This is a genomic window from Caenispirillum bisanense (assembly GCF_039523075.1).
Taxonomy (GTDB): domain Bacteria; phylum Pseudomonadota; class Alphaproteobacteria; order Rhodospirillales; family Rhodospirillaceae; genus Caenispirillum; species Caenispirillum bisanense.
The window spans coordinates 165,656-220,916 of sequence record NZ_BAAAEP010000002.1; the positions used below are offsets into that span (position 1 = coordinate 165,656).

Consider the following 55,261-nt stretch of genomic DNA (forward strand, 5'->3'; position numbering starts at 1 on the left):
GTCGGCGACGTTGAGGATCTGCTTGCCGGCGCGGGTCTGGGCCACCACGTCGTCCTCGGCCACCAGGAACCCGCGGCCGCTGTCGGCGGCCACCAGCAGCTTGCGGCCGGGCACGTAGACCAGCATGGCGACGATGTCGCTGTCGTTGGGCAGGTCGACCATCAGGCGCACCGGCTCGCCGAAGCCGCGGCCGCGCGGCACGCGGTCGCCGGTGAGGGTGTAGAACCGCCCGTTGCTGCCGAGGATGAGGATCTTGTCCGTCGTCTGGGCATGCAGGGTCATCTTGAGGGCATCGCCCTCCTTGAACTTGGTGTCGTCGCCGGTGACGGCGCTGTGGCCCTTCACGGCGCGCAGCCAGCCCTTCTCCGACAGGATGAGGGTGATCGGCTCGCGCTCCACCAGCGCCTCCAGCGGCACCACCACGGCAGAGGGGGCGTCGCCGATCTCGGTGCGGCGGCGGCCGAGGGCGGTGTGCTGGCCGAACTTCTTCCTGGTTTCCTTCACCTGGTCGGCGATGGCCTTCCAGCGCAGGACCTCGTCGTTCAGCAGGGCGATGAGGCCCGCCTTCTCCGCCGACAGGCTGTCATGCTCGCGGCGGATTTCCATTTCCTCCAGCTTGCGCAGGGAGCGCAGGCGCATGTTGAGGATGGCTTCCGCCTGCACGTCGGTGAGGCCGAAGACGCGCATCAGCTCCTGCTTGGGCTCGTCCTCCTCGCGGATGATGCGGATCACCTCGTCAAGGTTGAGGTAGGCGACAAGGTAGCCTTCCAGCACCTCCAGACGGTGGTTGATCTTGTCCAGCCGGTGGCGGCTGCGGCGGACCAATACCTCGTGCCGGTGGTCGAGGAAGGCGCGCAGCACCTCCTTCAGCGACATGACGCGCGGCACGCCGTCGGCATCCAGCACGTTCATGTTGAGGCCGAAACGAATCTCCAGTTCGGTCTGCTTGAACAGGTGCTCCATCAGCACGTCGGGATCGACGGTGCGGGAGCGCGGCTCCAGCACGACGCGCACGTCCTCCGCCGACTCGTCGCGGACATCCCCCAGGATCGGCAGCTTCTTCTGCGTCACCAGCTCGGCGATGCGCTCGATCAGCTTGGACTTCTGCACCTGGTAGGGGATTTCGGTGATGACGATGTGCCACAGGCCATGGGAGAGCTTCTCCACCTCCCACTTCGCCCGCAGGCGGAAGCCGCCCCGGCCGGTGGCATAGGCCTCGCGGATGGCATCGGCCGTCTCCACCAGCACGCCGCCGGTGGGGAAGTCGGGCCCCTTCACATGGGCGAGCAGGTCGAGCGGTTCCGCGTCCGGCTTCTTGATGAGGTGCAGCAGGGCGTCGCACAGTTCGCCGGCGTTGTGCGGCGGGATGTTCGTCGCCATGCCGACGGCGATGCCGGCCGAGCCGTTGGCCAGCAGGTTGGGGAAGGCGGCCGGCAGCACCACCGGTTCCTCTTCCTCGCCGTCGTAGGTGGCGCGGAAGTCGACGGCATCCTCGTCCAGGCCGTCCAGCAGGGCGATGGCGACCTCGGTCAGGCGCGCCTCGGTGTATCGCATGGCGGCGGCATTATCGCCGTCGATGTTGCCGAAGTTGCCCTGCCCTTCCACCAGCGGATAGCGGACGGCAAACTCCTGCGCCAGTCGCACCATGGCCTCGTAGACGGCGCTGTCGCCGTGCGGGTGGTACTTACCGATGACGTCGCCGACTACGCGGGCGCACTTCTTGAAGCCGGCGTTGGGGTCGAGCTTCAGCTGCCGCATGGCGAACAGCAGGCGGCGGTGAACCGGCTTCAGGCCGTCGCGCACATCGGGCAGCGAACGCGACACGATGGTGGACAGGGCATAGGCGAGGTAGCGCTCGCTGAGCGCCTTCTCCAGCGGTTCGACGCGGATGTCCTCGGGTTTGGCAGGCTTGGTGCTCATCGGCGGCAGGATCTTCCCGATCACTCAAGGAATTGCGGCGCAAACTATAGGCTACGGGCGGGCCATGCGGTCAAGAAATCGTGCCCGCGCCGGCGGCAGCGGCCGGCCGAGGGCAGGAAACAGCCGGCGTTCCAGGAAGAAGCCGGCCAGCCGCAGGCCGTCGCGGATGGCGGCGGCGTCCGGCTCCGCCGTCTCGTCCAGCAGGAAGGCCGGCAGCGGCAGCAGGCGGTCGGCATAGGCGGCGCCGGCGGCCCGGCTGACCGCCCGCCCCGACCGCGGGCTGACCCAGGCCAGATCCTCCGTCGCCCCGGTGGCGGCGCAGGCCGACAGGTCGAGGCCGTAGCCCAGTTCGGCGATCAGCACCAGTTCCCACCGCACGTAAAGCGGCGCCCAGCCGCCGTCGCGGGCGAGCGCGTCGGTCAGCAGCCGCAGCCCCTCGAACAGCAGCGGATGCGGCTCGCGCTCCGGCAGGGCGGTTTCGCACAGGGCGCAGGCCGAGGACAGGCAGGCGAGCCGGGTGCGGTCGGCGAGCAGCGAGGCGGCGCCGGCGTCCAGCAGTTCGCCGGTGAAGGCGCCCAGCTGGTCCTCCAGCCGGCCGCGCCAGGTGACGTCCAGCCGGTTGCCGGGCTGCCACAGGCCGCGCCCGCCCTTGCCGGCGGCGCCGCGCACCAGCCCGCCGTGGCGGCCGCGGTCGCGGGTCAGCAGGTGGACGACGGCGCTGGTCTCGCCGTGGCGGCGGGCGGCCAGCACGATGCCCTCGTCCCGCCACTCCATGGCCTAGAACACGCCGAGGCCGATGGCGCCGAGCCCCAGCAGCATGGCGGCGAGGCCGCCGGTCATCAGCAGGGTGTCGGCGCCCTTCTGGGCCGGCGTCATCGGCTGGCGGCGGCGGGCCAACCGCTCGCGCAGGACGATGAGGGCGCCGAGCAGCAGCACCCCGAGGCCGAGGAACATGATGCCGGCAGCTAGGTGGTAGGGATCAAGGGTTCTGCCCATGGCGCGGCCCCTTCCCGGCGGCGGTCAGACGTCGAAATCCAGGCCCCACTCGGCGTAGCTGTCGCGCCGCTCGGCCCAGTCTTCCTTGACCTTGACGTGCAGGAACAGGTGAACCCGCCGCTCCAGCAGCGCCTCCAGTTCTTCACGTGCGGCGGCACCGATGGCCTTGATCTGGCGGCCCTGCTTGCCAAGCACGATGGACCGCTGGCTGTCGCGCATGACGAAGACGGTCTGGTCGATGCGCACCGACCCGTCCTTGCGCTCCTCCCACGCCTCGGTGTGGATGGTGACGGCGTAGGGCAGTTCCTGGTGCAGGTTGAGGAACAGCTTCTCGCGGGTGATCTCCGCCGCCAGCAGGCGCTGCGGCAGGTCGGAGATTTCGTCCTCGGGGAAGAGCCACGGGCTTTCCGGCACCCGCTTGGCCAGCGTCCGCACCAGATCCTTCACGCCGTCGCCGGTGAGGGCGGAGATCATGAAGACGTCGGTGAACACGCCGGTTTCGTAGAGAGACTGGGCCAGGGCCAGCAGGGTCGGACGCTCCACCGCATCGACCTTGTTGAGCACCAGGATGGCCTTCTTGTGCGCCTTTTCCAGCCCGTCGATGATGCGCCGCACGTCGTCGCTGAGGCCGCGCCGGCTGTCGACCATCAGCATCACCAGGTCGGCGTCATGGGCGCCGCTCCAGGCGGCGGAGACCATGGCGCGTTCCATGCGCTTCTTCGGCTCGAAGATGCCCGGCGTGTCGACGAAGATGAGCTGCGCCCGCCCCTTCATGGCAATGCCGCGCACGATGGAGCGGGTGGTCTGCACCTTCGGCGACACGATGGTCACCTTGGCGCCGACGATGGTGTTCACCAGGGTGGACTTGCCGGCGTTGGGCGCCCCGAGGACGGCGATGAAGCCGGCCCGCGTCGGCGCGTCGGGGTCTTCCTCGTCCTCTTCCTCGCCGTCGAGAGCGTCTTCGTCGTCGAAGTCGTCCTCGTCGTCGTCCCAGCCGCCGGCGATGTCGTTCTCGTCGAAGTCTTCGTCCTCGGGACGGCCGTCGGCGGCGGTGTCGATGTTCGTCATCCTTGCTTACTGACCCTGTCGATAAGCGCCTCGGCGGCCATCTGTTCCGCCTTGCGCTTGGATGTTCCGGTACCGGTGGCCGGCGCCACCCCGTCGACGGCCACCTCCACCACGAAATGCGGCTCGTGCGCCGGGCCGACGGTTTCCACCGTGCGATAGACCGGCAACGGCTTGCCCTGCCCCTGCGCCCATTCCTGCAGCGCCGTCTTGGCGTCCTTGGGCGGGCGCACCTCCGCTTCCATCAGCGGCGTGAAGCGGGTTTCCACGAAACGCCGCGCCGCGGCCAGGCCGCCGTCCAGATATAGGGCGCCGATCACCGCTTCGCAGATGTCGGCCTTCAGGCTGGCGGAGTTGCGGGCGCCCGCCTCCTCCTCCCCGCGCGACAGCGACACGTGGGCGCCGAGGCCGAGGCCGTCGGCCACCACCACCAGCGTTTCCTTGCGCACCAGCGCGGCGTGGCGGCGGGCGAGCTGGCCCTCCGCCTCCGCCGGGTAGCGCGACAGCAGCATGTCGGCGACGATCAGGCCGAGCACGCGGTCGCCCAGGAACTCCAGCCGCTCGTAGCCGACCGGGAACGGCCCGCCGGAGCTGCGGTGGGCCAGCGCCTCCGCCAGCAGCTGCGGATTGCTGAAGTGGTGACCGAGTCCCGCTTCCAAGCGGGCTCTGTCGGGTGTGGCGGCGGTCGCCATGGCATCAGCCCACCGACTCGAAGAAACGGGACCAGCGGATGGAGCCCGGCCACTTCCACACTTCCCACAGGCGGGCGGTGCCGTCGGTGGAGAAGAACAGGATTTCCGCCCGCCCGACCATGTTCTCGAACGGCACGAAGCCGACGTTGCCGCGGCTGTCGTCGGAATTGTCGCGGTTGTCGCCCATCATGAAGTAATGGCCGGCCGGCACCACGAATTCCCGCGTGTCGTCGGTGATGCGGTCGTCGCTCATCTCGATGATGCGGTGCTGGGCGCCGCCGGGCAGCGTCTCCACATACTGGGCGAAACGGCGGGTGTTGCCCATGGGATCGCGGTCGACGAAATCCTCGATGCGCTCGCGCGGCACCACCTCGCCGTTGATGTAGAGGCGGCCTTCACGCATCTGGATGCGCTCGCCGGGCAGGCCGATGACGCGCTTGATGTAGTCGGTCTTGTTGTCGCGCGGGAACTTGAACACGGCCACGTCTCCCCGTTCCGGCGGGCTCGCCAGCACCCGCCCGTCGATCGGCGCCAGGCCGAAGGGGAAGCTGTGCCGCGAGTAGCCGTAGGAATACTTGGAGACGAACAGATAGTCGCCGATCAGCAGGGACGGAATCATCGACCCTGAGGGAATGTTGAACGGCTCGAAGGCCACCGTCCGCACGACGACGGCGATCAGGACGGCGTAGATGACCGTGCGGATCGTCTCGCCGAAGCCGCCAGACTTCTTCTTATCGCTGAACAAGTGCCTTCACCTTGTTGATTAACAAAGCAATTTCAAGAATCACCCCACTCCACCCCCGGTCAGGATCAAACCCCTCCGGGCGGCCGAAGTCAAGGCATCGCGCCGTCAGCCCCGGTCGGCCGGCACGGCGGTGATGATGACCATGGCTTCGGCGATAGGATATTCGTCGGTGAGCGTCAAGTTGATCTGCGCCGTCATGCCGGGAGGAGTGATCTCCTTCAGCCGTTCGGCGGCCCCGCCGGTGAGCACCAGGGTGGGCTGGCCGGTGGGCAGGTTCACCACCCCCATGTCGCGCCAGTAGACCCCCTTGCGGAAGCCGGTGCCGAGCGCCTTCGACGCCGCTTCCTTGGCCGCATAGCGCTTGGCATAGGTGCCGGGGTACTGGCGGCCGGCGCCCTTGCGGCGTTCGGCCTTGGCGATTTCGGCATCGGTGAAGATGCGCCGGATGAACCGCTCGCCGAAGCGGTCGAGCGTCTGCTCGATGCGGCGGATGTCGATGAGGTCGGTGCCGAGGCCGAGGATCATCACGCTGTCGTCTCCTGCTGTCGCTGCCGCGCGCCGCCGCCGGGCCGGCTCAGTCGCCGCGCCCGCCGCCGCCGGCCGGCTGGCCGGTCAGGGCGGCGAGCCGCTCCAGCCGCCGCATGGCGCGCATGCGTTCATACGATGCCAGAACGCGCTTGATCGGCAGATAGAACACGAACCACACGATCACCGCCCACGGCAGCGAGCCGACGAACATCGGCCACCACACCGGCCACACGCTCTGCATCAGCAGGGTGCCGTCCAGGCTGACCACCCCCTGCCACAGGGCGTTGAACAGGTCGGCGAAATCCAGGTGGTGGACCGACTGGGCGCGGCCGCCGAGCAGGAAGTTGCCGGTGTGCCAGCTCGCCACCCAGATGAAGGGGAAGGTCCACGGGTTGCCCACCGCCGTGCCGATGGCGGAGGCGATGAGGTTGCCGCGCATCATCCAGGCGGCCATGGCGGCCAGCAGGAAGTGGAACCCGACCATGGGCAGGATCGACACCGCGGCGCCGCAGGCAAAGCCGGCCGCCACGGCGGCGGCGGAACCCTGCAGGCGCGACAGTTTCAGGGCATAGAGACGGCCCGACCGCCGCCACCCCAGGCGCGGCCAGAAGAAGTCCCGCAGCTTTCGGAAGAATGTCTTGGGGACGCGGCGCTTGAACATGGGGGGACGGTGGTCCTGACGGCGGCGAAGGTGAAGGGGACACGGCGGCTGCAGGATGCCTCAGCCGTCAGCGGTTGTCCCCCATCCCCGCCAACGCCTGTCATTGCCGCGCCCGTTCCACGGTATTCACCGCCGCATTGGCGCGAAGCGCGGCGATGATATTGGTCAGATGCTTAACATCCCGCACCTCGATGTCCATCAGCATGTCGAAGAAATCGGTGGTGCGGTTGAGAATTTTCAGATTCGTAATGTTCCCGAGGTTCTTCGCGATCACGGTGGACAGGGTGCCGAGGGTGCCCGGCTCGTTCGCCACCACCATCTTCACCCGCCCGATATGCGTGCGGGCGCCGCTTTCCCCTTCCCACGCCAGGTCCAGCCAGCGTTCCGGCTCGTCCGAGAACTGCTCCAGCTGGTCGCAGTCGATGGTGTGGATGGTGACGCCGCGCCCGGTGGTCACGATGCCGACGATCCGGTCGCCGGGCAAGGGGTGACAGCAGCGGGCGTAATGGACCGCCATGCCGGGGATCAGGCCCTTGATGTGCAGGGCGCCGGTGCCCTCGGGCTTGCGCTCGCGGTCCATGGGCCGGTGCTCGGCGGCCGAGGGCTGGGAGCGGCGGCGGCGGAAGAACGACACCACGTTCTCGATGCGCGACTGCTTGACGCCGGGATAGACCGCCGCCAGCACCTCCTGCGCCGTGTGGGTGCCCTCGCCCACCACGGCATAGAGGTCTTCCACCGAGTCGACCTTGAAGCGGCGCAGCACGCCCTCCAGGCCCTTTTCCGTCAGGTCGTAGCCTTCGTGCCGGAAGGCGCGGGTCAGCAGCTGGCGCCCCAGTTCCAGGTACTGGGCGCGGGCCTGGCTGCGGATGAAGCGGCGGATGCGGGCGCGGGCCTTGCCGGTGGCGACGAAGCGTTCCCACTCCGGCGACGGCGTCTGCGCCTTCGAGGTGATGATGTCGACCTGATCGCCGTTCTTCAGCACCGTGCGCAGCGGCACCATGCGGCCGTTGACCTTGGCGCCGACGCAGGTGTCGCCCACCTGGGTGTGGACGGCATAGGCGAAGTCCACCGGGCAGGCGCCTGACGGCAGGGCGATGAAGTCGCCCTTCGGGGTGAAGCAGAACACCTGGTCCTGGAACATCTCAAGCTTGGTGTGCTCAAGAAATTCCTCGGGGCCGGAGGCGTGCTCCAGGATTTCCAGCAGTTCGCGCAGCCAGCGGTACTGCCGCCCCTCCATGTTGGGCGAGCCGCCCTGCTTGTAGGACCAGTGCGCGGCGACGCCCAGCTCGGCGATCTCGTGCATCTCGCGGGTGCGGATCTGCACCTCGATGCGGTGCTTCTCCGGCCCGATGATGCCGGTGTGCAGCGACTTGTAGCCGTTGGGCTTGGGGGTCGAGATGTAGTCCTTGAACCGCCCCGGCACCATGGGATAGGAGCCATGGATGATGCCGAGCGCCCGGTAGCAGTCCTCGACATTGTTGACGATGACGCGGAAGGCCATGATGTCCGACAGCTGCTCGAACGCCACGTCCTTCATCTGCATCTTGCGCCAGATGCTGTAGGGGGTCTTTTCGCGCCCCGACAGTTCCACCTCGGTCAGGCCGTTCTCGGCCAGCACGCCGGTGAGTTCCGACAAGATGCGCTTGACCAGATCACCGCCCTGCTCGCGCAGGTACTTGAGGCGGGTCATGATGGACTCGCGGGCGTCGGGGTGCAGTTCCGCGAACGCCCGGTCCTCCAGCTCCATCTTCCAGGCGTCCATGCCGATGCGTTCGGCCAGGGGCGCGTAGATCTCCATGGTCTCGGCGGCGATGCGCTGCCGCTTTTCCGGCTTCTTGATGTAGTGGAGCGTGCGCATGTTGTGCAGGCGGTCGGCCAGCTTCACCAGCAGCACGCGGATGTCCTCCGACATGGCCAGCAGCAGCTTGCGGAAGTTCTCCGCCTGCTTGGCCGAGTCGGACGTCAGTTCGATGCGGGTGAGCTTGGTGACGCCGTCCACCAGCCGCGCCACCTGGATGCCGAAGAGCTTCTCGATCTCTTCCAGCGTCGCCGGGGTGTCTTCGATGGTGTCGTGCAGCAGCGCCGTGACGATGGAGGCGCTGTCCAGACGGTAGTCCGTCAGGATGCCGGCGACCTCCACCGGATGGGAGAAATAGGGGTCGCCGGAGGCCCGCAGCTGCGAGCCGTGCATCTTCATGGCATAGACGTAGGCCCGGTTGAGCAGGTCTTCGTCGGCCTGGGGATCATAGGAGCTGACACGCTCCACCAGTTCGAACTGGCGCATCATGGCGAATGAGCCTCCGCCGGGGCGGCGGCACCGGCATCACCGGCACCGCCGTCGAGGGGCTGGGCAGAAACCCGAAACGGGGGGCACCCCTCATGCGCCATCATCACCTCTCCGACCGGACTGTCAGAGTTCCTCGTCGGCTTCGTCCTCGCCCACACCTTCCGTGTCGTCGATGGCTTCCTCCACCCCCATGTCCTCGGCGGACAGGGCATCGGCTTCCTCGTCGAGGGTGGAGCTTTCCTCTTCGATCGACAGCGCGTCGGCGTCGATCTCTTCCAGGTCGGAGGCGGCGCCCAGTTCGCTCGCCAGCTGGCGGGCTTCCAGGTGCTCGAACTCGTCTTCCTCCAGCTCGTCCACTTCCACGTGGCGCTGCAGGCTCTGGATCACGCCGTTGCGCAGCGCGTCGGTCTGCACGGTGTCCTCGGCGATTTCACGCAGGGCGACGACCGGGTTCTTGTCGTTGTCGCGGTCGACGGTCAGCGGCGAACCGGCGGTGACGTCCCGCGACCGCTGGGCGGCCAGGAGCACCAGCTCGAAACGGTTGGGGACCTTGAGAACGCAATCTTCGACGGTAACGCGGGCCATCGAGCACTCCAGAACACAGAGACGGAAAGGAAGGACTATATATTGGGGGTGCGGGGTGAAAGCAAGGGATTATGCCGTCTTCACCCGCCCGGCGAGCGCTCCGGCAGCGGTTCGCAGGCGGCGATGTCGGCCGCCGGCAGGCCGGCGATGAGGCGGTCGAGCGGGTGGCCGTCGCGGGGGTCCGCCCAGTCCGGCGCCACGTCGCGCAGGGGCAGCAGGACGAAGGCGCGGTCCTGCAGGCGCGGGTGCGGCACCACCACGTTGCCGTCGCAGACCAAGGTGCCGTGGGCGATGAGGTCGAGGTCGAGCGGCCGCGGCGCGTTGGGCACGCTGCGCACCCGGCCGAACGCCTCCTCCACCGCATGCAGCAGGGCGAGCAGGGCCGGTGCCGACAGGTCCGTCTCCACCCGCGCCACGGCATTGACGTACCACGGCTGGTCAGACGGCGGCCAAGGCGGCGTACGGTAGAAGCGCGACAGCGCCGCCACCCGCACCCCGCGCGCCGCCACCTCCGCCAGCGCCGCTTCCAGGGTTTCGGCCGGTCCGCCGAAGCGGCTCGGCAGGTTGGCGCCCAGGGCGATGAGGATGGGGGCAGCGGACGTCAACGCAGCGGCTCCTTGAAACGTAGGGTGAATGGGGAGGTCCCGCCTTGCGGAGCGACCGGCGCGACCTTACCCTCTAGGCACGGTTGCGGTTGAACGACCGCCGCCGTGGTTCGCGGAATAATGGCGCGAGCCATGGACGATTGCATATTCCCGCCGCCCTGCGGGGCGGGCTCGTCGATTTGGCGACGAAATCATTTCAGAAGGACGCCGACAATGATCTTTTACCCGTCGGAACGCATAGCCTTGTTCATAGACGGCTCCAACCTTTACGCCGCCGCGCGGGCGTTGGGCTTCGACATCGATTACAAACGCCTGCTGGAGCTGTTCGCCGCCAAGGGGCGCATGATTCGCGCCTTCTACTATACGGCACTGGTGGAGGACCAGGAGTATTCCCCCATCCGGCCGCTGGTCGACTGGCTGGACTACAACGGCTACACCATGGTCACCAAGCCGACCAAGGAATTCACCGACGCCGCCGGCCGCCGCAAGATCAAGGGCAACATGGACATCGAGCTGGCCATCGACGTGATGGAGATGGCCGAGCATGTGGACCACATTGTGCTGTTCTCCGGCGACGGCGATTTCCGCCGGCTGGTGGAGGCGGTGCAGCGCAAGGGCGTGCGGGTGACGGTGGTGTCCACCGTGCGTTCCCAGCCGCCCATGGTGGCCGACGAACTGCGCCGGCAGGCCGACAATTTCGTCGAACTGCTGGACCTGGAACCGTCCATCAGCCGCGTGGTGCCGCACCGCCAGCCGCCCTCGCCCGCCGCCCCGCCGCCGCCGCCGCCGCCGACGGCATCCGGCAGCAGCACCGGCGGCCCGACGCAGGGCGACGGCTGACGGCCGCTTACGCCGCCCGCCGCATGTGCTCCAGCACCACCGCCGCAGCCCGTTCCGACGGGCTGCCGGCGCCGCCGCGGAAGGCGGCCAGGGCTTCGGCGAAGCCGGCGCGCTCCGCCTCGCGGGCCGCCGGGTCGTCGAGCAGGCGGGCGGTTTCCGCCGCCACCCGGTCGGCGGTGCAGTCCTCCTGCAGCAGTTCCGGCACCACGGCGCGGTCCAGGATCAGGTTCACCAGGTTGACGAAGCGCACCGTCACGAAGCGGCGGAACAGCCACGCCGACAGCGGCGACACCCGATAGGCCACCAGATGTGGCAGCCCCGCCATGGCCAGCTCCAGCGCCACGGTGCCGGAGGCCGCCATGGCGGCATCGGCGGCGGCGAAGGCATCGTAGCGGGCGCCCTGGCCGCGCACGAGGGTGACCGGCACCGGCCAGTCGGCCACGGCCTGCCCGACCACCTCCGCCACCGTCGCCACGGTGGGGATCACCACCCGCAGGCCGGGGCGCACGGGCGCCAGCCGCTCGACCGCCGCGCGGAACACCGGCAGCAGGCGCGACACCTCCACCCGCCGGCTGCCGGGCAGCACGCACAGCAGCGGGGCCTCTGGCGGGATGCCGTGGGAGGCGCGGAACCCGGCGCCATCGCCCTGCCCGGCCCCGCTTTCGATGATCGAGTGGCCGACATGGCTGCAGGCGAGGCCGTGCTTCTCGAAATAGGGCGGCTCGTTCGGCAGCAGGCACATGAGATGGTCGACCCGCTCCGCCACCGATTTCGCCCGCTTCTCCTTCCACGCCCACACCATGGGGGCGACGTAGTGGATCTGCGGCAGCCGCAGGCCGCGCTTGCGCACGGCGGCGTGCAGGCGGCCGGTGAAGCCCCAGCTGTCGACCGTCACCAGCACGTCGGGCTTCAGGCGCTCGATGGCGTCCACCGTTTCGCGCACGATCTGCAGGATGCGGCGGGCCTTGGGCAGCACCTCCAGGAACCCCATGACCGCCAGTTCCGACAGATCGTGCAGGCTGTCGAGCCCCTGCTCCTGCATGCTCTCGCCGCCGATGCCGGCAAAGCGCACCTGACCGCCGGTGGCCTGCCGCAGCGCGTGCATCAGCCGGGCGCCGAGCAGGTCGCCGGAGGGCTCGCCGGTGACGATGTAGACCAGCGGCGCGTCGTCGCTCATGGTGCGGCCTCCTCGGCGCCGATGCCGACCAGGAACAGGCCAAGGGCATCGGCGCGGGCAATGGTGGCGGGACGGTCGACGATGATGCTGCGGCCGGCGTGGACGGCGATGCCGCGCAATCCGGCGGCAGCGGCGTTCTCCACCGTCTGCGGGCCGATGGTGGGCAGGTCGACGCGGCGGTCCTGCTGCGGCTTGCACAGCTTCACCAGCACCCCCCCGGGACCGGCCCGGCGCAGGCCGGCGCAACGGGACAGAAGGGCGTCGGTGCCCTCGATGGCCTCGACGCCGAGCACGATGCCCTGCTGCACCACCACCGCCTGACCCACGTCCAGCGCGCCCACGGCACGGCAGACGGCGACGGCGCGGGCGATGTCGGCGCGGCCCTGCTCGTCCGGCGTCAGGCGGCCGAGCGGGCCGGGTTCGGGCAGCAGGTCATGCAGGATGGTCTCGACGCCGACGACGCGGAAGCCCTCCGCCTCCAGTTCCGCCGTCAGCGCCTTCAGCAGGCTGTCGTCGCCGAGCGCCCGGAAGCCCAGGCGGGCAAAGAAGCGGGCGGTGCGCCAGTCCGGCCGCAGGTCGCTCAAGGACGGGCGCCGCACCGGCCCGGCCATGACGATGTCGTGCTTGCCGTCGTCGCGCAGGGCGCGGATGCCGGTGCCGGCCTCGCCGATGCGGATCCAGCGCTGCGGGCTGTCGGGACCGATGTCGGCGGCGATGGCATGCCCTTCGATCGCCAGCACGAAAAAGGGCCGGCCGCTCTCACGGCAGGCCCTGACCAGGCGACCGGGCAGCTCGCCGCCGCCGGCGATGATGCCGAGCTTACTCAGCATCACCGGCGGCCACGCTCTCCGCCGTCGGCTGGCAGATGCTGCGGCTGGCATCGGCGCGGATGAAGGCGACGATGTCCTGCACCGCCTGCGAGGTGCCGTACTGCGCCGCCACGGCCTCCAGCCGCTCCGCCATCACCGTGCCGGCGGCGGCGCTGAACAGCAGCTTGTAGGCGTTACGGACGGCGTGGATGTCCTCCCGCTTGAAGCCGCGGCGCTTCATGCCGACCAGGTTCAGCCCCTGCAGGCGGGCGCGGTTGCCGAAGGCGGTGGCGAAGGGGATGACGTCGTTCTCGATGCCGGAGGCGCCGCCGATCATGGCGTGCTGGCCCAGGCGCACGAACTGGTGAACGGCGGTGCCGCCGCCGACCACGACATAATCCTCGATGACCACATGGCCGCCCAGCAGCACGTGGTTCATGATGATGCAGTGGTTGCCGATGTGGACGTCGTGCGCGACATGGGCGCCGATGGCCAGCAGCACGTTGTCGCCCACCTTGGTGAGCATGCCGCCGCCTTCGGTGCCGGGGTTGACCGTGACGTGCTCGCGGATCTGCACGTTGCGGCCGATTTCCAGCCGCGACGGCTCGCCCTTGTACTTCAGGTCCTGCGGCGGCATGCCGACGGAGGCGAAGGGGAAGATCACGCTGCCGTCGCCGACGCTGGTGCGGCCGTCGACCACCACATGGCTCTTCAGCTCGACGCCTTCCCCCAGCTGCACATCGGGGCCGACGACGCAATAGGGGCCGACACGGGCGCTGTCCGCAAGGCGGGCGGCGGGGTCGACGATGGCGGTGGGATGGATGGCGGGCATCAGTCGTCCAGGATCATGGCGGCGTAGGTGGCTTCGGCGACGACCTTGCCGTCGACCCGGCCCTCGGCACGGAACTTCCAAACGTTGCGGCGGCTGTGTTCCTTGAACACGTGCAGCTCCAGCCGGTCGCCGGGCATGACCGGCTTGCGGAACCGGGCGCCTTCCACCGACATGAAGTAGACCAGCTTGCCCTCGCTCTCGGGGCCGAGCGTCTCCACCACCAGCACGGCCGCGGTCTGCGCCATGGCCTCGATGATGAGAACGCCGGGCATCACCGGGCGCTGCGGGAAATGGCCCTGGAAGAAGGGCTCGTTCATGCTGACGTTCTTGATGCCGACGCAACGTTCGTTCTTGTGAACGTCCACCACCCGGTCGACCAGCAGGAACGGATAACGGTGCGGGATCATCTGCATGATCCGCTCGATCCCGATGGTGGTCCCCTCGGTGGTGCCTTCGGTCTTTTCCGACGTCGCGTCCATGTCTTACGTACCCTTCCTGGAAGCGAGTTGCTTCAGCGCGGCGACCTCGCGCCAGAACTCCTTGATAGGTTTCGCGGGGTAGCCCATCACGACGCCGCCCGGCTCGATGTCGCGCATGACGCCGGCCTGAGCCGCCACCTGCGCACCGCTGCCGAGGGTGAGGTGGCCGGCAACGCCCCCCTGCCCGCCGATGACCACGCCATCGCCAAGCCTGGTGCTGCCGGAAATGCCCACCTGCGCCACGATGACGCACCCTTTTCCGAGCTGCACGTTGTGCCCGATCTGCACCAGATTATCAATCCTGCAACCCGACCCAATCACGGTGTCAGGGCCGGCGCCACGGTCGATGGTGGTGTTGGCGCCGATCTCCACGTCATCGCCGATGACGACGCGGCCGAGCTGCGGCACCTTCAGGTGACCCTCGCGCCCCATGGCGAAGCCGAAGCCGTCCTGACCGATGCGGCAGCCGGGGTAGATGTGCACCGCCGCGCCGGCGATGGTGTGGCTGACCGAGGCATTGGCCCCGACCGAGCCATGCGGCCCGATCACCACCCCGGCACCGATGACGGCATTGGGGCCGATGACCGTATGGTCGCCGATTTCCGCCCGCGGGCCGATCACCGCCCCCGCCTCCACCCGCACGCCGGTGCCGAGCACGGCAGTGGGGTCGACCACGGCGGCCGGATGCACGCCGGCTTCCGCCGCCGGGGCCGGATAGAACAGCGCCGCGACGCGGGCATAGGCGCGGTAGGGCTCGCGGCTCAGCAGAAGCATCATGCCGGCCGGCGCCTCGGCGGCAAAGTCGGGGTGCAGCACGCAGGCGCCGGCGCCGCTGTCGCGGAACACCGGCAGATACTTGCGGTTGTCGAGGAAGCTCACCTGCTCCGGCCCGGCCTGGTGCAGGGGCGCCACGTCGGAAAAGCGGCGTTCGGCATCGGCGCCGGCACCCAGTTCCGCGCCGCAGGCGGCGGCGATGGCGCCCAGGGTGAAGGGGCCGGCGTTGGTGAAGAAGCGGGGGTCCGCCATGGTTCAGTCTCCCGGCATGGTGAGCGACGGCGCCCCGTCCGCAGCCTCGGGCAGGCTTTCGGGGTCGGGGAAGGCCACCTGCGGCAGCCGCCGGTTCAGCTCGTCCAGAATCTCGTCGGTCAGGTCCATGCCGTTGTCGAACAGGAACACCTGCGACCGGTAGAGGATCACGTTGACCCCCACCTCGGCGGCAATGTGGTCGGCGACCTGGATGGTGGCCTGCTGCACCTCGCTCATGGCGGCCCCGAAGGCCCGCTCCAGGTTGCGGCGGCGGGTCTGCACCTCGCGCTGGCTGGTGGCCACCCGCTCCTGGAACTCACGCCGCTTGTGGGCGAATTCCTCGGTGGTGGCACCGGCCCGCAGGCGCGCCAGTTCCTGGTCGGCGGCGCGCAGTTCCTGTTCCACCTGGGCGGCATCGGCCTGGTAGGCGGTGACATATTTTTCGCGCTCCGCCCGCACGCCCCGGGCGGCGGTGGCGTCGCGCAGGATGCGCTGCAGGTCGATGACGCCGATGACCGGCCGCGGCACCGACTCGGGTGCCGCCGCCGTTCCCTGTCCGCCCGCGGGAGCCGTCTGTGCGCCGGCCGGGGCCGCCACCGGCGCCGTGAGCGCCAGCAGCGCGACGGCAATCCGGGTGGCGCCGCGCAGGGGCATCAGAACCGGGTCCCGAAGTTGAGGCGGAACAGTTCGGTTTCGTCGAAGTCTTCCTTGAGCACCGGCTGCGCCAGATCGATGTTGATCGGGCCGACCGGCGACTTCCAGATCAGGCCGACACCGACCGAGGCGCGGATGGAGCTGGCGTATTCATAGGAACCGCCGCTCAGGTCCGGCTCGCCGATGACGCCGAAGTCGGTGAAGATCTTGCCGGTGACGCCCAGTTCCTCCGGCAGGCCGAGCGGCAGGCGCAGTTCGACCGAGCCGTTGGCGATCCAGTTGCCGCCCAGCGCGTCGTCGCCGTCGCGGGCGCCGGCGCCGCCGTAGGCAAAGCCGCGCAGGTTCTCGCCGCCCAGGTTGTAGCGGTAGGCGATGCCGAGCGGATCGTCATCGTAGTTGTAGATGTAACCGACGTTGCCGCCGATGCGGACGGTCCAGCGGTCGGCCAGCGGCACGTAGTAGGCGCCGGACAGGTCGTTGCGGATGAAGGCTTCCGACCCGCCGAGACCGGCGACCGAGTTGGCCAGGCTGACGACGTAGCCGTCGGTCGGCTCCACCACGCTGTCGCGCTTGTCGTAGGTCAGCGTGTGGCCGATCTGCGACAGGGTCGAGCGGCCTTCCTGCTCGCGGATGTAGCGCGAGGCATCGTCGTCGACGTTGCGGATCTCGGTCTGCTGCAGGGTGTACTTCAGCTGGTGGCCGAGGAACTCGTTGTAGCTCCAGCCCAGCCGCAGGGCGCCGCCGGTGGTGGTGCTGTCGTAGGACGAGGTCTTCTGGTAATCGTTGGTGATGTGGAAGACGTCGAACCCGGCGCGCAGCGGACGGTCGAGGAAGTAGGGCTCGGTGAACGACAGGTCCACTTCCGTCTGGCGCTGCGCAAGGCGCAGGTTGAGCTTCAGGTCCTGACCCTTGCCGAGCAGGTTGCGCTCGCGGATGCCGGCCTCGAACAGGGCGCCGACGCTGGACGACCAGCCGACGCCGAAGGACAGTTCGCCGGTGGCACGCTCTTCCACGTCGACGATGATGTCGGTCTGGTCCGGCGCGTCTTCCGCCGGCACGTTGTTGACCTCCACCTTCTCGAAGAAGCCGAGGTTGCGGATACGCTCGCGCGAGCGGCGCAGCTTGGCGGTGTTGAAGGCATCGCCTTCCACCAGACGGAACTCGCGGCGGATCACCTTGTCGAGGGTACGGACGTTGCCGTTGATCTCGATGCGGCGGACGAAGACGCGCGGCCCTTCCTGGATGTCGAAGGTCACGTTGATGCGGCGGTTTTCCGGGTCGCGGCTGACGCGCGGGCGGACGTCCACGAAGGCATAGCCGCGGGCGCCGATGGCGTCCGTCAGGTTCTGCACCGTGCGCTCCACCTCGTCGGCGTTGTACCAGTCGCCCTCGGACGGCACGATCTGGCCCTTCAGCGACTCGGGGTCGAGGTCGGGCAGGCTGACGTTGACGTCGATGCTGCCGAAGCGGTAGCGCTCGCCTTCATCCATGGTGAAGGTGATGAAGAACGCCTCGCGGTCCGGCGTCAGTTCGGCGACGGCGGAGGTGACGCGGAAATCGGCATAGCCGTTGCGCAGGTAGAAGCGGCGCAGCAGCTCGCGGTCGTAGGTCAGACGGTCGGGGTCGTAGGTGTCGGCGCTGGAAAGGAAGCGGTACCAGCGCTCTTCCTTCGTCGCGATCTCTTCACGCAGGGCACCGTCGCCGTAGCGGCTGTTGCCGATGAAGGTGATGCGGCGGACGTAGGTGGGCGAGCCTTCGTTGATCTCGAACACCAGGTCGACGCGGTTCTGGTCCAGCTCGATGATCTTCGGATCGACGGTCACGGCATAGCGGCCGCTGCGGCGATAGAGATCGAGGATGCGCTGGACGTCGGACTGCACCTTGGCGCGGGTATAGACCACGCGCGGCCGCAGCTGCGTCTCGGCATCCAGCTGGGTGTCGTCGATGCGCTGGTTGCCCTCGAAGGCAATGCGATTGATGATCGGGTTTTCCACCACCCGCACCACCAGGGAATCCCCGGCCCGGCGCATGGCGACATCGGCGAACAGGCCGGTGGCGAACAGGCTTTTCAGCGACTGGTCAAGGCGCGCCGGATCGAACTGGTCGCCCTCGGCGACAGCCATGTAGGAGCGGACCGTTTCCGGTTCGATGCGCTGATTGCCCTCGACCACGATCTGACGAATGACGCCACCGGTCTGGCCGGCGCCAATTTCCTGGGCGAGGACGGTTGCCGGCACAGCGGCGAGACCGGCAAGAGCGGCGGCAACAGCCGCCGAGCGCACGAGCGAACGCAAGGATGAGCCCCCGGGTGTCTGGTGGTTCTACTTGGTCTGACCCGGGGGAGAATGCCCAGTTCCGCTTAGGAACTCAACCCTCTATCAGCCTGACGATGTCGTTCCACGTCACGAACACCATCAGGCAGACCACCAGCGCGAAGCCGATGCGGAAGCCATACTCCTGCACGCGCTCGCTCAAAGGCCGGCCGCGCAGCGCTTCCACGACGTAGAAAACAAGATGGCCGCCGTCCAGCATGGGCACCGGGAACAGGTTGAACAGCCCGAGCGCCACCGACAGCAGCGCCACGAACATGATGGCGTTGACCACGCCCGACTGCGCCGCCTGACCGGAGAACTGGGCGATGCGCACCGGCCCGCCGAGGTCGTCGGTGCCGCGGGCGCCGGTGACCATCTGGCCGAGCGCCGTCATGGTCGACGACACGATGCCCCAGGTGTGGCCGACCGCCGAGCCCACCGCCGCGACGGGGCCGAGGCGGTGCATCTCCATGCTCTCGCTGCTGACCGACACGCCAAGGATGGGGGTGCGGTGGACGTTGCCGAAGCCGTCGGTCATCTCGGTGATGCGCGGCGTCACCTGGAAGTTCAGGCGGTCGCTGTCGCGCAGCACCTCCACCTGCATGGGCGTGCCGGCGTTGAGCGGCACCAGCCGCTGGATGTCCTCGAACCGCTCGATGCCGCGGCCGTCGATGGCGACGATGCGGTCGCCCGGCTGCAGGCCCGCCTCCGCCGCCGCACTGCCCGGCTGCACGCCGCCGAGGATCGGCGCCGTGGTGGGCTGGCCGACGGTCATGAAGACGGCGGCGAAGATGGCGATGGCGAACAGGAAGTTGAACCCCGGCCCCGCCGCCACCACGGCAATGCGCTGCCCCACCCGCTTGTGGTGGAAGGAGACGGCCCGTTCCTCCGCGCTCAGGTCCCGCGCCGTGTCGCTGCTGCCGGCGCTGGCCTCGTTGGCGTCGCCGAAGAACTTCACATAGCCGCCGAGGGGCAGCAGGCTCACCCGCCAGCGGGTGCCGTGGCGATCATTCCAGCCGAACAGCTCGCGCCCGAAGCCGATGGAGAACACGTCCACCTTCACGCCATTCCACCGGGCAACGATGAAGTGGCCGAATTCGTGCACGAAGACGACGATGGTCAGGATGACCAGGAAGGGCAGGATCGTCGTCCAGAGAACGGAAAGCAGGTCCATGCGGAAAAGCGCCTTTTCGGGTCAGGAGCCGCCGCAGGGGTCACTCCGCGGCGCATAGCGTACTGGTGATGCCGGCAGCAATGCGGCGGGCCTCGGCATCGGCGGCCAGCACGTCGTCCAGGGTTTCGAGCGGCAGGGGCTCCGCCTTCTCGATCGTGCCCTCCACCGTGCGCGCGATGTCGAGAAAGCCGATCTCGCCGGCGAGAAACTTGGCGACAGCCACTTCATTGGCTGCATTCAGAAGAGTAGGGACGCAGCCCCCCGATTGCAAGGCGTGGCGCGCCAGCCGCAGGGCCGGGAAGCGCACCGGATCGGGCGGCTGGAAAGTCAGCTGCGCCACTGCCGCCAGATCCAGCCGCGGGCTCGGCGCGGCGATGCGGCGCGGCCAGCCGAGGGCATAGGCGATGGGAGTGCGCATGTCCGGCGTGCCCAGCTGCGCCAGCATGGAGCCGTCCACATACTCCACCATGCTGTGGATCACCGACTGCGGGTGGACCAGGATCTCGATGCGGTCTTCCGGCAGCGGGAACAGGTGGGCCGCCTCGATCAGTTCCAGCCCCTTGTTCATCATGGTGGCGCTGTCGACGGAGATCTTGGCGCCCATGGACCAGTTGGGATGGGCGACCGCCTGGGCCGGCGTCACCGTCGCCATGGCCTCCGCCTCCCACTCGCGGAACGGCCCGCCGGAAGCGGTGAGCACGATGCGCGACACCGTCTGCGGCTGGGCGAAGTCGAACACCTGGAAGATGGCGGAATGCTCGCTGTCGACCGGCAGCAGGGTGGCGCCGTGGCGCGCCACTTCGGCCATCACCACGGCACCGGCGCAGACCAGGGTTTCCTTGTTGGCGAGGCCGATGACGCAGCCCCGGCGCACGGCGGCGAGCGTCGGCGCCAGGCCGGCGGCGCCGACGATGGCCGACATCACCCAATCCGACGGCCGGGCGGCGGCCTCGCACACGGCGGCGGCCCCGGCGGCAACCTCGATGCCGGTGCCGGCGAGGCGGTCCTTGAGGTCGGCGTAGCAGCGTTCATCGGCCACCACCGCCACTTCCGGCCGCAGCGCCAGCGCCTGGGCGGCCAGGGCGGCGGCGTTGCCGTTGGCGGTCAGCGCCACCACCTCGTAAGCGTCGCGGTCGCGGCTGATGAGGTCGACGGTGCTGCACCCGACCGAGCCGGTGGAGCCGAGGATGGTGACGCGGCGGCGGGCGTCGCGGCCGGTCGCGGTGGGTGCGGACGGAGCTACCATGCGGTGATGCCTCCCTGCCCCAGCAGCACGGCCAGGACCACGGCCGGCGCCGCCAGCACCAGCCCGTCGACGCGATCCAGCACGCCGCCGTGACCGGGGATGATGGTGCCGCTGTCCTTCACGCCGAAGCGCCGCTTCACATAGCTTTCAGAGAGATCGCTGATCTGTTCGATGATCGCAAGGGCGGCGCTGAACACGGTCAGCACCACCAGCGCGCCGGGGTTGACGATCAGCGCCGTCACCAGACCGACCACGGCGGCGGAGAACGCCCCGCCCCACAGGCCGGCCCAGGTCTTCTTGGGGCTGATGCGGGGGGCCAGCTTCGGCCCGCCGATGCGCTTGCCGAAGGCATAGGCGCCGGTGTCGGTGGCCCACACGACGAACATCAGCCACAGCACGGTGGCAAGGCCCCCCTCTTCCCGCAGCCACACCAGCGCGACCGCCGGCAGCGCCACATAAACGGCCCCCAGCGCCGCCCATCCGGCGGCCGGGCGCGACAGGGCGAGCAGGAAGACCGGCACCGGCGCCACCACCACCACGGCCAGCGCCCACAGCGGCAGCGGCACCACCGCCAGGGTGGCGATGGCGGCGGCAAAGCCGGCCGCCCAGCCCGGCAGGCGGTGACCGGGCTGCACCATGGCCTGCCATTCCCACGCCATCAGCAGCGCGATGGCGGCGACCGCCAGATCGAACACCGGCGATCCCGCCCACACGCACAACAGCGCCAGCGGGATCATGATGAGCGCGGAAAGCAGCCTGGTCTTCAGCACGTCGTCGTCAGCCCTTCACCCCGCCGTAGCGCCGTTCACGGCCATGAAACGCCGCAACAGCCGCTTCCAGCTCAACCCGCGTGAAGTCGGGCCACAGGGTGTCGGTGAAGACCATTTCGGCGTAGGCGATCTGCCACAGCAGGAAATTGCTCACCCGCTGCTCGCCGCTGGTGCGGATGAGCAGGTCGGGATCGGGAATGTCGGCAGTGAACAGCCGACCGGCCACGGCCGCCTCGTCGATGGCTGCCGGGTCGATGCGCCCTGCCCGCGCCTCCTCCGCCAGCCGGCGGGCGGCGGCGACGATTTCCGCCCGGCCGCCGTAGGACAGCGCGATGGTCAGCTGCAGGCCGGCGTTGGCGCGGGTGCGTGCCTCGGCATCCTCGATCAGCCGCACCGTCTCGGGGCCGAACCGGTCGCGGTCGCCGATGACGCGCAGCCGCACGCCGTTGGCGTGCAGCTCCGCGATCTCGTTGCGCAGGTAAAGGCGCAGCAGGCCCCGCAGCTCGCTGACCTCGTCGTCCGGCCGGCGCCAGTTCTCCGACGAGAAGGCGAACAGGGTCAGGTAGCCGATTCCCAGCTCTCCGGCGGCCCGCACCACCCGCCGGACGGCTTTCGCCCCCTGGCGGTGTCCGGCGGTGCGCGGCAGGCTGCGGGCCTTTGCCCAGCGGCCATTGCCGTCCATGATGATGGCGACATGCACCGGCGGCGGCGGCGCATCCCCCCGGCTGGGAAGAGGTTCGGCGCCCATCAGACCTGCATGATCTCCTGTTCCTTGTGCTTCAGCGTCTCGTCGACCAGCTTGATGGCTTCGTCGGTGATCGCCTGCACTTCGGTGGAGTGGGCGCGGTGCTCGTCCTGCGAGATGACGCCGTCCTTTTCCATCTTCTTCAGCGTGTCCATGCCGTCGCGGCGGACGTTGCGGATGGCGACGCGGGCGGCCTCGGTGTACTTGGCGGCCACCTTCGACAGTTCGGTGCGGCGCTCTTCCGTCAGCGGCGGGATCGGCACGCGGATGCTCTGGCCCTCGGCGGCCGGATTGAGGCCGAGGCCGGCGTCGCGGATGGCCTTTTCCACCGCCTTGGCCATGCTGCGGTCCCACACGTTGACCACCAGCATGCGCGGCTCAGGCACGCTCACGTTGGCGACCTGGTTGAGGGGCACACTGGAGCCGTAGGCGTCGACGACCACCGGTTCGAGGAGGCTGGTGTGGGCGCGACCGGTGCGCAGGCCGGCGAATTCCTTCTTGAGGACTTCCACCGTCTGTTCCATGCGGTGCTTCAGGTCCTTCTTGAGCGTCTTGAAATCGGCAACGTCAGCGGACACGGCTCATTCCTCCTCGGTAATGATCGTATAACGGCCCTCGCCCTTCATCACGTGGGCGAAAGCGTCCTCTCCATGCATGTCGAAAACAACGATCGGCAGCCGGTTTTCACGGGCCAGCGCAATGGCCGAGGCGTCCATCACCCGCAGGTTGCGGGCGAGCACGTCGGTATAGGTCAGGCGCGCGTAATACTCGGCGTCGGGCACCTTCTTCGGGTCGGCGGAATACACGCCGTCCACGTTGGTGGCCTTCAGAAGGGCGTCGCAGTTCATTTCCACGGCGCGCAGGGCGGCGGCCGTGTCGGTGGTGAAGAACGGGTTGCCGGTGCCGGCGGCGAAGATCACCACCCGGTCCTTCTCCATGTGGCGGATGGCGCGGCGGCGGATGTAGGGCTCGCACACCGCTTCCATGGGAATGGCGGACTGCACGCGGGTCTGCACGCCGCACTTTTCCAGGGCGCTCTGCACCGCCATGGCGTTCATCACCGTCGCCAGCATGCCCATGTAGTCGGCGCTGGTGCGGTCCATGCCCTGGGCGGCGCCGGAGACGCCGCGGAAGATGTTGCCGCCGCCGATGACCAGGCACACCTGCACCCCCATCTCCCGGACCGTGCGCACCTCGCGGGCGATGGCCGCCACGGTCTGGCTGTCGAGCCCGAATTCGCGCGGGCCCATCAGGCCCTCGCCGGAGATTTTCAGAAGGACACGGCGAAATTGCGGCGCGGACATGGGGGCCTCGTTCGTGCTGTCGGACGACGGACGGATCTGGTCTGGCAGCCGCCGGCCGGGCCGGACGGTGGCCGGCGCAGCCGCGTACCACGGGTATCGGCGCAGCCGCGCCCCGGGATATCGCGACGCAGCCGCGTATCACGCCAGGGCGCGCGGAGCGCACGGAAAGGGGCGGCACCGGCCGGGGATGATATACACCATCCCGGCCGCTGTCGCCCCTTTTCCAAAGGACTCAGTTACTTCTTGAGCTGCGCGGCAACTTCGGCAGCAAAGTCCTTTTCTTCCTTCTCGACGCCTTCGCCGAGGGCGAAGCGCACGAAGCCGGTCATCTTGATCGGCGCGCCGAGGGTCTTGGCAGTGTCGTCGATGACCTTCTGCACCTTGCGGTCCGGGTCCATCACGAACGGCTGCTCCAGCACCACGACTTCCTCGTAGTACTTGCGCAGACGGCCTTCGACCATCTTGGCGATGATCTCTTCCGGCTTGCCGGAGGCGCGGGCCTGCTCGGACAGCACGTCGCGCTCACGGTCCAGCGCCTCGGTGGAAACCGAGTCGACGGTCAGGAACTGCGGGTTGGCGGCGGCCACGTGCATGGCGATCTGCTTGCCCAGCTCTTCCAGCTTGGCGGCATCGCCGGCGGACTCCAGCGCCACCAGCACGCCGATCTTGCCGAGGCCCGGCTTCACGGCATTGTGCATGTAGGCGGCGACCACGCCCTGCTCGACCTTCAGGACGGCGGCGCGACGCAGGTTCATGTTTTCGCCGATGGTGCCGATCAGGGCGGTCAGCTGGTCGCCGACGTTCTTGTCGGAGCCCGGGAAGGCGGCAGCCTTCACCGCCTCGACGTCGCCGCCGGTGGCGTAGGCGACGACGGCAGCGGTCTGCACGAAGTCCTGGAAGGTCTCGTTGCGGGCGACGAAGTCGGTCTCGGAGTTCACTTCCACGGCGGCGCCGGTGGTGCCTTCGGCCTTGACGGCGACCAGGCCCTCGGCGGCGACGCGGCCGGCCTTCTTGGCGGCAGCGGCGAGGCCCTTCTTGCGCAGCCAGTCGACCGCCGCTTCCAGGTCGCCATTGGTCTCGGCGAGCGCCTTCTTGCAGTCCATCATGCCGGCGCCGCTCTTCTCACGCAGCTCCTTCACCAGGGACGCGGTAATCTCGGCCATCGTTAAACCTCTCGGTTGGCGTTCAAGCGGATCGGATTGAAAAACCTGAAAAAATGGCGGCGACCAAGGGCCGCCGCCATATCCTGGGCGCGGGCCGAAATCAGCCGTTCTGCGCCTCGGCAGCGGCTTCGGCCTCGTCCAGGCCGGCCTCGACCGGAGCTTCTTCCTGTTCGCCGATGTCGACGCCGGCGGCAGCCATTTCGGCCGAGATGCCGTCCAGCACGGCGGCCGACAGCAGGTCGCAGTACAGCTTGATGGCGCGCAGGGCGTCATCGTTGCCCGGCACCGGGTAGGTGATGCCGTGCGGATCGGAGTTGGAGTCGAGCACCGCGATGACCGGGATGTTCAGCTTGTTGGCCTCGGCGATGGCCAGGCTTTCCTTCACGGTGTCGATGACGAAGATGAGGTCCGGCTGGCCGCCCATCTCCTTGATGCCGCCGAGGGCGCGGGTGAGCTTCTCACGCTCGCGCTCCAGGTTCAGCAGTTCCTTCTTGGTCAGGCCGGACACCGGGCCGCCCGCCATCATCTCGTCCAGCTCGCGCAGGCGCTTGATGGAGTTGGAGACGGTCTTCCAGTTGGTCAGCATGCCGCCGAGCCAGCGGTGGTTGACGTAGTACTGGCCGCAGCGGGTGGCCGCCTCGGCGACGATGTCGGCCGCCTGGCGCTTGGTGCCGACGAACAGCACGCGGCCGCCGTTGGCGACGACGTCACGCACGGCTTCCATGGCGCGGTGCAGCATCGGAACGGTCTGCTGCAGGTCGATGATGTGCACGCCGTCGCGAACGCCGTACAGGTACGGAGCCATGCGCGGGTTCCAGCGACGGGTGTTGTGGCCGAAGTGGCAGCCGGCCTCGATGAGGTGGCGCAGGGTAAAGGTCGGAAGGGCCATGATGTCCTCTTTTCCGGTTGAGCCTCCGCGGGTGGAGTGAACCGGCCCCATGGCCGGCACCGGAACGACCAGGGCAGCAAAAAAGCAGCCCGGCCGCGCACCCGCGTGCGTGGTTGAGGCCCGCTATGTACAGCGCAGCCCCCGCTTTGGCAACCCCCTTGCACACGGGTGGGGGTGAAGAGTTGGTGACGCCCCCCGGCTCAGCTGCCCGGCAGCACCTGCTCGATGGCGGCGATCACCTTGTCGCTGTCGGGGCGGGTGACGGTGGAGAACCAGTCGACCAGGCGGCCGTCGGGGGCGATCAGGTACTTGTGGAAGTTCCACTTGGGCGCCGCCACCATGCCCAGCTCGCCGCGCGCCCACTGGTAGAACGGATGGGCGCCGTCGCCGCTGACCATGGTCTTTTCCGCCAGCGGGAAGTCGACGCTGAAGGTGGTGGCGCAGAACTCCTGGATCTCGGCCTCGGTGCCGGGCTCCTGGCCGCCGAAGTCGTTGGACGGCACGCCGAGCACCACCAGCCCGCGGTCGCGGTAGCGCTGCCACACCGCCTGCAGCTGCTCGTACTGGGAGGTGAAGCCGCACTGGCTGGCGGTATTGACCACCAGCACCGCCTTGCCGGCAAACTGCGACAGCGGCAGCGGGGTGCCGTCGATGGCGGTGAAGGTGAAGGCATGGGCCGATCCCCCCTGCCCGCCCGCCTGGGCGCCGCCGCCGGCGCCGAACAGGCTGGCGACGGCCACCGCCGCGGCGGTCAGAAACCTAATCATACCGTTCCTCCGTCCACGGATCGCCGTGCATGTGGTAGCCGCGCTGCTCCCAATAGCCGGGGCGGTCCTCGTCCATCACCTCGATGTGGCGCAGCCATTTGGCGCTCTTCCAGAAATAGAGCCTCGGCACCACCACCCGCACCGGGCCGCCGTGATCGGGCGACAGCGGCGCGCCGTCCAGGCGGTGGGCCAGCAGCACGCCCTCGGCCGCGAATTCGTCCAGCGGCACGTTGGTGGAATAGCCGTCATAGGACCGCAGCATCACCGCCCGCGCCGCCGCCGTCGGCCGCACCACCGACAGCAGATGCCGCGTCGTAACCCCCTGCCAGGCGGTGTCGTAGCGCGACCAGGCGGTGACGCAATGGATGTCGCTGACGGTATCGACCTGCGGCTGCGCCATGAAGGTGGTCCAGTCCCACGTCACCGGGGTCTCCACGCTGCCGCCGACGCTCAGGCGCCAGGAGGCGGTATCCACCTGCGGCACCATGCCGAGGTCGAGCCGCGGCAAGTGCCCCACCAGCCGCTGCCCCGGCGGCAGCCGGTGCCGGGCGGGATCGGCGGCGGCGCCAGTCAGCGCCCGCCCTGCCTCCGCCCACTGCATCTTGGTACGGACCAGCCTGTCGTTCGGATCGCTGGCGGGGCTCTCGTCGTCGTGGGTCAATGCTGATGCTCGTCGCCGCGCAGGTTGAGGGACCACATGAGGCCGAGCGCCATGCCCTTGGCGCGCGGCAGGAACAGCAGCACCATTTCCAGCCCGACCAGGGTCCAGATGATCAGGTGGGCGGTCAGCGACGGCTGGAACAAGGTCTCGACCAGGATCGCCAGCGGCACCAGCACGTGGCCGATCACCAGGATGCCGAGCCAGGGGGCGAAGTCGTCGGTGCGGATGGCGCTGTAGTCCTCGCCGCAGCAGTCGCAGGCCGGGTTGGGCTCAAGGAAGCGCCGCAGCACCTTGCCTTCGCCGCAGCGCGGGCAGCGCAGGCGGAAGCCGCGCGCCATGCAGCGCAGGATGGGGCCGCGCTTGCGCCGCTCCGCCGCGTTGACGGCCTTGTGGGCGGCCCATTCCGCTTCCCACGACGTGGTCTCGCCCTCGCGGGCCGGAGGATCGTCTCGGTGCGCGGTCATGCTGTCGCCTTCCGTGGCTGCCAGCCCTTGATATTCGAGCCTTTGGCCGCAGCCGCAAGACACAAAGAGTCAAGGGCTTATGCGCGGTCAGAAGTGCGCGATGTATCCGCCGTCAACGAACAGCACATGGCCGGTGACGTAGGAGGCGGCGTCGGAGGCAAGAAAGACCACCGCGCCGCCGATCTCCTCCGGCCGGCCCCAGCGGCCGAGGGAGGTGCGGCGGGCGAGCCAGTCGGCGATGCCGGCGTCGGCCACCATGGCGGCATTGGCGTCGGTGGCGAAGAAGCCGGGCGCCACCGCGTTGACGGTGATGCCCTGCCCGCCCAGTTCCGCCGCCAGGGCGCGGGTCAGCGCCTCCAGCCCGCCCTTGGACATGGTGTAGGCGGCGTCGCCGGCGCGGGAGATGGGGCCGGCGATGGAGGTGACGTTGATGATCCGACCCCGCCCCTTGCCCGCCATCTGCCGCGCCGCCGCCCGGCTGAGGTGGAATGGCGCCACCAGGTTGGTCTCCAGCAGCCGCCGCGCCGCCGCCGTGTCCAGCTGGTCGAGCGGACGGCGGTCGCGGGCGCCGGCGTTGTTCACCAGGATGTCGAGGCCGCCGAACCGGTCGGCGATGCGGGCGAAGGCGGCTTCGCAGGCGGCCTCGTCGGTGATGTCGAGCGGCAGCGCCACCGCCCCCGGCAGCCGCGCCGCCAGGGCCTCCAGCGGCGCCGGGCTGCGGCCGGCGAGCAGCACCGTCGCCCCCGACCCGGCCAGTGCCATCGCCGACGCGGCCCGGAGGCCGCCGCCGGCGCCGGTCACCAGCGCCACCCGTCCCGTCAGATCGAAAGCCGTCGCCGCCATGCCTGCCTCATCCGCCAGTGGTCGGCGCAGGGATGCCACGCCCGGCCGGCAGGGGCAAGATCACTCGGCGGCCGGCGCGGCGGTGAGGGTGCGGCGGACGGCGTCGCGCCAGCCGGCCACCTTGCGCGCCCGCACCGGCTCGGCCATGGCCGGCTCGAAGCGGCGGTCCAGGTGCCACTGGCGGGCGAACTCCGCCGGCGGCGGGTAGAACCCGGCGCGGTAGCCGGCGAGATAGGCCGCCCCCAGCGCCGTCGTCTCCAGGGTGTCGGGGCGGTCGACCGGGGTATCGAGGATGTCGGCCAGGAACTGCATCATCCAGTCGCTTGCCACCATGCCGCCGTCGCAGCGCAGGACGGAGGCGCCGAAGTCATTGCCGCCCCAGTCGCCACGCATGGCGTCGAGCAGGTCGCGGGTCTGGTAGGCGACGCATTCCAGCGCCGCGCGGGCGAACTCGCGCGGGCCGGTGGCGCGGGTGAGGCCGTAGACCGCCCCCCGCGCCGCCGCATCCCAGTAGGGCGCCCCCAGGCCGACGAAGGCCGGCACCAGATAGACCTCCTGCGCCTCGTCGGCCTGTTCGGCCAGCGCCTGGGTTTCGGAGGCGGCGGAGATCAGCCCCATGGCATCGCGCAGCCACTGCACGGCGGCGCCGGCAACGAAGATGGAGCCTTCCAGCGCATAGGTGCGCTTGCCGTCCAGCTGCATCATGACGGTGGTGAGCAGGCGGTTGCGGCTGGTGACGCTCTGCGGCCCGGTGTTGAGCAGGGCGAAGCAGCCGGTGCCGTAGGTGGACTTGATCATGCCCGGCTCGAAGCAGGCCTGGCCGATGCAGGCGGCCTGTTGGTCGCCGGCCATGCCGAGCACGCGGATGGGGCCGCCGAACAGCTCCGGCAGGGTCTCGCCGAAGTCGGCGGCGCAGTCGCGCACCTCCGGCAGCACGGCGGCCGGCACCTTCAGGATGTCGCCCATCACCGCGTCCCATTCGCCGGTGTGGATGTTCCACAGCAGGGTGCGGCTGGCGTTGGTGGCGTCGGTGGCATGGCTGCGCCCGCCGGTCAGGCGCCACAGCAGGAAACTGTCGACGGTGCCGAAGCACAGCTCGCCGGCGGCGGCGCGGGCGCGGGCGCCCTCCACCCGGTCGAGGATCCAGGCCAGCTTGGTGCCGGAGAAATAGGGGTCGATGAGCAGGCCGGTGCGGCTGCGCGCCTCGGTCTCGTGGCCGTCGCGGCGCAGGCTGTCGCACAGGGCATGGGTGCGGCGGTCCTGCCAGACGATGGCGTTGTGGATGGCGCGGCCGGTCTTCCGCTCCCAAACCACCGTCGTCTCGCGCTGGTTGGTGATGCCGATGCCGGCGATGTCGGCGGCGGTGGCGCCGGCCTTGGCCATCACCTCGCGGCCGGTCTGCACCACCGTGCGCCACAGGTCTTCCGGGTCGTGCTCCACCCAGCCGGAGGCGGGAAAGTGCTGGGGGAATTCCTGCTGCGCAATGGCGCGCACACGGCGGTCGCGGTCGAACAGGATCGCCCGCGACGACGTGGTGCCCTGGTCGATGGCGAGGACATAGCCGGTCATGGTGCTCGGTCTCCCCCGGAAAAGAAGGGGCCGGCGGCGCGGGTGCGCCCCCGGCCCGAGTTGGGGTTAGGAAGGGTACGGGAGGAAGCGGATCAGTTGGCCGCGTTGGCGTCCTGCCAGGACTTGACCAGTTCGTCGTAGGAGACGGTCTGGCCCTGTTCCTTCTCGTTCGCCAGCTTGGGCTTGGGCGCGCCCGGCTGGTCGAACCAGTACTGGGCGTCGCGCGGCTCGTTCAGCTTGGGGCCGCACTCGCCCTGGATGCCGGCACGCTCCAGGCGGGCCATGACGTCATCCTGCTGCTTCGCCAGGGTGTCCATGGCCTGCTGCGGCGTCACCTCGCCGGTCACCGCCTGGGCGACGTTCTGCCACCACAGCTGCGCCAGCTTCGGGTAGTCGGGCACGTTGGTGCCGGTCGGGGTCCACAGCACGCGGGCCGGGCTGCGGTAGAACTCCACCAGACCGCCCAGCTTGGGCGCCCGTTCGGTGAAGGACTCATGCCGGATGTCGCTGTCGCGGATGGGCGTCAGGCCGACGTGGGTCTTCTTCAGGCTGACCGACTTGGCGACGGTGAACTGGGCATAGAGCCAGGCCGCCTTGCGGCGCGCTTCCGGCGTCGACTTGAGCAGCGTCCACGAGCCGGCATCCTGGTAGCCGAGCTTCATGCCCTCTTCCCAGTACGGGCCGTGCGGGCTCGGCGCCATGCGCCACTTGGGATTGCCGCTGTCGTCGACCACCGGCAGGCCGTCCTTGGCCATGTCGGCGGTGAAGGCGGTGTACCAGAATATCTGCTGGGCGACGTTGCCCTGCGCCGGCACCGGCCCGGCCTCGGAGAAGGTCATGCCGGCCGCTTCCGGCGGCGCGTACTGCTTCAGCCAGTCGATGTACTTGGTGAGGGCGAAGACGGCGGCCGGGCCGTTGGTGTCGCCACCGCGCTCCACCGACGAGCCGACCGGGCGGCAGCCGTCGACGCGGATGCCCCATTCGTCCACCGGCTTGCCGTTGGGCAGGCCCTTGTCGCCGGCGCCGGCCATGGACAGCCAGGCATCGGTGAACCGCCAGCCGAGCGACGGGTCCTTCTTGCCGTAGTCCATGTGGCCGTAGACGCGCTGGCCGTTGATCTCCTTCACGTCGTTGGTGAAGAAGTCGGCGATGTCCTCATAGGCCGACCAGTTGACCGGCACGCCCAGGTCGTAGCCGTACTTTTCCTTGAACCGGGCCTGCAGGTCGGGGTCGCTGAACCAGTCGTAGCGGAACCAGTAGAGGTTGGCGAACTGCTGGTTGGGCAGCTGGTAGATCTTGCCGTCCGGCCCGGTGGTGAAGGAAATCCCCATGAAGTCCTGGATGTCCAGCATGGGGTTGGTGACGTCCTTGCCCGTGCCCTCCATCCAGTCGGACAGCGGCACCACCTGGTCGTAGCGGATGTGGGTGCCGATGAGGTCGCTGTCGTTGACCCAGGCGTCATAGATGTTCTGGCCGGACTGCATCTGGGTCTGCAGCTTCTCGATCACGTCGCCTTCGCCGATCAGGTCGTGGGTGACCTTGATGCCGGTGATCTCGGTGAAGGCGCGGGCGAGGGTCTTGGCCTCGTATTCATGGGTGGTGATGGTTTCCGAAACGACCTTGATGTCCATGCCCTTGAAGGGCTCGGCCGCCTTGATGAACCATTCCATCTCCTTCAGCTGGTCTTCCTTGGACAGCGTGGAGGGCTGGAACTCGCTCTCGATCCACCGCTTGGCCGCCTCCATGTCGGCCCAGGCGCTGCCGGGTCCGAGGACGACCAGCATGGCGGTGGCTGCCGCCAGCGAACGACGCATCATGTGTGTTCCTCCCTGAATGCTCCGGGTGATTGCCCCGGATGCGGGTTCGATGCGGGTAAGGTGGTCGGGGGCCGCATCCTCCCCCGGTTCCCGGCCGGGTGCCGAGCCCGCAGGCTCAGACCCAGCGGAAGACGCAGGCGGCATAGACGACCGACAGGATGGAGGCGCCCCACAGCGCCATGTCCGTCAGGCCAAGCCAGCCGAGATGGATCCACGCCGCCCCCAGCAGCGAGATGAACAGCCGGTCGCCGCGGGTGGTGACGATGCGCAGCACGCCGACCCGTTCGGTCTGCGGCCGGGCGATGTCCCACACCGTCATGGCGATGAGGGCGGTGACGATGGACAGGAAGAAGATGGCGGTGGGCCACGTCCAGGCCATCCAGGCGAGTGTCATGGCGGAAGTCTCCTTCGCTCACACGCGGCCCAGGGCGAAGCCCTTGGCGATGTAGTTGCGCACGAACCAGATCACGAGGGCGCCGGGGATCAGCGTCAGGAAGCCGGCGGCCGCCAGCACGCCCCAGTCCATGCCGGAGGCGGAGACGGTGCGGGTCATGATGGCCGAGATCGGCTTGGCCTCGGTGGCGGTCAGGGTGCGGGCCAGCAGCAGCTCCACCCAGCTGAACATGAAGCAGAAGAAGGCGGCGACGCCGATGCCGCTGGCGATCTGCGGCATGAAGATGCGGGTGAAGAAGCGCGGGAAGCTGTAGCCGTCGATATAGGCCGTCTCGTCGATCTCCTTCGGCACGCCCGACATGAAGCCTTCGAGAATCCACACCGCCAGCGGCACGTTGAACAGGCAGTGGGCGAGCGCCACGGCGATGTGGGTGTCAAACAGCCCGACCGCCGAATACAGCTGGAAGAACGGCAGCGCGAAGACGGCCGGCGGGGCCATGCGGTTGGTCAGCAGCCAGAAGAACAGGTGCTTGTCGCCAAGGAAGCGGTAGCGCGAGAAGGCATAGGCCGCCGGCAGCGCCACGGCGACGGAAATCACCGTGTTCAGAACGACATAGATGGTCGAGTTGATGTAGCCGCGATACCACGACGGATCGGTGAAGATGACCATGTAGTTGGCCAGCGTCGGGTTGTTCGGCCACAGGGTGAAGGTCGACAGGATCTCGGTGTTCGTCTTGATGCTCATGGTGAACAGCCAGTAGATCGGCAGGAGCAGGAAGACGATGTAGAGCGTCGGCACGATCCACCGCTTGGGCAGCCGGCGGCGGGTGGCGCGGGCCCGGGCGCGGGCATCGACCACCGGCCGGCGGGTCGGCGTCTGGGCGCCGGCGGAGATGGCGGCGATGGGAGTTTCCTGCATCACGGGGCGTCCTTCGTCTTGCCGGTCATGACCGTGTAGAAGGCCCACGACACCAGCAGGATGATCAGGAAGTAGACGATGGAGAAGGCGGCGGCGCGGCCGAGGTCGAACTGGCCGATGGCCATCTTCACCAGGTCGATGGACAGGAAGGTGGTGGCGCTGCCGGGGCCGCCGCCGGTGACGACGAAGGGCTCGGTGTAGATCATGAAGCTGTCCATGAACCGCAGCAGCACGGCGATCACCAGCACCCGCTGCATCTTGGGCAGCTGGATGTAGCGGAAGATCGCCCACTTGCTGGCGCCGTCGATGCGCGCCGCCTGGTAATAGGCGTCGGGGATCGACTGCAGGCCGGCGTAGCACAGCAGCACCACCAGACTGGTCCAGTGCCACACGTCCATGACGATGACGGTGATCCAGGCGTGCAGCGGCACCAGGGTATAGTTGAAGCCGACGCCGAGGACGTTGTTCAGGAAGTTGCCGAGCAGCCCGATGTCGGGGCGGGCGAACACCTGCCAGATGGTGCCGACCACGTTCCAGGGGATCAGCAGCGGCAGCGCCATGGTCACCAGGCACACCGGCACCAGCCAGCCCTTGCGCGGCATGGCGAGCGCAACCGCGATGCCGAGCGGGATCTCGATGGCCAGGATGATGCCGGAGAACAGGAACTGCCGCCACAGGGCATCGTGGAAGCGGCTGCTGGTCAGCACGTCCTCGAACCACGCCGTGCCGGCCCAGAAGAAGGCGTTGTTGCCGAAGGTGTCCTGGACGGAATAGTTCACCACCGTCATCAGCGGCACCAGGGCGGAAAAGGCCACCAGCACCACCACCGGCAGCACCATGAACCACGCCTTGTTGTTCAGCTTCTTGTCCATGGCTCAGGCCTCCCCCTCGGTCAGCCACAGGTGATCGTCGACGTAGAGGTTGGTCGCCTGCGGGTCGAAGTGTACGCGCACGCCATCGGCCGGCACCTCGGCGTCCTCCGGCAGCAGGGCGTTGACGGCCAGTCCGTCCAGCCGCGCCTTGACCACCCGGAAGCGGCCGACGTCGTCCACCCGCTCCACCTGCACCGGCAGGCCGTCGGTCCGCGACAGGCGCACGAACTCGGGCCGCACGCCGATCTCGGTCTTGGCCCCCTGCGGCAGGGCGCGGTAGCCGCCGCGCAAGGGCACCTGATGGCTGCCGACCGTCGCCAGCGCACCGTCGACACGACACGGCAGCACGTTCATGCCGGGGCTGCCGATGAAGTAGCCGACGAAGGTATGGGCCGGGCGCTGGAACAGCTCGTGCGGGGTGCCCACCTGCACCACCTCGCCGTCGTACATCACCACCACCTTGTCGGCGAAGGTCAGGGCCTCGGTCTGGTCGTGGGTGACGTAGATCATGGTGTGGGCGAAGCGCCGGTGCAGGTGCTTCAGCTGGCTGCGCAGCAGCCACTTGAGATGGGGGTCGATGACCGTCAGCGGCTCGTCGAACAGGATGGCGTTGACGTCGGCCCGCACCAGACCGCGGCCGAGGCTGATCTTCTGCTTGGCGTCGGCGGTCAGGTTGCTGGCCTTGCGCGACAATACCGGCGTCATTTCCAGCATCTCGGCGATTTCCTTCACCCGGCGGTCGATCTCGTCGGCCGGGACGCCGCGGTTGCGCAGCGGGAAGGCAAGGTTGTCGCGCACCGTCATGCTGTCGTAGACGACGGGGAACTGGAACACCTGGGCGATGTTGCGCGCCTCCGGCGGCAGCATGGTCACGTCCTCGCCGTCGAACAGGATGCGTCCGTGGCTGGGGGCCAGCAGGCCGGAGATGATGTTGAGCAGCGTCGTCTTGCCGCACCCCGACGGGCCGAGCAGGGCATAGGCGCCGCCGTCGTCCCAGGTCAGGTCGAATTCCTTCAGGGCGTAGTCGCTCTTGGCCTTGGGCTGCGGCACATAGGAATGGGCCAGGCGGGAGAGGTCGATGCGGGCCATGGGCGTGGTCCTTCCTTGCCGGCTCAGGCGGCGGCAGCGGCGGCGGTGGCGGGCGCCGCCACCAGCCGGCCGTCGCGGCCGAATACGAAGAAGCGGTGCGGGTCCAGCCAGACGCGCACCTCGGTGTCGATGGCCGGCTCGTGGACGCCGTGCGCCAGGGCGACCCAGCGGCAGCCGGCATAGTCCATGTGGACGAAGCTTTCCGACCCGGTGATCTCGGTCACCGCCACCACCGCCGACAGGGCGATGGCATCGGGGCGGCCCGCGGCCAGCGCCAGGTGGTTGGGGCGGAAGCCGATGGTGTAGTCGCCGTCGGCAAGGCCGCGCAGCGATCCGGTCGCCGGCACCACCGCCTCGCCGATCCAGGCCATGCCACCGCGCACCTCGATGTCGAGGAAGTTCATGGGCGGGTCGGAGAACACCTGGGCCGTGCGGCGGTCGTGCGGCCGGCGGTAGACCTCCAGCGTCGGCCCGAACTGGGTGACGGCGCCTTCGTGCAGGGTCGCCGTGTGGCCGCCGAGCAGCAGGGCTTCCGCCGGTTCGGTGGTGGCATAGACCAGGATGGCGCCGGAGGCGGCGAAGATGCGCGGCAGTTCCTCCCGCAGTTCCTCGCGCAGCTTGTAGTCCAGGTTGGCGAGCGGCTCGTCCAGCAGCACCAGCTCCGCCCCCTTCACCAGCGCCCGCGCCAGGGCGGTGCGCTGCTGCTGGCCGCCGGACAGTTCCAGCGGCGTGCGGTCGAGCATGCGGTCGATGCGCAAGAGGCGCGCCGCCTCCGCCACCTTGCGGTCGATCTCGTCCCTGGGGCGGCCGGCCACCTTCAGCGGTGAGGCGATGTTCTCCCACACGCTGAGGGTCGGGTAGTTGATGAACTGCTGGTAGACCATGGCGACCGAGCGCTTGCGCACCGGCAGGCCGGTGACGTCGCGGCCGTTCATGACGATGCGGCCGGCGGTCGGCTCGTCGAGGCCCGCCATCAGCCGCATCAGGCTGGTCTTGCCCGACAGGGTGGGGCCGAGCAGCACGTTCAGGCTGCCCCGCTCCAGCCGCAGGGAGACGTCGCGGATGTGCGTCTCGCGGTCCACCACCTTGGAAACGTTGTGCAATTCGAGCGTCATGCCGCCCCTCCCTGGCGCAGGGCCGGGGCGTCCTGGCCGTGTCTGCGCGCCTGCATCCAATCCTCCAGGCGGTCGCGCTGGGCCGGCGTCAGGCGCAGGCCGAGCTTGGAGCGCCGCCACAGCACGTCATCGGCGGCAACCCCCCATTCCTCGTCCATCAGCCAGGCCACCTCGCGCGCGGTCAGGGTGGCGCCGAAGTCCTCGCCCAGGTCGGCGGCGGTGCGGGCATCCTTCAGCATGCGGCCGGCCAGGGTGCCGTAGGCGCGCACCAGCCGGCGGGCCCAGGCTTCGTCAAGGAAGGGATGGGCGGCACGCAGCTGGTCCACCAGCGCATCCACCGCCGTCACCGCGAAATTGCCGCCGGGCAGCGGCGCCGCCGCCGTCCACGGCCGCCCCATGGCGGGGAAGGCCGGCGCCAGCTTCTCCAGCACCGCTTCCGCCAGCTTGCGGTAGGTGGTGATCTTGCCGCCGAAGACGCTGACCAGCGGCGGCTGGTCGCCCTGCCCGTCCACCTCGATCACATAGTCGCGGGTGGCGGCACGGGCCTCGCTGGCACCGTCGTCATAGAGCGGCCGCACGCCGGAGAAGGTGTGAACGATGTCCTCCTGCCGCACCGGCGTCTTGAAGTAGGCGCTGGCGGCACGGCAGAGGTACTCCACCTCGCCGGTGGCGATATGGACGTCGGCGGGGTCGCCCTGGAAGTCCTCATCGGTGGTGCCGACCAGGGTGAAGTCGGTCTCGTATGGCACGGCGAAGATGATGCGCCGGTCCGGGTTCTGGAAGATGAAGGCGCGGTCGTGGTCATAGAGGCGCGGCACGATGATGTGGCTGCCCTTTACCATGCGCACCCGCGCCGGGCTGTTCATGCGCAGGCGGCTGGTCAGCACCTCCGCCACCCACGGGCCGGCGGCGTTCACCACCGCCTTCGCCCGCACATGACGGGCGGCGCCGGTGTCGGCGTCCTCCACCGTCACCAGCCAGCGGTCGCCCTGGCGTTCGGCGCTGCGCAGGCGGCTGCGGGTGTGGACGACGGCGCCGCGGTCGCGGGCGTCCATGGCGTTCAGCACCACCAGGCGGCTGTCTTCCACCCAGCAGTCGGAATACTCGAAGCCCTTGGAGAAGTCGTCCTTCAGCGGCGCGCCGAGCGGGTCGGTGGTGAGGTCGATCTGACGCGTGCCGGGCAGGATCTCGCGGCCGCCCAGGTGATCGTACAGGAACAGGCCGAGGCGGATGAGCCAGCCGGGGCGCAGGCCGTTGTGGTGCGGCAGGATGAAGCGCAGCGGCCAGATGATGTGCGGCGCCGCGCGCAGCAGCGTCTCGCGCTCGATCAGCGCCTCGCGCACCAGCCGGAACTCGTAATATTCCAGGTAGCGCAGGCCGCCGTGGATCAGCTTGGTGCTGGCGGAGGAAGTCGCCCCGGCCAGATCCGCCTGCTCGCACAGGTAGACCGAGAGGCCGCGTCCGGCGGCGTCGCGGGCAATACCACACCCGTTGACGCCACCGCCAATGATGGCGATGTCGAAATCTTGCGGCTGCATGGCCTCCCTTTGCTCCGTCCTGTGGCGGCCGTCGGGTTGCTCCCGGCTAGCCTGGAACGACGGGGCCCCGAGCCGAGGGAACCCATCACGGAACTTTCACTAAGGAGGCTAGTCGAAAATCTGCGGCTTGCAAAGTGAAAATTACGAAATCGGAAACGCGGGTTTCGCACTCTTTCGTCTTAGCGGTCAGGCCGGTGCGATTTCCACCCGCACGCCGGCATCGGCGCACACTTTCGCAAGGCTTTCCGGCGGCTCGGCATCGGTGACCAGGACGTCGATCTGGGCGATGTGGCCGATGCGCACCGGGGCGCTGCGGCTGAACTTCATGTGATCGGCCACCAGCACCACCGTGCGGGCATTCGCGATGATGGCCTGCGACACCCGCACCTCGCGGTAATCGTAGTCGAGCAGGGCACCGTCTTCCTCGATGGCCGAGGCGCCAATGACGGCGTAGTCGACCTTGAACTGGTTGATGAAGTCGGTGGCCGATTCGCCGACGATGCCGCCGTCGGAATGCCGCAGCACGCCGCCGACGATGATCGTCTCGATCTGAGGAACCTGGTGCAGGATGTTGGCAACGTTGATGTTATTGGTGATGGCCAGCAGGTCGCGGTGGGCCGTCAGGGCGCGCGCCACTTCCTCCGTCGTGGTGCCGATGTTGATGAACAGCGAGCAGTCGTCGGGGATAAGCGAGGCGGCATGGCGGCCGATACGGCCCTTCTCGTCGGCGGCCAGCACCCGGCGGGCGTCGTAGCGCAGGTTCTCCACGCTGCTGGCCAGCACGGCGCCGCCATGGACGCGCTTGAGCAGGCGGCGGTCGCACAGGTCGTTGAGATCCTTGCGGATGGTCTGCGGCGTGACACCGAACCGCACCGCCAGATCATCCACCACCACCCGCCCCTGGTCGCGCGCCAGGGTGAGGATGTCGGCCAGCCGCGGCGTCAGGTCCTGCATGGAAACACCCTCCCCTTTTCGTTTTCTTTCGTTTCAGCCTGCCACGAAATTCGCCGTGGCGAAAGGTTCGCGGCGGATGCGCATCCGAAAGAAACGAAAGCGGAGGGTGCCTTTCCACCTCCGGCCGAGGCCATGCCGGCTCAGGCGAGATCCCACACCAGCACTTCGGACTCATCGGCGAGCCCTTCCAGGGTGACGGCGGCCTCGTCACTGACCGCGGCGCCGTCGCCTTCGCGCAAGGTGAGGTCGTCGAGCGCCACGCCGCCGCGCACCACCTGCACCCACAGGTGCCGGCCGGGCGTCACCGGCGCCGTCACCGCCTGCCCCGCCGCCAGCAGCGCCGCCGACAGGCTGACGTCCTGGTGGATGGGCAGCGAGCCGTCGCGGCCGTCGGGGGACACCAGCAGCGCCAGCCGGCCGCACTTGTCCTGACGGCCGAAGCGCTTCTGCACGTAGCCGGGCGTCAGCCCGTTCTCGCGCGGCAGCACCCACATCTGCAGGAAGCGCACCGGATCGCTGTCGGAGCCGTTGAACTCCGAATGGCGGATGCCGGTGCCGGCGGTCATAACCTGCACCTCGCCCGGCCCCACCGTCTCCACGTTGCCGAGGCTGTCCTTGTGGGCGAGCGTGCCATCGACGACGTAGGAGATGATCTCCATGTCGCGGTGGCCGTGCTCGCCGAAGCCGGCGCCCGGCACCACGCGGTCGTCGTTGATGACCCGCAGGGTGCGGAAGCCCATGTGGCGCGGGTCCATGTAATGACCGAACGAGAAGGTATGACGGCTGTCCAGCCAGCCGAAGTCGGCATGGCCGCGTTCTTCGGATCGGCGCAGGGTGATCATGGTTATGTCCTCCGACAGGAGTGCTGTTGCCGTCCAATATGATCGTTTCCCTCCAGGCCACCAGACGGCGCACCGGAACAACATTGTTTCCCTGCGGTCGTCATGCTGCCTGGAGGATGATCAAGGCGTTGTTCATGACAGTTTGATGACAGTCACCGAACGGGAGCCATGGAAATCGGACCCGGCACCAGCGGCCTCATAGAAGTCCTCGGCGGCGTGGCGCTGCTGCTGTGGGGCCTGCGCATGGTGCGCACCGGCGCCATCCGGGCGCTCGGCTCCCATCTGCGGCTGGCGGTGGCGCGGGCGACCGGCAACCGCTTCAGCGCCGCCGCCACCGGCGCCCTGCTCACCACCCTGGTGCAGTCGAGCACCGCCGTCATCATGCTGGCCGGCTCCTTCGCCAGCCGCGGGCTGCTGACCACCGTCGCCGGCCTGGCGCTGGCGCTCGGGGCCGATGTCGGCACCACCGTGGTGGCGCAGGTGCTGAGCTTCAACCTCGGCCCCCTGGGTCCGCTGCTGGCCGTGGCCGGCTTCGCCGTGTTCTCCCTGTGCCGCAGCAAGACGTGCCGCAACACCGGCCGCATCCTGCTCGGTCTGGCGCTGGTGCTCATCGCCCTCGGCCTCATCGTCGGCGGGTCGGAGCCGGTGCGCCAGTCCAACCTGATGCAGCAGGTGATCGCCGCCCTCGGCAACGAGCCGCTGCTGGCCCTGCTGCTGGGCGCCCTGCTCACCTGGGTCAGCCATTCCAGCCTCGCCATGGTGCTGCTGGTGATGTCGCTGGTGGCGGCCGGCGACATGCCGTTGACGGTGGCCTATCTGCTCACCCTCGGCGTCAACCTGGGCGGTCCGCTGCCGGCCCTGGTGGCGAGCATGCCGGGACCGCCGGAGGGGCGCCGCATCGCCGTCGGCAACCTGCTGTTCCGGCTGGTGGGCGTCGCCGTGGCGCTGGCCCTGCTGCCGCTGATCGAGGATGCGGTGGCCGCCCTCGCCGCCGATCCGACACGGCAGATCGCCAACTTCCACATGCTGTTCAACATCGCCCTGGCGGTGGTGTTCCTGCCGCTCATCGGCCCGGCGGCGAAGCTGGTGACCCGCATGGTGCCGAAGGCGCCGGAGGAGGAGGCCGGCGCCGGCGGCCCCATCCAGCCCCTGCACCTGCGCGAGGATCAGGTGGCCGACGTGCCCCACGCCCTCAACAACGCCACCCGCGAGGCGCTGCGCATGGGCGATCTGGTGTTCTGCATGCTCGACGCCAGCATCACCCCGTTCCGCCAGCGCGACCCGGCTGCCATCAAGACCATCGAGCGCATGGACGACGACGTCGACCGCCTGAACGAGGCCATCAAGCTCTACCTGACCGAAATCAGCCGCCAGCCCCTCAGCGCCGAGGAAAGCCGCCGCTGCATGGCCATCTTCAGTTTCGTCACCAACCTGGAGCACATCGGCGACATCATCGACCGCAACCTCATGGCCCTGGCGGAGCGCAAGGAGAAGCGCAGCCTCGCCTTCTCCGACGCCGGCCGGCGCGAGATCGAGCGCCTGCACCGCCGGCTGGTGGACAACTTCCAGACCGCCCTCAACGTCTTCCTGTCCGGCGAAACCGACCTTGCCGAGCAGCTTCTGGAGGAAAAGCGCCTTTACCGAGAGCAGGAATTCCGCGCCACCCAGCGCCACCTGGACCGCCTGCGCAAGGGCTATGCCGAAAGCATCGAGACCAGCGCCATCCACCTGGACCTGCTGCGCGATTTCAAGCGCATCAACTCCCACATCACCGCCGTCGTCTACCCGGTCCTCAGCCCCGGTGGCCGCGCCTTCAGCGGCGATCCGGCCGGCGATGCCGGGCGCACCACCTGACCGCGTTCATCCGGCAGTCATGCAACGGCCGTCCCCGCCCTGCGTAGACGCAGCAACGCTGCAGTTCACCAGGACAGGGAGAAGAAACCATGGCCCGCACCATGACGACGGCCGGCGCGACGGCAGCGGCGGCCACCGCGGCGGCGCTGATCGCCTCCGCCGTGCCCGCCCAGGCGCAGGTGGCGCAGATCTACAACGGCGAGCACGGGCCGGTGGAGATCGCCGTGGTGGCCGAGGGGCTGGAGCACCCCTGGGCCGTCGCCTTCCTGCCCGACGGCCGCATGCTGGTGACCGAACGCCCCGGCCGCCTGCGCATCGTCGGTACCGACGGCAGCCTGTCGCCGCCGCTGGCCGGCCTGCCGGAGATCTATGCCGAGGACCAGGGCGGCCTGCTCGACGTCCACCTGCACCCGGACTTCGCCGAGAATTCGCTGGTCTACCTCACCTTTTCCGAACCCGGCGGCGAGGGCGCCTCCACCGCCGTGCTGCGCGGCCGGCTGACCGACGATGCGCTGGAGGCGACGGAAATCGTCTTCAGCCAGCAGCCCAAGGTCTCCGGCGGCAAGCACTTCGGCTCCCGCCTCGCCTTCGCGCCCGACGGCACCCTGTTCGTCGGCCTGGGCGAGCGGTTCAAGTTCGAGCCGGCGCAGGACCTGCGCAGCCACCTGGGCGCCGTGGTGCGCGTCAACGACGACGGCAGCGTGCCCGACGACAACCCCTTCGTCGGCCGCGACGATGCGCAGGCGGAAATCTGGTCCTACGGCCACCGCAACATCCAGGGCGCCGCCATCCACCCCGAGACCGGCGAGCTGTGGGTTCACGAGCACGGCCCCCTCGGCGGCGATGAACTGAACATCCCCGAGGCCGGCAAGAACTACGGCTGGCCGGAGGTCAGCTGGGGTATCCACTACGACAACCGCGAAATCCCCGACCCGCCGACGCGGCCGGAATTCGAGCGCGCCATCCACTACTGGACGCCGGTGCTGGCCGCCTCCGGCATGGCGTTCTACACCGCCGATGCCTTCCCGCAGTGGCAGGGCAACCTGCTGGTGGGCGGGCTGGTGACCCAGAACGTGGTGCGGGTGGAACTGAACGGCCGCGAGGTGGTGCACGAGGAAGGCATCCCCATCGGCAGCCGCGTGCGCGATGTGCGCGTCGGCCCCGACGGCGCCGTCTACGTGCTCACCGACGAGGCGGAGGGCCGCCTGCTGCGCCTCAGCCCGCCGGCCGGGTGAGGGTGAGGTCGCGGCATTCCAGCGCGGCGGCGTCGTACATGCCGGTCCACACGGCGGCGGTGCCGTCGCGCTTCATGGCCCGCAGGCGTTCGACCGGCAGCGGCGGGCTGACCCACAGCGGCCCCTCGTCGTCGGCGGCGCCGCGCGGCGGCAGCGGCGTGCCCCACACGCCGGTGTGGCCGAGGTCGCGCTCGCACGGCACATAGGCGGCGGCGCCCGATATGTTGAGGTCGGCGCCGTGGCAGAAGCCGCCGCAGTCGCCGATGGTGCCGACGGCGGCGACGCAGGCGAACAGTTCCACGGCGCGGGCCTTGGCGCAGTCGAACACGCGGTGATAACCGGCCAGGGTGGTGGTCATGGACGGCACCAGCACCACGTCGGGTTCCATGCGGCCCAGTTCCACCGCCACCGCCGGCTGTTCGATGTCCAGGCAGATGACCACCGACCAGCGCACGCCGCGCCACTCGAACACCGTCACCGCGTTGCCCTTGGCGAGGTTCCAGCAGGCTTCGTCGCGCTCGTCGGGCGTCAGGGTGAGCTTGTCGTGGGTCATCTCGCCGCCGCCGGGCAGCAGCGTCACCGCCCGGTTGGCGTAGCCGCCGCCGGGCGCCGGCAGCGGGATGGAGCCGGCGACCAGCGCCACGTCGTGACGGTTAACCAGCGGTCGCAGGCTGTACAGCAGGGCCGGCGCCTGGGCCGCCATCCAGGGGATTTCCGCCGTCGGCGCCAGCTTCTCCGGCAGCACCGACAGCCATTGGGCGCAGGCGTATTCCGGCAGCACCAGGATATCCGCCCCCGCCGCCGCAGCAGCGGCCAGCCGGTCGCCGACCATGGCCGTCCAGTCCTCCAGGCGGGCCAGACGGCGGCCGACGTTCACGGGCCACAGGGCGACGACGGGATCAGGCATGGGACGCATACTCCGGGCGGCTGCGGGGGGACGGTAATAAAGCGGCAACGGCCGCCGCCTCAAGGGGCAGCGGCCGTTGCTTCAGACGCAGGATCAGCTCTTCAGGCGGGTCCAGATGCGGTCGCGCAGGTCCTGCGCCGGCTTGGCGCAGTCCTCGGCCGGGCGCAGGCGGTCGCTGTACTCGTCCGGCATGTTGACCGCCGGGTCCTTGGCCAGCTTTTCCTCCAGGAACTCTTCCGAGCCGTTGATGGCGTTCATGTAGCCGGTGAAGTTGGAGGCCTCGGCGGCGTTCTTCGGGTCCATGATCCAGTTGAGGAAGACCTTGGCTTCCTCCACGTTCTTGGCGCCCTTGGGGATGGTGAAGTTGTCGGCCCAGAACGGCAGGCCTTCCTTCGGGTAGACATAGACCACCGAGGGACGGTCGGTCTTGGTGCGGTGGGCGGCGCCGTTCCACTGCTGATGCATGATGACCTCGCCGGCGATCATGCGCTCGATGGTGCCGTCGGACTGGTACATGGCGAGGAAGGGCTTCTGCTTCTGCAGCAGTTCCATCACCGCCTGCGCCTTGGCGGGGTCTTCGAAGCAGCGCTCGTAGCCGAGGTAGAAGGCGGCCGACGAAATGACGTCGTTCATGTCGTTGAGGGCGACGATCTGGCCTTTCAGTTCCTCGCGCGGCTCGAAGAATTCCTTCCAGCTTTCCTCCAGCGGGCCGTTCACCCGGCCGCTGTCGTAGGAAAAGCCGGTGGTGCCCCACATGTAGGGGACGGAATAGGCGCGCTGCGGGTCCCACGGCGTGTCGCGGAACACATCCTTGACGTTCTTGAAGTTTTCCATGCCGGAGGCGTCGATCTTCTGGATCAGGCCGCCTTCGATCATGCGCGGGATGATGTAGTCCGTCGGCACCACGATGTCATAGCCGGTGGCGCCCGCCTGCAGCTTGGCGAGCATGGTCTCGTTGCTGTCGTAGACGTCGAGCGTGACCTTGATGCCGGTTTCCTGCTCGAACCGCTTCAGCAGGTCGGGCGGGATGTAGTTGGACCAGTTGTAGAGGTACAGCTCCCGCGCCTCGGCGCCGGCAGCCCCGGCCAGCGCGACCGCCGCCGCCAGCGTGGCGGCGGTGAACCCCATGCGCAACGTCCTGGTGACCATGAATGCCTCCTGTTCGGTGTGTTTTCTTGGCTTCAGTCAGGCGGCGCCGCGCCGCCCCGCCCACCAGGTGAGCAGGGTCGACAGCGACACGAACACAAGCGACACGATCAGCATGAGCGAGGAGATGGCGTTGACCTCCGGGCTGATGCCGATGCGGATGGCGCCGAAGATGTAGACCGGCAGCGTCGTCGCGCCGGCTCCGGCGACGAAGTAGGTGATGACGAAATCATCCAGCGAGATGATGAAGGCCAGCATCGCCCCCGCCAGGATGCCGGGCCACAGCAGCGGCAGGGTGACGCGCAGGAAGGTGCGCATCTCGTCGGCATAAAGGTCGGCCGCCGCCTCGCCCAGGCGCGGGTCCATGCCCTCGATGCGGGCGCGGATGGGCAGGTAGGCGAAGGGGATGCAGAACACCGTATGGGCGATCACCACCGTCAGCAGCCCGAGGTCGAAACCGACCAGGATGAAGAACAGCAGCGAGGCGACGGCGGTGACGATCTCCGGCACCACCAGCGGCATGGCCAGCACGCCGGCGACCGCCGTCTGCCCCTTGAACCGCCGCCGCGCCATGCCAAGGGCGGCGAAGGTGGCGGCACAGGTGGCAATCACCGTCGCCCACAGGGCCACGATCAGCGAGTTCTTGGCGGCGTTCAGGATGTCCTTGTTGTCGAGGACGCGGGCGTACCAGTCGGTGGTGAAGCCGGTCCAGATGGTGGCGGAGCGGTTCTCGTTGAACGACAGCACGATCAGGATGACGATCGGCAGGTAGAGGTAGAGGAAGAAGACCCAGGTCGCGAGGCGCGTGCCGGGAAAGCGGCGGATGTCCATGGCGGCGTGCCTCCCCTTATTCCGGCAGCTTGCGGAAGCGCAGCAGGTAGACGAGCATGGCCAGCAGCACGAAGGCCAGCAGCGTGAAGGCCAGCGCCGACCCCAGCGGCCAGTTTCGCGAGGCGCCGAACTGGAGCTGGATCAGGTTGCCGATCATCAGCTCCTTCGATCCGCCCAGCAGCTCCGGCGTCACATAGGCGCCGAGGCAGGGGATGAAGACCAGCGTGCAGCCGGCGGCGATGCCCGGCAGGCTGAGCGGCACCACCACCCGCCGCAGCGCCTGCAGGCGCGTGGCATAGAGGTCGTAGGCCGCCTCCACCAGCCGGAAATCGAGCTTCTCCAGGCTGGCATAGATCGGCAGCACCATGAACGGCAGGTAGCTGTAGGTCAGGCCGATGGCGATGGCGGCGGGTGTGTAGAGGATGGAGACGCTGCCCTCGGTCAGCCCCAGGCCCTGCACCCACTGGTCCACCAGCCCGTTGGTCCGCAGCAGCAGGATCCAGGCGTAGTTGCGCACCAGCAGGTTGGTCCAGAACGGGATGGTGACCAGGAAGATCAGCAGCTTGCGCCGCGATGGCGGCTGCAACGCGATGTAGAGCGCCACGGGAAAGCCGATGGCCAGCGCGATCACCGTCGTCAGCAGCGACAGCCCGAGGGAGCGCAGGTAGATGCTGACGTAAACGGTGTTGACGACCAGGTTGTCGAAGAAGTCGCGCTCGAAGAAGAAGCTGACGTAGGCATTGGGCGTGAACTCGTCCCACACCACGCCGCCGTACTGGCCGCGTTCCAGGAACGACACATAGGCCATCAGCAGCAGCGGCAGCAGCATGAAGATGCCGACGATCAGAACCGCCGGACCGATGAGCAGGAGCCTTTGCAGGCGGGGCGAGCGGCGGATGACGTCGAGCATGGGGTCAGTCCCTCAGCACCGACAGCGCATCGGGCGGGAAGCCCACCCGTACCCGCGCGCCCTGCGCCAATGTGGGGCTCGACTGGTCGCGGTTCTGCACCCGCGCCACCAGCGGCTCGTCCAGGCCGTCCACCCGCAGGTGATAGGTGGTGTCGGTGCCGAAGTAGACGATGGTGTCGACCGTTGCCGCCAGGGTGGCGTCCACCGCCGCGGCCGGATCGCTGCCGGCGGCGGCGAGGAAGGTGCGCTCCGGCCGTACCGCCAGGGTGACCGTCTCGCCCGGCTGATGGCCGCGCGGGTCGGCCACCGGCAGGGCGGCGCCGGCGATGCGGGCGGCGAAACGACCGCCGCCGATGTCCTGCAGCGTGCCCTTCAGGAAGTTGGTCTCGCCGATGAAGTCGGCGACGAAGCGCACCTGCGGCCGCTGGTAGATCTCCTGCGGGGCGCCGATCTGCAGCACGTGGCCGTCCTTCATCACCGCGATGCGGTCGCTCATGGTGAGCGCCTCTTCCTGGTCGTGGGTGACGAAGACGAAGGTGATGCCGGTATCCCGCTGCAGGCGCTTCAGCTCGATCTGCATGCCCTTGCGCAGCTTGAGGTCCAGCGCCGACAGCGGCTCGTCCAGCAGCAGCACCTTGGGGTGCGGCGCCAGGGCGCGGGCCAGGGCGACACGCTGCTGCTGGCCGCCCGACAGCTGCGACGGCATGCGCCGCTGCATGCCCGTCAGATGCACCAGCGCCAGCATCTCGTCGACGCGGGCGGTGATCGCCTCCTTGGTCAGCCCGGACTTCTCCAGCCCGAAGGCGACGTTCTGCGCCACCGTCATGTGGGGGAACAGGGCGTAGTTCTGGAACACCGTGTTGATCGGGCGCCGGAACGGCGGTTCGCCGGTGATGTCGACGCCGTCCAGCACCACCCGGCCGGAGGATGGCTGCTCGAACCCGGCGATGGAGCGCAGCAGGGTCGTCTTGCCGCAGCCGGAGGGGCCGAGCAGGGTGAAGAACTCGTTCGGCGCGATGCGGATGGACACGCCCCCCAGCGCCGTCACCGGCGCCTCGCCGGCCGAGGCGTAGACCTTCACCAGGTTTTCGATGGAGATGCCGGCGGCAGGATCACCGGCGGCGGCAGTGGCCGGCGCGTCGGCCGGGCGGGACAGGGCGGCGGCGGCGGTCATGCCGGCCTCCGCAGGTTGCAGCCGCCGCGGCGGAGTCGCGCCGGGGCGGTGAGGAACTGGCAAGCAAGGTCCATGCGCACAGGCCTCCCAGAAGGCGGCGCGCAGCCTGCCCGGCCGCCGGCGCCGTCCAATATCCTTTACAGCCCGCCCTGACCATAGCCTCCCGTTCGGCCAGGCGGGGTGTTCAGGCCCCTGCCCCGCACTCCAGGCTTTCCGCCCATTGTCGTGCTCTGGCAAGGATCTAGGGATGTCCCTCGGGGCGCTCTCCCCGTTCAAAACAGTAGAGGCAGGGTCCTGTGCTGCGCAAGATATTTAACGCACTGCTCCGCTCGGACGAGGGCGCCGCCGCCACCCTCAGCCGGCGGCGGCACGGGCGGCCTGGGTGCGACCGCCCCAGCCCCACGACTCTGCCGCCACCTCCTGCAGGATGACGTAGGTGGGCGCCGCCAGCTCGGGCAGCACATGGCGCAGCGCCGCGTCCATTTGCGCAATGAAATCAGCCTTCTCGGCGGCGGTATTGGTGCCCTGGGTGATGAAGGCCTCGACCACCGCGGCGGCCGGCTGGAACTGGTCGCCGATGGTCCAGATGCGGTCGCTGTCGCCGACCTCGGTCACCAGCACCGAGGTCAGGTCGCCCCGCTTGCCCAGAACCTCCGCCATCAGGCGGGTGGCGATGCGGGCCAGGTCGGCGCGGTTGTCGGGGGTGACGCCATGGGCGCCGAGGGTGATGCGGACGAAGGGCATGGCGGATCTCCTGCCGATGGAAAACTGTACCGCAGCCACCCTCGCCCATGGCAGTCCATTTGGAAAATTGATAGGCTTCAAGCCTCCATTGAGGATGCTCAACCATGTCCGCGCCGCCCCTGCTGCCGAGCGACCTGCTGCGCACCTTTGTCGCCGTGGTGGACGATGGCGGCATGTCGGCGGCCGGCTTGCGAGTCGGCCGCAGCCAGTCCGCCGTCAGCCTGCAGGTGAAGCGGCTGGAGGAGCTGACCGGCACCGCCCTGTTCCGCCGCGACTCCCGCGACCTGGCGCTGACCTCGGCGGGGGAGACGCTGCTGCCCTACGCCCGCCGCCTGCTGGCGCTGAACGACCAGGCCATGGCGGCGCTGGCGCCGGCGCGGTTGACCGGGGTGGTGCGGCTGGGCGTGGTGCAGGATTTCGCTGAGACCGCCCTGCCGCGCGTGCTCGCCCGCTTTGCCGAGGCGCATCCGGCGGTGGCGCTGGAAACCCGGGTGGGACCGTCAGCCGCCCTGCGCGATGCACTGGCCCATGGCGGCCTGGATGTCTGCCTGGCGGTCGGCGCGGCGGAGGGCGCCGCCGCCCATCGCACGGTGCCCATGGCGTGGCTGGCGGCGGAGGGGCTGGCGGCGCTGCCGCGCCCGCTGCCGCTGGCCCTGCTCGACCCGCCGTGCACCTACCGGGCGGCGGCGCTGGCGGCGGTGGAAGGGGCCGGCATCGCCCATCGCATCGCCTACTCCGGCCCCGGCCTGTCGGCGGCAACGGCGGCGGTGAGGGCGGGGCTGGCGACCACGGCCGGCACCGCCGATGCCGCCGCCGGTGGGCTGGTCGCCCTGGCGCCGGGGCCCGCGGCGGGACGGGGCCCGCCGCCGCCGCCCGCCGCGGCCCCCCCCCTGCAGGTGGCCGCCACGGCCGGACCGGCGGCGCGACGGCTGGCGGCGGTGATGGCGGAGGCGGTGCAGCCGCCTCAGTCGGCCGGCCACTCCAGCAGCACCGGCCCCTGATCGAGCACCAGCCGGCCCTTCACCTGACGCATCAGGCTTTCGGCGATGCGCAGGCCGAGGCCGCTGCCGCGCACCGCCGCCGCCGGCACGCCGGCGCCGCCATCGCCCACGGTCAGGCGCCAGATGCCGTCCTCCGGCAGCGCCTCCAGGCCGACGGCCAGCGGCCCGCCGCCGTGGCGGACGGCGTTCACCAGCACCTCCGTCAGGGCAACGCCGAGGGGGATGGCCTGATCGAGGGGAATGTCGGCCGGCACCAGATCCAGGGTGACGTCGGGCACCGGGTCAGGCTCCGCCTGCCTGCGGGCTTCCTCAACCATTTCCGCCACATAGGCGGCGAAGTCGACCACCAGGGTGGCGCCGTCGTCGGCGATGACGCGGGCCTGGGAATAGGCGGCGGCGGCGGCGGACATGCGCACTTCCAGCCGGCCGAGGGCATCACGCGCCTCCGGCCCCTCGGTCCGCATCTGCAGGCGCAGCAGGCTGAGAAGCATCTGCATGGTGTTGCCGATGCGATGCCGCGTCTGGCGGTACAGGCCTTCCCAGTCGGTGTCCTGCGGCATGCGGCGGCTCCTTGGGCATGGCCCGTGCGAGAAAAAAGGGCGGAGTCTGCCCGACTCCGCCCTGCTACACTGCACCAGCAAAGAGCGTCAGGACAAGGCCTGGACGATCTCCTCCGTCATCTTCTTCGCGTCGCCGAACAGCATCATGGTGTTGTCGCGGAAGAACAGTTCGTTCTCCACGCCGGCATAGCCGGAGGCCATGGAACGCTTGATGAAGAGCACGGTCTTGGCCTTTTCCACGTCGAGCACCGGCATGCCGTAGATGGCGCTCTGCGGGTCGGTCTTGGCGGCCGGGTTGGTGACGTCGTTGGCGCCGATGACATAGGCGACGTCGGCGGTGGTGAACTCGTGGTTGATCTCTTCGAGTTCGAACACCTCGTCATAGGGCACGTTGGCTTCCGCCAGCAGCACGTTCATGTGCCCCGGCATGCGGCCCGCCACCGGATGAATGGCGTAGCGTACCTCCACCCCTTCGGCCTTCAGCAGGTCGGCCATTTCGCGCACCGCATGCTGCGCCTGGGCGACCGCCATGCCGTAGCCGGGGACGATGATCACCTTGCTCGCGTTCTTCATGATGAAGGCCGCGTCGTCGGCCGAACCGGCCTTCACCGCCCGGTCGCCGGCCACGCCACCCGCCGCCGCGGCGGAGGTGTCGCCGCCGAAGCCGCCGAGGATGACGTTGATGATCGAGCGGTTCATGCCCTTGCACATGATGTAGGACAGGATGGCGCCCGACGCGCCCACCAGGGCGCCGGTGATGACCAGGGTGGAGTTGCCCAGCGTGAAGCCGATGCCCGCCGCCGCCCAGCCGGAGTAGCTGTTCAGCATGGACACGATCACCGGCATGTCGGCGCCGCCGATGGGCAGGATCAGCAGGAAGCCGAGCGCGAAGGCCAGCGCCACGATCAGGCCGAAGGCGAAGTAGGAGCCGGTGGCGGCGAACCAGATCACCAGCAGGATCACCAGGATGCCGAGCGCCGCGTTCAGCGGGTGCTGCATGGGGAACACCAGCGGCTTGCCGGTGACCAGACCCTGCAGCTTGGCGAAGGCGACGATGGAGCCGGTGAAGGTGATGGCGCCGACGGCGGTGCCGATGGACATTTCAATCAGCGAACCGGCGCCGATCTTGCCCACGTGGCCGATGCCATAGGCTTCCGGGTTGAACAGCGCCGCCGCCGCCACCAGCACGGCGGCCAGGCCGACCAGGGAGTGGAAGGCGGCCACCAGCTGCGGCAGGGCCGTCATCTGGATGCGCAGGGCGATGACGGTGCCGATGGCGCCGCCGATGATGATGCCGAAGACGATCCAGACATAGGACTGGACCACCGGCGACACCAGCGTGGTCAGGATGGCGATGCCCATGCCGACCATGCCGAAGATGTTGCCCTGGCGGGCGGTTTCCGGGCTCGACAGCCCGCGCAGCGCCAGGATGAACAGGACCGACGCCACCAGGTAGGCGAGGATCGTGAAGCTTTCTACAGCCATGGTGCGCGGTCCCCCTTACTTCTGCTTCTTCTTGAACATGGACAGCATGCGCTGGGTGACCACGAAGCCGCCGAAGATGTTGACGCTGGCCAGCACCACGGCGAAGAACCCGAGCACCTTGGAGCCCGAGAAACCCTCCGGCCCCGCCGCCAGCATGGCGCCGACGATGATGACCGACGACACGGCGTTGGTGACGGCCATCAGCGGCGAATGCAGCGCCGGCGTCACCCGCCACACCACGTAGTAGCCGACGAAGACGGCCAGCACGAAGACGGTCAGCAGCCAGTAGAACTCGCTCGGGGCGCCGGCCGCGGCGGTGGCGGCATCCTGGGTCAGGCGGGCGACCTCGGCGGCCACCAGCCGGGCGTTCAGCGCCAGGGCCTCGGCCTGTTCGGCCAGCAGCTGGGCGGCGCCGGCGACCTTTTCCTGTTGTTCCATCACTGGCCTCCCTCGGCTTCGGCCTTCTTCAGCATGGGGTGGACGACGGCGCCGTCGCGGGTGACGAGGGTGCCTTTCACCAGATCATCATCCCATTTGAAATCAAGCGACTTGCTGTCCTTGTTCACCTGCGGGGTGAGGAAGTTCAGCAGGTTCTTGGCGAACAGCAGGCTGGAGTCCGACGCCAGCCGGGCCGGCATGTTGGTGTGGCCGACGATGGTGACGCCGTGCTTGACCACCACCTTCTCGGGCTCGGTCAGTTCGCAGTTGCCGCCGGCTTCCGCCGCCAGGTCGACGATGACGCTGCCCGGCTTCATGGTCGCCACCTGCGCCGCGGTGATCAGCGTCGGCGCCCTGCGGCCCGGGATCAGCGCGGTGGTGATGACCATGTCGGCCTTGGTCAGGTGCTCGCCGACGACCTTCTTCTGCTTCTCGAAGTATTCGGGCGGCATTTCCTTGGCGTAGCCGCCGGCCGTCTCCGCTTCCTTCTCCATCGCCTCGTCGACCACCACGAACTTGCCGCCGAGCGACTGCACCTGTTCCTTGGTGGCCGGACGGACGTCGGTGGCATAGACCACGGCGCCCATGCGCTTGGCGGTGGCGACCGCCTGCAGGCCGGCGACGCCGGCGCCGAAGATGAGCACGCGGGCCGGCGGCACGGTGCCGGCGGCGGTCATCATCATCGGCATGGCGCGGTTGAAGGTGGACGCAGCCTCGATCACGGCGCGGTAGCCGGCGAGGTTGTTCTGCGAGCTGAGGATGTCCATGGACTGGGCGCGGGTGATGCGCGGCATCAGCTCCATGGCGAAGCTGGTCACCTTGCGGGCGGCCAGGGCCTCCACCACCGCCGGCTCCGTCAGGGCCTTCAGGTGGCAGACCAGCACCGTGCCTTCCTTGTACTGCGCGACTTCGTCGGTGCCTTCGCCGGCGGTCAGCGGGCGCTGCACCTTGAAGATGACGTCGGCCGTCCCGACCGCCTCGGCGGCGGTGGCGGCGATGGACGCTCCGGCTTCCTTGAACGCTTCATCGGTAAAGGCGGCACCCTCCCCGGCGCCGGTCTCGACCACCACGTCGAAGCCAAGCCCGACGAGCTTCTTCACGGTGTCGGGCGACGCCGCCACGCGAAGCTCGCCTTCGCGTCGCTCCTTCGGTATGGCGATTCTCATTGTGACTTATCCCCTTATTCTGCCTGTGCCGCGCCTGCTCGGTAAGCCCAACACCATGGCGCCTTGCAATGCAGCATGCAAGCGCCTTGACCGTGCAGAACCCCTCCCACCCCCGCGGAACGACTAGCTTATTAGATTTACATCATGAATAAAACCCACCCCTTCGGGCCGGTCGCCAGCCGACAACTGCAGGGCGCAAAAGACCGGGTGCGGCGGTAGGATAAAGCCGCATTTCCTTTGACGGCCGGACGCCGCCGCCGGACACTCAGGGCAACCACAAGCAAAGCAACCGGATCGGGAGGATACACCATGCCGCAGCCGCGCCCGGCGCTGCCGACCCACGAGACCATCTTCACCGTCGACCCGGTGCCGCTGAAGTACGGGCACGGCGCCCTGGCGGAACTGGGCGGCGACGCCCGCGGCCTCGGCATGACGCGCGTCGGCCTGTTCACCGACCGCACCGTCGCCGGCCTGCCGTGCATGACAACTGCCCTCGCCGCCCTGCGCGAAGCGGGGCTCGACGTGGTGGTCTATGATGCGGTGGAGGTGGAGCCGACCGACCGCTCCTTCGCCGCCGCCGCCGCCTTCGCCCAGTCGGCGCGGCTGGACGGCTTCGTGTCGCTGGGCGGCGGGTCGGTGATGGATACGGCCAAGGCGGCCAACCTGCTGTCGACGTGGCCCGACGACCTGCTGGCCTACGTCAATGCTCCGGTGGGCGGGGCGAAGCCGGTTCCAGGGCCGCTGAAGCCGCACATCGCCTGCCCTACCACCTGCGGCACCGGCAGCGAAACCACCGGCGTCGCCATCTTCGACCTGCCGGAGCGGCAGCTGAAGACCGGCATTTCCAACCGGCTTCTCAAGCCCCGGCTGGCGGTGGTTGACCCTACGGCAACCTACACCCTACCCGCCGGAGTGGTCGCAGCCACCGGCTTCGACGTTCTCACCCACGCCATCGAAAGCTACACCGCGCGCCTGTTCACCAGCCGCGACAGGCCCGCCGCGCCGGCCCTGCGGCCGCCCTACCAGGGTGCGAATCCGTGGAGCGACGGCGGCGCGCTGGAGGCCATCCGGCTCGGCGGCCGCTATCTCGAACGGGCCGCCGCCGATGCCGCCGACACCGAGGCGCGCGACTTCCTCACCTTCGCCGCCACGCTCGCCGGCATGAGCTTCGGCAATGCCGGCGTCCACATCCCCCATGCCATGAGCTACGCCGTCGCCGGCCTCAACCACGAGTACCGCGCCGCCGGTTACGATGCCGCCGGCCACGGCATGGTGCCGCACGGCATCTCGGTGGTGGTGAATGCCCCCGCCGCCTTCCGCTTCACCGCCGATGCCGACCCGCAGCGCCACCTGACCGCCGCCGCCGCCCTGGGGGCCGACATCCACCAGGCCGGCCCGGACGATGCCGGCGCGGTGCTGGCCGGGCGCCTGGCGGAGATGATGCGCGCCACCGGCATCCCCAACGGCCTGTCCGACATCGGCTATACCGACGCCGACATCCCCGCCCTGGTCAACAGCGCCTGGCCGCAGCAGCGCCTGCTGGTGCAGGCCCCGAAGCCGGTGACGGAAGCCGACCTCGCCGACCTGTTCCGCGCCGCCATGCGCTATTGGTAAGGCGCCGGCCTCAGGGGCCGAACACCTTGCTCCACAGCAGGCGCAGGCGGTCGCCGCTGGCGTCGGGGCGTTCGGTGAAGGCCTCCGGTTCGCCCATCAGGCGGCCGGAGGCATCCACCACCGCCCGGATGCCCCAGAACCCCAGTTCGGTGCCGCCGAACATGCCGTAGCGGTAGTCGCGCGCCTCCACCATCACGCGGCCGTCGCCATCGGGGGTGACGTGCCAGATGACGTTGTCCATGGCGAACCAGCGGAAGATGGCGCCCTGCTCGCTCTCCGCCACCGCCTGGGCCGGCGGCGGCAGTTCGCCGCGGGGGAAGCTGCGCCAGTCGATGGGGCGCGGCGCCAGCACGGAATAGAAGCCGACCTCCACCGCCTCCGGCCGCTCCACCACCACCCGCCGCAGCCACGGCTGGAACAGGGTGGGATAGGCGGTGACCTGAGCCGGGGCGGCCAGCTGGCGGGCGACCAGCTGTTCCACCTGCACGTTGACGCTCCAGCCGAACAGCGTCCAGGCGCTGATGAACAGCAGCGCCGCCGCAGCCGCCACCTGGGCCAGCAGCACCCGCCGCGCCGCCACCGCGCCGATCACCACCGCCACCACCAGCGGCAGCGAGTAGATCGGGTCGATGATCGGCATGGCGTTGATGGCGAAGCGATGGCTCGAAAGCGGCGCCAGCAGCTGGGTGCCGTAGCTGGTGAACAGGTCGATGATCGGGTGGGTGATCAGCGCCGCGATGGTCAGCCACACCCACGACGCCAGGATCTGCGGATCGGGCCGCCGGTCGGGCTCGCGCCGGCGCCACCACAGCCACAGGCCGAGCGCCAGCAGGGCGCCCATGGCCGGCC

General features: G+C 69.1%; 56 protein-coding genes (2 of these 56 cut by a window edge). 5 read left to right on the forward strand and 51 right to left on the reverse strand.

Annotated features, from left to right (window positions below; genetic code table 11):
- The 11 genes from parC to folK all read right to left on the reverse strand — a co-directional run.
- Positions 1 to 1,920, reverse strand: partial view of a DNA topoisomerase IV subunit A gene (gene parC, locus ABD056_RS02455; protein ID WP_343864065.1) — the 5' portion only. 318 nt of this gene lie to the left of the window's left edge; 1,920 of the gene's 2,238 nt are visible here — the first part of the coding sequence; its start codon is at positions 1,918 to 1,920; the stop codon falls past the left edge of the window.
- Positions 1,921 to 1,971: 51 nt separating this feature from the next.
- Positions 1,972 to 2,694 (reverse strand): DNA repair protein RecO, encoded by a 723-nt coding sequence (gene recO, locus ABD056_RS02460; protein ID WP_343864067.1) that lies wholly within the window; start codon positions 2,692 to 2,694, stop codon positions 1,972 to 1,974.
- Between the two features lie 3 nt (positions 2,695 to 2,697).
- Positions 2,698 to 2,916, reverse strand: coding sequence for a hypothetical protein (locus ABD056_RS02465; protein ID WP_343864069.1), 219 nt, complete (start codon positions 2,914 to 2,916; stop codon positions 2,698 to 2,700).
- A 24-nt stretch (positions 2,917 to 2,940) separates the two neighbouring features.
- The gene (gene era, locus ABD056_RS02470; protein WP_343864071.1) at positions 2,941 to 3,984 is read right to left on the reverse strand and encodes a GTPase Era; all 1,044 of its coding nucleotides are present in this window, start codon (positions 3,982 to 3,984) and stop codon (positions 2,941 to 2,943) included.
- Positions 3,981 to 4,673 (reverse strand): ribonuclease III, encoded by a 693-nt coding sequence (gene rnc / locus ABD056_RS02475; protein ID WP_425544998.1) that lies wholly within the window; start codon positions 4,671 to 4,673, stop codon positions 3,981 to 3,983. The genes era and rnc overlap by 4 nt, the downstream gene beginning before the upstream one ends.
- 4 nt (positions 4,674 to 4,677) lie before the next feature.
- The gene (gene lepB, locus ABD056_RS02480; RefSeq protein WP_343864075.1) at positions 4,678 to 5,418 is read right to left on the reverse strand and encodes a signal peptidase I; all 741 of its coding nucleotides are present in this window, start codon (positions 5,416 to 5,418) and stop codon (positions 4,678 to 4,680) included.
- Positions 5,419 to 5,523: 105 nt separating this feature from the next.
- Positions 5,524 to 5,943, reverse strand: coding sequence for a holo-ACP synthase (gene acpS, locus ABD056_RS02485; RefSeq protein ID WP_343864188.1), 420 nt, complete (start codon positions 5,941 to 5,943; stop codon positions 5,524 to 5,526).
- A gap of 49 nt (positions 5,944 to 5,992) precedes the next feature.
- Positions 5,993 to 6,607, reverse strand: a complete 615-nt coding sequence (locus ABD056_RS02490) for a DUF2062 domain-containing protein (RefSeq protein WP_343864077.1) — start codon at positions 6,605 to 6,607, stop codon at positions 5,993 to 5,995.
- Between the two features lie 100 nt (positions 6,608 to 6,707).
- Positions 6,708 to 8,894 carry a RelA/SpoT family protein gene (locus ABD056_RS02495; RefSeq protein WP_343864078.1) on the reverse strand — a complete coding sequence of 729 codons (2,187 nt, stop codon included), beginning with the start codon at positions 8,892 to 8,894 and terminating at the stop codon, positions 6,708 to 6,710.
- Positions 8,895 to 9,017: 123 nt separating this feature from the next.
- Positions 9,018 to 9,479 carry a DNA-directed RNA polymerase subunit omega gene (gene rpoZ / locus ABD056_RS02500; RefSeq protein WP_343864079.1) on the reverse strand — a complete coding sequence of 154 codons (462 nt, stop codon included), beginning with the start codon at positions 9,477 to 9,479 and terminating at the stop codon, positions 9,018 to 9,020.
- Positions 9,480 to 9,559: 80 nt separating this feature from the next.
- The gene (folK, locus tag ABD056_RS02505) at positions 9,560 to 10,084 is read right to left on the reverse strand and encodes a 2-amino-4-hydroxy-6-hydroxymethyldihydropteridine diphosphokinase (RefSeq protein WP_343864080.1); all 525 of its coding nucleotides are present in this window, start codon (positions 10,082 to 10,084) and stop codon (positions 9,560 to 9,562) included.
- A 213-nt stretch (positions 10,085 to 10,297) separates the two neighbouring features.
- On the opposite strand from folK, the gene ABD056_RS02510 reads away from it, so the two are divergent.
- Positions 10,298 to 10,924, forward strand: coding sequence for a LabA-like NYN domain-containing protein (locus ABD056_RS02510; protein ID WP_343864081.1), 627 nt, complete (start codon positions 10,298 to 10,300; stop codon positions 10,922 to 10,924).
- A gap of 7 nt (positions 10,925 to 10,931) precedes the next feature.
- Here ABD056_RS02510 and lpxB read toward each other — a convergent pair whose 3' ends face one another.
- From lpxB to ABD056_RS02655, 29 genes are all read right to left on the reverse strand, one after another.
- Positions 10,932 to 12,101 (reverse strand): lipid-A-disaccharide synthase, encoded by a 1,170-nt coding sequence (gene lpxB, locus ABD056_RS02515; RefSeq protein WP_343864082.1) that lies wholly within the window; start codon positions 12,099 to 12,101, stop codon positions 10,932 to 10,934.
- Complete coding sequence (locus tag ABD056_RS02520) at positions 12,098 to 12,931, reverse strand: LpxI family protein (RefSeq protein WP_343864083.1); 834 nt, start codon at positions 12,929 to 12,931, stop codon at positions 12,098 to 12,100. The genes lpxB and ABD056_RS02520 overlap by 4 nt, the downstream gene beginning before the upstream one ends.
- Positions 12,921 to 13,742 carry an acyl-ACP--UDP-N-acetylglucosamine O-acyltransferase gene (gene lpxA, locus ABD056_RS02525; protein ID WP_343864084.1) on the reverse strand — a complete coding sequence of 274 codons (822 nt, stop codon included), beginning with the start codon at positions 13,740 to 13,742 and terminating at the stop codon, positions 12,921 to 12,923. The genes ABD056_RS02520 and lpxA overlap by 11 nt, the downstream gene beginning before the upstream one ends.
- Positions 13,742 to 14,221, reverse strand: a complete 480-nt coding sequence (fabZ, locus tag ABD056_RS02530; protein ID WP_343864085.1) for a 3-hydroxyacyl-ACP dehydratase FabZ — start codon at positions 14,219 to 14,221, stop codon at positions 13,742 to 13,744. The genes lpxA and fabZ overlap by 1 nt, the downstream gene beginning before the upstream one ends.
- A 3-nt stretch (positions 14,222 to 14,224) precedes the next feature.
- Positions 14,225 to 15,247, reverse strand: a complete 1,023-nt coding sequence (gene lpxD, locus ABD056_RS02535) for a UDP-3-O-(3-hydroxymyristoyl)glucosamine N-acyltransferase (RefSeq protein ID WP_343864086.1) — start codon at positions 15,245 to 15,247, stop codon at positions 14,225 to 14,227.
- Between the two features lie 3 nt (positions 15,248 to 15,250).
- Complete coding sequence (locus tag ABD056_RS02540; protein WP_343864087.1) at positions 15,251 to 15,901, reverse strand: OmpH/Skp family outer membrane protein; 651 nt, start codon at positions 15,899 to 15,901, stop codon at positions 15,251 to 15,253.
- Positions 15,901 to 18,195 carry an outer membrane protein assembly factor BamA gene (gene bamA, locus ABD056_RS02545; protein ID WP_343864088.1) on the reverse strand — a complete coding sequence of 765 codons (2,295 nt, stop codon included), beginning with the start codon at positions 18,193 to 18,195 and terminating at the stop codon, positions 15,901 to 15,903. The genes ABD056_RS02540 and bamA overlap by 1 nt, the downstream gene beginning before the upstream one ends.
- Before the next feature lie 73 nt (positions 18,196 to 18,268).
- Positions 18,269 to 19,387, reverse strand: coding sequence for an RIP metalloprotease RseP (gene rseP / locus ABD056_RS02550; RefSeq protein ID WP_343864089.1), 1,119 nt, complete (start codon positions 19,385 to 19,387; stop codon positions 18,269 to 18,271).
- A gap of 40 nt (positions 19,388 to 19,427) precedes the next feature.
- On the reverse strand, positions 19,428 to 20,633 hold the full coding sequence (locus tag ABD056_RS02555; RefSeq protein WP_343864090.1) for a 1-deoxy-D-xylulose-5-phosphate reductoisomerase: 1,206 nt from the start codon (positions 20,631 to 20,633) through the stop codon (positions 19,428 to 19,430).
- Positions 20,627 to 21,403, reverse strand: coding sequence for a phosphatidate cytidylyltransferase (locus tag ABD056_RS02560; protein WP_343864091.1), 777 nt, complete (start codon positions 21,401 to 21,403; stop codon positions 20,627 to 20,629). The genes ABD056_RS02555 and ABD056_RS02560 overlap by 7 nt, the downstream gene beginning before the upstream one ends.
- Positions 21,404 to 21,410: 7 nt before the next feature.
- A complete protein-coding gene (locus tag ABD056_RS02565) occupies positions 21,411 to 22,151 on the reverse strand; it encodes an isoprenyl transferase (RefSeq protein WP_343864092.1) in 741 nt (246 codons plus the stop codon).
- On the reverse strand, positions 22,151 to 22,672 hold the full coding sequence (frr, locus tag ABD056_RS02570) for a ribosome recycling factor (protein ID WP_425545001.1): 522 nt from the start codon (positions 22,670 to 22,672) through the stop codon (positions 22,151 to 22,153). Before frr ends, ABD056_RS02565 begins: the two co-directional genes overlap by 1 nt.
- 57 nt (positions 22,673 to 22,729) lie before the next feature.
- Positions 22,730 to 23,452, reverse strand: a complete 723-nt coding sequence (gene pyrH / locus ABD056_RS02575) for a UMP kinase (RefSeq protein WP_343864095.1) — start codon at positions 23,450 to 23,452, stop codon at positions 22,730 to 22,732.
- A gap of 236 nt (positions 23,453 to 23,688) precedes the next feature.
- Positions 23,689 to 24,615, reverse strand: a complete 927-nt coding sequence (tsf, locus tag ABD056_RS02580) for a translation elongation factor Ts (RefSeq protein ID WP_343864097.1) — start codon at positions 24,613 to 24,615, stop codon at positions 23,689 to 23,691.
- A gap of 100 nt (positions 24,616 to 24,715) precedes the next feature.
- The gene (gene rpsB, locus ABD056_RS02585; RefSeq protein WP_343864099.1) at positions 24,716 to 25,504 is read right to left on the reverse strand and encodes a 30S ribosomal protein S2; all 789 of its coding nucleotides are present in this window, start codon (positions 25,502 to 25,504) and stop codon (positions 24,716 to 24,718) included.
- Between the two features lie 200 nt (positions 25,505 to 25,704).
- Entirely contained in the window at positions 25,705 to 26,271 is a 567-nt protein-coding gene (locus tag ABD056_RS02590; RefSeq protein ID WP_343864101.1) for a glutathione peroxidase, read from the reverse strand.
- Positions 26,264 to 26,932, reverse strand: coding sequence for a sulfite oxidase-like oxidoreductase (locus tag ABD056_RS02595; protein ID WP_343864103.1), 669 nt, complete (start codon positions 26,930 to 26,932; stop codon positions 26,264 to 26,266). Before ABD056_RS02595 ends, ABD056_RS02590 begins: the two co-directional genes overlap by 8 nt.
- A complete protein-coding gene (locus tag ABD056_RS02600) occupies positions 26,929 to 27,396 on the reverse strand; it encodes a DUF983 domain-containing protein (protein WP_343864105.1) in 468 nt (155 codons plus the stop codon). The genes ABD056_RS02595 and ABD056_RS02600 overlap by 4 nt, the downstream gene beginning before the upstream one ends.
- An 87-nt stretch (positions 27,397 to 27,483) precedes the next feature.
- On the reverse strand, positions 27,484 to 28,239 hold the full coding sequence (locus ABD056_RS02605; RefSeq protein ID WP_343864107.1) for an SDR family oxidoreductase: 756 nt from the start codon (positions 28,237 to 28,239) through the stop codon (positions 27,484 to 27,486).
- Positions 28,240 to 28,299: 60 nt separating this feature from the next.
- Entirely contained in the window at positions 28,300 to 29,808 is a 1,509-nt protein-coding gene (gene glpK / locus ABD056_RS02610) for a glycerol kinase GlpK (protein WP_343864109.1), read from the reverse strand.
- Positions 29,809 to 29,900: 92 nt separating this feature from the next.
- Positions 29,901 to 31,625, reverse strand: coding sequence for an ABC transporter substrate-binding protein (locus ABD056_RS02615; RefSeq protein WP_343864111.1), 1,725 nt, complete (start codon positions 31,623 to 31,625; stop codon positions 29,901 to 29,903).
- 115 nt (positions 31,626 to 31,740) lie between these two features.
- Positions 31,741 to 32,019, reverse strand: coding sequence for a DUF2160 domain-containing protein (locus ABD056_RS02620; RefSeq protein ID WP_343864113.1), 279 nt, complete (start codon positions 32,017 to 32,019; stop codon positions 31,741 to 31,743).
- Between the two features lie 18 nt (positions 32,020 to 32,037).
- Entirely contained in the window at positions 32,038 to 32,937 is a 900-nt protein-coding gene (locus tag ABD056_RS02625; RefSeq protein ID WP_425544999.1) for a carbohydrate ABC transporter permease, read from the reverse strand.
- Positions 32,937 to 33,809, reverse strand: a complete 873-nt coding sequence (locus tag ABD056_RS02630) for a carbohydrate ABC transporter permease (RefSeq protein ID WP_343864115.1) — start codon at positions 33,807 to 33,809, stop codon at positions 32,937 to 32,939. Before ABD056_RS02630 ends, ABD056_RS02625 begins: the two co-directional genes overlap by 1 nt.
- Positions 33,810 to 33,812: 3 nt before the next feature.
- Positions 33,813 to 34,898, reverse strand: coding sequence for an ABC transporter ATP-binding protein (locus ABD056_RS02635; protein ID WP_343864117.1), 1,086 nt, complete (start codon positions 34,896 to 34,898; stop codon positions 33,813 to 33,815).
- A 23-nt stretch (positions 34,899 to 34,921) separates the two neighbouring features.
- Positions 34,922 to 36,013 carry an ABC transporter ATP-binding protein gene (locus ABD056_RS02640; RefSeq protein ID WP_343864119.1) on the reverse strand — a complete coding sequence of 364 codons (1,092 nt, stop codon included), beginning with the start codon at positions 36,011 to 36,013 and terminating at the stop codon, positions 34,922 to 34,924.
- On the reverse strand, positions 36,010 to 37,551 hold the full coding sequence (gene glpD / locus ABD056_RS02645) for a glycerol-3-phosphate dehydrogenase (RefSeq protein ID WP_343864121.1): 1,542 nt from the start codon (positions 37,549 to 37,551) through the stop codon (positions 36,010 to 36,012). The genes ABD056_RS02640 and glpD overlap by 4 nt, the downstream gene beginning before the upstream one ends.
- 186 nt (positions 37,552 to 37,737) lie before the next feature.
- Positions 37,738 to 38,505: a DeoR/GlpR family DNA-binding transcription regulator gene (locus ABD056_RS02650; protein ID WP_343864123.1), complete on the reverse strand. Its 768-nt coding sequence runs from the start codon at positions 38,503 to 38,505 to the stop codon at positions 37,738 to 37,740.
- Between the two features lie 140 nt (positions 38,506 to 38,645).
- Complete coding sequence (locus ABD056_RS02655; RefSeq protein WP_343864125.1) at positions 38,646 to 39,347, reverse strand: pirin family protein; 702 nt, start codon at positions 39,345 to 39,347, stop codon at positions 38,646 to 38,648.
- Between the two features lie 168 nt (positions 39,348 to 39,515).
- Here ABD056_RS02655 and ABD056_RS02660 point away from each other — a divergent pair, with 168 nt between their 5' ends.
- The gene (locus ABD056_RS02660; RefSeq protein WP_343864127.1) at positions 39,516 to 41,201 is read left to right on the forward strand and encodes a Na/Pi cotransporter family protein; all 1,686 of its coding nucleotides are present in this window, start codon (positions 39,516 to 39,518) and stop codon (positions 41,199 to 41,201) included.
- Between the two features lie 89 nt (positions 41,202 to 41,290).
- Positions 41,291 to 42,436, forward strand: a complete 1,146-nt coding sequence (locus ABD056_RS02665) for a PQQ-dependent sugar dehydrogenase (protein WP_343864129.1) — start codon at positions 41,291 to 41,293, stop codon at positions 42,434 to 42,436.
- On the opposite strand, the gene ABD056_RS02670 is transcribed toward ABD056_RS02665, so the two are convergent.
- From ABD056_RS02670 to ABD056_RS02695, 6 genes are all read right to left on the reverse strand, one after another.
- Positions 42,417 to 43,343, reverse strand: coding sequence for a nitrilase-related carbon-nitrogen hydrolase (locus ABD056_RS02670; protein ID WP_343864131.1), 927 nt, complete (start codon positions 43,341 to 43,343; stop codon positions 42,417 to 42,419). The two genes, ABD056_RS02665 and ABD056_RS02670, sit on opposite strands and share 20 nt — an antisense overlap.
- 93 nt (positions 43,344 to 43,436) lie before the next feature.
- A complete protein-coding gene (locus ABD056_RS02675) occupies positions 43,437 to 44,492 on the reverse strand; it encodes an extracellular solute-binding protein (protein ID WP_343864133.1) in 1,056 nt (351 codons plus the stop codon).
- A gap of 36 nt (positions 44,493 to 44,528) precedes the next feature.
- Positions 44,529 to 45,320, reverse strand: coding sequence for an ABC transporter permease (locus ABD056_RS02680; protein WP_343864135.1), 792 nt, complete (start codon positions 45,318 to 45,320; stop codon positions 44,529 to 44,531).
- A gap of 16 nt (positions 45,321 to 45,336) precedes the next feature.
- Positions 45,337 to 46,230 (reverse strand): ABC transporter permease, encoded by an 894-nt coding sequence (locus ABD056_RS02685; protein WP_343864137.1) that lies wholly within the window; start codon positions 46,228 to 46,230, stop codon positions 45,337 to 45,339.
- A 4-nt stretch (positions 46,231 to 46,234) separates the two neighbouring features.
- A complete protein-coding gene (locus ABD056_RS02690; RefSeq protein WP_343864139.1) occupies positions 46,235 to 47,404 on the reverse strand; it encodes an ABC transporter ATP-binding protein in 1,170 nt (389 codons plus the stop codon).
- 354 nt (positions 47,405 to 47,758) lie between these two features.
- A complete protein-coding gene (locus ABD056_RS02695) occupies positions 47,759 to 48,148 on the reverse strand; it encodes a tautomerase family protein (RefSeq protein WP_343864141.1) in 390 nt (129 codons plus the stop codon).
- A 104-nt stretch (positions 48,149 to 48,252) separates the two neighbouring features.
- Here ABD056_RS02695 and ABD056_RS02700 point away from each other — a divergent pair, with 104 nt between their 5' ends.
- Positions 48,253 to 49,149, forward strand: a complete 897-nt coding sequence (locus tag ABD056_RS02700; RefSeq protein WP_343864143.1) for a LysR substrate-binding domain-containing protein — start codon at positions 48,253 to 48,255, stop codon at positions 49,147 to 49,149.
- Here the strand turns inward: ABD056_RS02700 and ABD056_RS02705 are convergent.
- The 4 genes from ABD056_RS02705 to ABD056_RS02720 form a co-directional block, all read right to left on the reverse strand.
- The gene (locus ABD056_RS02705; protein ID WP_343864145.1) at positions 49,113 to 49,709 is read right to left on the reverse strand and encodes a histidine kinase dimerization/phosphoacceptor domain -containing protein; all 597 of its coding nucleotides are present in this window, start codon (positions 49,707 to 49,709) and stop codon (positions 49,113 to 49,115) included. The genes ABD056_RS02700 and ABD056_RS02705 overlap by 37 nt on opposite strands.
- 87 nt (positions 49,710 to 49,796) lie before the next feature.
- Positions 49,797 to 51,194: an NAD(P)(+) transhydrogenase (Re/Si-specific) subunit beta gene (locus ABD056_RS02710; RefSeq protein ID WP_343864147.1), complete on the reverse strand. Its 1,398-nt coding sequence runs from the start codon at positions 51,192 to 51,194 to the stop codon at positions 49,797 to 49,799.
- Between the two features lie 15 nt (positions 51,195 to 51,209).
- Positions 51,210 to 51,632: an NAD(P) transhydrogenase subunit alpha part 2 gene (locus ABD056_RS02715; RefSeq protein WP_343864149.1), complete on the reverse strand. Its 423-nt coding sequence runs from the start codon at positions 51,630 to 51,632 to the stop codon at positions 51,210 to 51,212.
- Positions 51,632 to 52,798, reverse strand: a complete 1,167-nt coding sequence (locus tag ABD056_RS02720) for a Re/Si-specific NAD(P)(+) transhydrogenase subunit alpha (protein WP_343864151.1) — start codon at positions 52,796 to 52,798, stop codon at positions 51,632 to 51,634. The genes ABD056_RS02715 and ABD056_RS02720 overlap by 1 nt, the downstream gene beginning before the upstream one ends.
- A gap of 309 nt (positions 52,799 to 53,107) precedes the next feature.
- Here ABD056_RS02720 and ABD056_RS02725 point away from each other — a divergent pair, with 309 nt between their 5' ends.
- Positions 53,108 to 54,412 (forward strand): hydroxyacid-oxoacid transhydrogenase, encoded by a 1,305-nt coding sequence (locus tag ABD056_RS02725; protein ID WP_343864153.1) that lies wholly within the window; start codon positions 53,108 to 53,110, stop codon positions 54,410 to 54,412.
- Between the two features lie 10 nt (positions 54,413 to 54,422).
- Here the strand turns inward: ABD056_RS02725 and ABD056_RS02730 are convergent, their stop codons facing one another.
- On the reverse strand, positions 54,423 to 55,261 hold the 3' portion of the coding sequence (locus ABD056_RS02730; protein WP_343864154.1) for a metal-dependent hydrolase. It continues 196 nt past the right edge of the window; only the last 839 of its 1,035 coding nucleotides appear in the window; its start codon lies beyond the right edge, outside the window; its stop codon occupies positions 54,423 to 54,425.

Bases quoted from the DNA above. Each gene is read 5' to 3' on its own strand.
- recO (WP_343864067.1), bottom strand. From the start codon at position 2,694: ATGGAGTGGCGGGACGAGGGCATCGTGCTGGCCGCCCGCCGCCACGGC.
- ABD056_RS02465 (WP_343864069.1), bottom strand. From the start codon at position 2,916: ATGGGCAGAACCCTTGATCCCTACCACCTAGCTGCCGGCATCATGTTC.
- era (WP_343864071.1), bottom strand. From the start codon at position 3,984: ATGACGAACATCGACACCGCCGCCGACGGCCGTCCCGAGGACGAAGAC.
- rnc (WP_425544998.1), bottom strand. From the start codon at position 4,673: ATGGCGACCGCCGCCACACCCGACAGAGCCCGCTTGGAAGCGGGACTC.
- acpS (WP_343864188.1), bottom strand. From the start codon at position 5,943: ATGATCCTCGGCCTCGGCACCGACCTCATCGACATCCGCCGCATCGAG.
- ABD056_RS02490 (WP_343864077.1), bottom strand. From the start codon at position 6,607: ATGTTCAAGCGCCGCGTCCCCAAGACATTCTTCCGAAAGCTGCGGGAC.
- ABD056_RS02495 (WP_343864078.1), bottom strand. From the start codon at position 8,894: ATGATGCGCCAGTTCGAACTGGTGGAGCGTGTCAGCTCCTATGATCCC.
- rpoZ (WP_343864079.1), bottom strand. From the start codon at position 9,479: ATGGCCCGCGTTACCGTCGAAGATTGCGTTCTCAAGGTCCCCAACCGT.
- ABD056_RS02510 (WP_343864081.1), top strand. From the start codon at position 10,298: ATGATCTTTTACCCGTCGGAACGCATAGCCTTGTTCATAGACGGCTCC.
- lpxB (WP_343864082.1), bottom strand. From the start codon at position 12,101: ATGAGCGACGACGCGCCGCTGGTCTACATCGTCACCGGCGAGCCCTCC.
- ABD056_RS02520 (WP_343864083.1), bottom strand. From the start codon at position 12,931: ATGCTGAGTAAGCTCGGCATCATCGCCGGCGGCGGCGAGCTGCCCGGT.
- lpxA (WP_343864084.1), bottom strand. From the start codon at position 13,742: ATGCCCGCCATCCATCCCACCGCCATCGTCGACCCCGCCGCCCGCCTT.
- fabZ (WP_343864085.1), bottom strand. From the start codon at position 14,221: ATGGACGCGACGTCGGAAAAGACCGAAGGCACCACCGAGGGGACCACC.
- lpxD (WP_343864086.1), bottom strand. From the start codon at position 15,247: ATGGCGGACCCCCGCTTCTTCACCAACGCCGGCCCCTTCACCCTGGGC.
- ABD056_RS02540 (WP_343864087.1), bottom strand. From the start codon at position 15,901: ATGCCCCTGCGCGGCGCCACCCGGATTGCCGTCGCGCTGCTGGCGCTC.
- rseP (WP_343864089.1), bottom strand. From the start codon at position 19,387: ATGGACCTGCTTTCCGTTCTCTGGACGACGATCCTGCCCTTCCTGGTC.
- ABD056_RS02555 (WP_343864090.1), bottom strand. From the start codon at position 20,633: ATGGTAGCTCCGTCCGCACCCACCGCGACCGGCCGCGACGCCCGCCGC.
- ABD056_RS02565 (WP_343864092.1), bottom strand. From the start codon at position 22,151: ATGGGCGCCGAACCTCTTCCCAGCCGGGGGGATGCGCCGCCGCCGCCG.
- frr (WP_425545001.1), bottom strand. From the start codon at position 22,672: ATGGAACAGACGGTGGAAGTCCTCAAGAAGGAATTCGCCGGCCTGCGC.
- pyrH (WP_343864095.1), bottom strand. From the start codon at position 23,452: ATGTCCGCGCCGCAATTTCGCCGTGTCCTTCTGAAAATCTCCGGCGAG.
- tsf (WP_343864097.1), bottom strand. From the start codon at position 24,615: ATGGCCGAGATTACCGCGTCCCTGGTGAAGGAGCTGCGTGAGAAGAGC.
- rpsB (WP_343864099.1), bottom strand. From the start codon at position 25,504: ATGGCCCTTCCGACCTTTACCCTGCGCCACCTCATCGAGGCCGGCTGC.
- ABD056_RS02590 (WP_343864101.1), bottom strand. From the start codon at position 26,271: ATGATTAGGTTTCTGACCGCCGCGGCGGTGGCCGTCGCCAGCCTGTTC.
- ABD056_RS02600 (WP_343864105.1), bottom strand. From the start codon at position 27,396: ATGACCGCGCACCGAGACGATCCTCCGGCCCGCGAGGGCGAGACCACG.
- ABD056_RS02605 (WP_343864107.1), bottom strand. From the start codon at position 28,239: ATGGCGGCGACGGCTTTCGATCTGACGGGACGGGTGGCGCTGGTGACC.
- glpK (WP_343864109.1), bottom strand. From the start codon at position 29,808: ATGACCGGCTATGTCCTCGCCATCGACCAGGGCACCACGTCGTCGCGG.
- ABD056_RS02615 (WP_343864111.1), bottom strand. From the start codon at position 31,625: ATGATGCGTCGTTCGCTGGCGGCAGCCACCGCCATGCTGGTCGTCCTC.
- ABD056_RS02620 (WP_343864113.1), bottom strand. From the start codon at position 32,019: ATGACACTCGCCTGGATGGCCTGGACGTGGCCCACCGCCATCTTCTTC.
- ABD056_RS02625 (WP_425544999.1), bottom strand. From the start codon at position 32,937: ATGCAGGAAACTCCCATCGCCGCCATCTCCGCCGGCGCCCAGACGCCG.
- ABD056_RS02630 (WP_343864115.1), bottom strand. From the start codon at position 33,809: ATGGACAAGAAGCTGAACAACAAGGCGTGGTTCATGGTGCTGCCGGTG.
- ABD056_RS02635 (WP_343864117.1), bottom strand. From the start codon at position 34,898: ATGGCCCGCATCGACCTCTCCCGCCTGGCCCATTCCTATGTGCCGCAG.
- ABD056_RS02640 (WP_343864119.1), bottom strand. From the start codon at position 36,013: ATGACGCTCGAATTGCACAACGTTTCCAAGGTGGTGGACCGCGAGACG.
- glpD (WP_343864121.1), bottom strand. From the start codon at position 37,551: ATGCAGCCGCAAGATTTCGACATCGCCATCATTGGCGGTGGCGTCAAC.
- ABD056_RS02650 (WP_343864123.1), bottom strand. From the start codon at position 38,505: ATGCAGGACCTGACGCCGCGGCTGGCCGACATCCTCACCCTGGCGCGC.
- ABD056_RS02655 (WP_343864125.1), bottom strand. From the start codon at position 39,347: ATGATCACCCTGCGCCGATCCGAAGAACGCGGCCATGCCGACTTCGGC.
- ABD056_RS02660 (WP_343864127.1), top strand. From the start codon at position 39,516: ATGGAAATCGGACCCGGCACCAGCGGCCTCATAGAAGTCCTCGGCGGC.
- ABD056_RS02665 (WP_343864129.1), top strand. From the start codon at position 41,291: ATGGCCCGCACCATGACGACGGCCGGCGCGACGGCAGCGGCGGCCACC.
- ABD056_RS02670 (WP_343864131.1), bottom strand. From the start codon at position 43,343: ATGCCTGATCCCGTCGTCGCCCTGTGGCCCGTGAACGTCGGCCGCCGT.
- ABD056_RS02675 (WP_343864133.1), bottom strand. From the start codon at position 44,492: ATGGTCACCAGGACGTTGCGCATGGGGTTCACCGCCGCCACGCTGGCG.
- ABD056_RS02680 (WP_343864135.1), bottom strand. From the start codon at position 45,320: ATGGACATCCGCCGCTTTCCCGGCACGCGCCTCGCGACCTGGGTCTTC.
- ABD056_RS02685 (WP_343864137.1), bottom strand. From the start codon at position 46,230: ATGCTCGACGTCATCCGCCGCTCGCCCCGCCTGCAAAGGCTCCTGCTC.
- ABD056_RS02690 (WP_343864139.1), bottom strand. From the start codon at position 47,404: ATGACCGCCGCCGCCGCCCTGTCCCGCCCGGCCGACGCGCCGGCCACT.
- ABD056_RS02695 (WP_343864141.1), bottom strand. From the start codon at position 48,148: ATGCCCTTCGTCCGCATCACCCTCGGCGCCCATGGCGTCACCCCCGAC.
- ABD056_RS02700 (WP_343864143.1), top strand. From the start codon at position 48,253: ATGTCCGCGCCGCCCCTGCTGCCGAGCGACCTGCTGCGCACCTTTGTC.
- ABD056_RS02705 (WP_343864145.1), bottom strand. From the start codon at position 49,709: ATGCCGCAGGACACCGACTGGGAAGGCCTGTACCGCCAGACGCGGCAT.
- ABD056_RS02710 (WP_343864147.1), bottom strand. From the start codon at position 51,194: ATGGCTGTAGAAAGCTTCACGATCCTCGCCTACCTGGTGGCGTCGGTC.
- ABD056_RS02715 (WP_343864149.1), bottom strand. From the start codon at position 51,632: ATGGAACAACAGGAAAAGGTCGCCGGCGCCGCCCAGCTGCTGGCCGAA.
- ABD056_RS02720 (WP_343864151.1), bottom strand. From the start codon at position 52,798: ATGAGAATCGCCATACCGAAGGAGCGACGCGAAGGCGAGCTTCGCGTG.
- ABD056_RS02725 (WP_343864153.1), top strand. From the start codon at position 53,108: ATGCCGCAGCCGCGCCCGGCGCTGCCGACCCACGAGACCATCTTCACC.